The following is a 57,671-nucleotide window of genomic DNA, read 5'->3' as shown; positions in this document are numbered from 1 at the left end:
TATGCTTTTATACAACCATTTAAAGGCCTTCTTGACAGAGCTTTTTATGAAGGGGAAGATGATGATCTCATCTTAAACTTCATGATGGACAGTATTATAGAAACTGGTGATGATCTTAAACCAAAACCAGGGATTGGGACTTGGGAAGTTTCTGATGATCACAAAACTTACACATTCAAAATAAAACAAGGGGTAAAATGGCATAATGGCGAAGAGTTAACGGTAGAGGATTGGAAGTATGCTTTGGAAGTCCTTGCAGATCCAGATTATACAGGTCCACGTTATACCAACGTTGAAATTGTAGAAGGGGCAGAAGCTTATCACAAGGGAGAAGCAAAATCGATCTCTGGTATTGAGGTGGTTGACCCTTATACGATTAAAATCACAGCAAAAAAACCAATGGTTAACTTCTTAGACTAATTATGGTCTTATCCAATGCCTAAGAAATATTATGAGGGAATTGCTGTGAAAGATTTACCTAACTCTGATAAAGTACGTAAGAATCCTATTGGTCTTGGACCATTTAAAGTAAAGACCATTCAACCCGGAGAATTCGTTGAACTTGAGCGTTTTGATGATTATTGGAAAGGTAAGCCCTATCTAGATGGTGTCGTATATAAAGTGATTGATGGATCTTTAGCAAGTGGATTATTAAAGAATGGTGAAGTAGATATTATGATGATTCCAAGTAGCCAGTATCAAGAAATTTCTCAATTACCTAATGTTGAATTAATTAAGGAACCTGCACTTTCCTATAGCTATATTGGATTTAAATTAGGTAAATGGGAAGGAACTGAATCTGAAGGTAAAGTCGTGATGAATAATCCGAAATTCCAAGATAAGAGACTACGTCAAGCGATGGCCTATGCATTAGATCGTCAAAGCTTGTTAGATGCTTTCGCAAATGGGCTTGGTATGCCTTTAGATGTACCAGTACCTGATGTGAGCTGGGCAAAAATTGACGATTCCAAAATTACAAAATATGAATATAATCCTGAAAAAGCTAAACAATTATTAGATGAAGCTGGATATAAAGATGTAGATGGAGACGGTTTCCGTGAAGATCCAAAGGGTAAGAAATTTGTGATCAACTTTGACGCGATGTCAGGAACTGAAATCGCAGAACCGCGTGCACAAGCAATTATGCAAATGTGGAAAGATGTAGGCTTAAATGTGAAATTAAATGGCGGAGCTTTAAAAGAATTTAACCTTTTCTATGATGTCGTCATGAAAGATGATCCATCTGTTGAATTATTCTATGGTGCATGGGGCTTAGCTTCTGACCCTGACCCAACCGGTCTTTGGAAGAGTACCGACTATTGGAACTTCCAGCGCTGGTATAATGAAGAATCTGATAAACTTATCGAAGAAGGAATTAGTGAAAAAGCCTTTGATGAAAATTATCGTAAAGAAGTCTATTATAAGTGGCAACAACTTGTAAACGAAGAATTGCCAACGATCTTTATGTTCCAGCCAATTGATGTAACGGCAGTAAATAAACGTTTACATGGAGTTCATACAAATTCCTTTACTAACCAAGTAGATACTCATTTATGGTGGGTTGATCAAAAGTAACAGTGATTGCATTAAGATCTAAAAGGGGAAATGAACGATGCTAACTTATACATTACGAAGACTTGCTGGAATGATCCCCCTCCTGATTTTAGTTTCAATTGTGGTATTCTCCCTGGCAAAAATGATGCCAGGGGATGCCCTTTCAGGAAGAATTGATCCCAACAATTCCGATCCGAAATATATTGCGGAAATGAGAGAAAAGTTAGGACTAAATGATCCTGTTTACATCCAGTATGCACGCTGGGTGAAAAATATGTTAAAAGGGGACTTTGGAGAGTCCTTTATTCATAAAATGCCAGTAAGTGAACTTTTGGGTCAGAGAATTCTAAATACTCTTTTTTTAGCCCTTTTATCTCTCTTTATTACTTATTTTGTTGCCTTTTTTATGGGAATGTATGCAGGAAAACATCCATATACTTTAGGTGATCATTTCATTGCAACTTTTAACTATCTTGCATTTGCGATTCCATCTTTTTTTGCAGCACTTGTTGCGATCTACATCTTTGCTATTCAATTAGGATGGGTACCAGCAAGTGGGACGATTGATACGGGAATTGGCGATGGAGGAACATTTATCTATTTTCTAAGTAAATTAAAGCATACCATTTTACCAGCGATGGTGTTAGGGATGTTAAGTACTGCAGCCTATACCCAATTTTTACGCAATGATATTATTGAAAGCAGTCGTAAAGACTATGTCAGAACAGCAAGGGCAAAGGGTACAAAAGAATCTGTGATTTATAACAAACATATATTACGTAATTCGATTATTCCCTTGGTCACCTTTTTAGGTTTTGATATCGGTGGATTGCTAGGTGGAGCAGTAATCACAGAAACGATCTTCACCTATCCAGGAATTGGGCAGTTATTCATTGATTCGGTGAGCAACCGAGATTATTCAGTGATGATGACAATTACAATGATGTTATCAGTGATGACTCTATTAGGGAATTTAATCGCTGATTTATTGTATGGTGTCGTAGACCCACGGATTCGTTTAGATTAGGGAGGGGATTGATTATGGAACCAGTAGTAACTCAACGTCAAAATCTTCAATCCGGGCCGAAAGTACCTAAAAGCCCTTCTCCGTGGACGATCGCTAGGCGCAAATTTTTTCGCAATAAGCTAGCAATAGCTGGATTGATTTTTATTTTTATCGTTGTAACCATCTCTTTTTTGGCACCTTATATCACAACCTATGACCCTACACGTGTTGACATCAAAAGTATCGCAAAACCTCCCTCAACAGACCATTGGTTTGGTACAGATAAAGGAGGACGTGATGTCTTTACTCGTTTACTTTATGGTGGTCGGATTTCACTAACGATTGGTTTTTCAATTACTTTCTTTGTGGTGCTCATTGGTACGATCATTGGTTCCATCGCTGGATATTTCGGTGGAAGAATTGATTCGTTATTGATGCGGTTTACAGATTTTATTTTGGTATTCCCTTTTCTCATTTTTGTGATCGTACTTAACTCCATCTTTACCGAATCAGGGGTAATCACGTTAATCTTTACGATTAGTGTTCTGTCGTGGGGTGGAACTGCTAGAATGGTTCGAAGTAAAGTTCTAGCTGAGAAAGAGAATGAGTATATTCTAAGTGCTGTTTCAATTGGTTGTTCACCTACCAAAGTGATTCTTAGACACTTGATACCTAATGTTTTATCTACCGTTATTGTCCAGGCAACTATATTGTTGGCTGCAATGATTGTCGTTGAAACTGGTTTAACCTTTCTTGGTTTTGGGGTACCGGCTAACATTCCTAGTTGGGGAAATATGATCTCTGATGCAAGATCACCCGATGTGATTCAAAACAAGCCATGGATCTGGTTGCCACCTGGGCTAGTACTTACGCTAACGATACTCTCTATTAACTTTGTTGGTGAAGGTTTAAAAGATGCCTTTAATCCAAAATCTGCTAGATAAAAAAGTTGCCTTTATTGTGGCAGTTTTTTTAATAATTTTTAAAAGGTGTCATTACTTTTCTGAGGGATAAAAAGATAGGGGAATTCCCTAATTTGCGATTTTATTATTTTTATGTAAAATGAAGAAGAAACATATAATGACGAAAGAGTGGTTTTTATGTGGTCTTTTGACCAACTATTAATAGTTGGACTTATTTTTATTATTGCAATCATGATCGGTATCTTTTTAGGTTATCGTTATGGAAAAAACATGCCCCTAAATTATCATTATAATGAAAATGGCGAACGCGATCAGAACATTCGCCATTTGGTTCAAGAAAGAATGGAAGAGCTGCGTAAAAAAACTAAAACGGATTTCATTGGTCTTGCCCTCTATGATTCTATGAATGAAGAAATAAGATGGCGCTTAGCTGTTGGAGCGCTTAATGAACGTTATAAGCGAATTGTTATCCGGATGGGAAAAGGAATTGCTGGTGAAGTGGTTCAGTTGAACCGAACTGTTAAAATTGAAAATTTCCCCAATCAGTTATTGGGTGATCCGATTGAATATCCAATTTTGTTAGTAGAACATTTGGTCAGTGTTTTGGCTGTTCCTGTTTCTTATCAAAACCGAATTCATGGTGTACTTCTCATAGGCCAGCGCAGTAATCGAATCTTCACAGATCATGATGAAGAGGTAACTTTATCAGTTGGTCTACAAATTGCTAAAGAATTAGAGACTGCCAATGTTTATGAAAGAATTTTATATGAGGTAAATGAAATAAAAAATGCACAAACTAGGATCAATGATTCCTTGCTCATTCGTTTTTTGGCAGAGAAACAGCAACAATTTTTACAAGATAATAAAGGAACATTAGAATTTGAAGTTTTAGACCAATCGATGATCGAGATACCTGTATCAATTCAGAAGATATTAGTTCAAAATCTAGAAGAGATCTTTGAGATTGTCAACCAGAATCAAGAAGATCAAGTGGAGATCAGCATCGGGCGATCAGATAGTCACCTATTGGTAGAATGCAAAAGTAACCGTTCTATCTCTTCTACAAAAGAGGTATTCAAGAATATTTATAAACGGATAGGAGAAGTTGGGGGATCTATTAGTTCTTACTTAGAGGAAAATCAAATTCATTTTGTCATGCAATTACCTGTATGGAGCTACAAAAATCCATTAACGATTGAATAGTAATAGTCAAGATGGTTTTTACCATAAATATAATTATAATATTGCAATTTTTTATTTATTCCCTTATAATAAACTTAAGTTACCTTATCAATGGTAAATTTCTTTTACTCCCCATTTGTTAAATGAATACATGATTCACCCAAGGGAAACATCTGCGCTTCTCCCCGCGTGGGTGTTTTCTTTTTAGCTGTAAAGAAAGGGATGGCAAATAGGAAAGCTATTTACTGATTATTACGGGTATTTTGCCAACAGTGGGAAAAATATCTGACAATCGGTTCTATTTTATCGGCGATCTCTGCGACGATAGGACAGTTAATTGCTTATCGTGTGATTCAAGGGATTGGTGGTGCGATTATGCAGGCAAATGTCATGTCGATTATCGCTTATACTTTTCCACCGGGATCAAGAGGTAAGGCTATGGGTTTAATTGGTAGTGTTGTGGCATACCTGGGGATGGAAAAGTCCGATTACCCTTACCTATATAACCGTATCGATCATCAGTTGGATAGGTTTTATTATACGGGAGTTTTTGGTAGAGGATCCACTGATCGAGCTTACATTATTTAAAAATCCTATTTTTACGATTGGGAATATTACAGGGCTTTCTTCTTATGCCCTCATTATGTTTCCATCTATTTTGCTTCCTTTGTTTTTATATAATGTAACTCATTTGGAGGTTTTACAAATTGGTTTTTTAATGACCTCTCAGGCGGTAACCATGTTGATTGTTTCTCCAATTAGCGGTTGGTTTACTGATCGAATTGGTTATGATATACCGTCATTAATAGGAATGGGACTCAGTTCATTAGGACTTTGGTTGATGGGTAATTTTAATGTAGCAACAAGTCAATTTGATATTATTTTTGCACTTATGATTTTTGGGATTGGTATGGGATTATTCCAATCACCAAATAATGTCGCCGTGATCGAAAGCGTTCCGGTTGAAAAAACTGGTGTGACAGGTGGAATTATCGCTACCATAAGAAATTTTGGGCGGGTTTCAGGTGCAGCCCTTGCTATCTTTTTGTTGCAGATGGGTTTGAATACGGTAACTGCATTTAATCAGTATGCCAATGCTATCTCATTTGTCTTTTATTTTGGTAGTGGATTTGCTTTTGTCAATCTGCTATTGATATTAGGACGAGCCGTTTTTGGAAAAAGAAGCAAAAATTATGTTATGATTAGAATGAAAAAATAGATACAGATATACGTCGATCGTTTAAGAAAATCCGTTCTCTTGTTTGATTTTCTAATCGCTGTTCATGCAATTCTTTTTAAAAAAGTAAGTTGATTAGAATCTAAACCTCTAAAATTAGATCTAGTTTATCTCCCATATAAATAACCCTTTCGTTTATATATTGGGTGTTTAACTTAGTTTGTTCTTCTTATCATGATGATTATCTATGTTCATTTCCAATAAATGCATCCCTTACCCGATTCCAAAACGGAAATGGGCGATAACGAGCAAATAGAATTTTTTCGTCTGCAACAAACCCTTGAATTGAATATACATTGCTCATCGTAAAATTAAGATGATCAAGTGTAAAACGAATCTCTTGATCACTTTCAGGATAAAGATCAATATAATGATGTTTTGGTAATAATAAAGATGCACCAATTGTCCGATAGACTCGATTATTGATCGAAGCCATTTCACTTACTTGAATCGACTCTAAAGAAGGATGTATCAATGCCCCACCCAAACTCTTATTATAGCCTGTACTGCCAGAAGGAGTTGAGATACATAACCCGTCACCACGAAAGGTTTCAAAATCTTGATGATTTAGTTTTACTTTCATGACCAAAGTTTTTTCTGTACTTTTCACAGTAAATTCATTTAAAGCAAGATAGTTGATTTCCTGATAATCATTTGTTTTTATTTTAACATGCAGTAAAGGATATTCAATTGTTTTTAGAGGTTCATTTGCGATTAAGGATACTAAGTTTTCCAACTCATTTGGTTGCCAATCAGCATAAAAACCCAAATGTCCCGTATGAATTCCAAGGAAAGCCACTTTATGTAATCGATGTTGGTTAGAATGAAATGCTTCTAACATGGTACCGTCCCCACCAATTGAAATGATCAAATCAGGGGAATCTTGATCTTCGACCAATTGGTATTGTTTTGCGTACTGGTAAAACAGATTTGTCATTTCAGTAGATTGCTGGTCTCCTCGATTTATAATAGAGAATTTCAATGAAAAACCCCCTCGTATAATTCTGTTCTCATTATACGAAAAATTTTTTAAAATAGACAGTCTTGTCCATTTAAAAATAGTAAACAAAAAAGAGGAGAAGACAGACTTTCCCTCTTTTTTTGTTGAAAAAATACGTTCAAGCATAGATTGACGAGTTTACTTTGGTTTTACTTCTTCTCCATTTTTACCTATCAAACGTAGTCCCCATCCAGTAAATGCTGCAAAGAACATGATAAAGACTAAGAACCAACCATGAAAGACAAATGGGAAGACTGTGGCAGGGTCAACAACTGTTACCCAATCATACTTTTCATGAAGATTGGAGATTGTACTCCAACCTAAAAGGACGGCTGCACTCCAAGGGAAAATATATCCTAAGGCTGAAGTAATGGCGTCAAGCAGATTTGCTCTACGGTAAGGATGAATTTTGAATTGTTCGCCTATTTGTCTTACAAATGGCGCTGCAGCGATTTCTGCGGCAGTATTGATCGTGATAAATACATTTAATACTGTTACAATCGATACAATGGCTAGTTCAGCTCTGCGAATAACACCATTGATCTTTTTATTTAACGCTTCTTTCATCGCTTCCATCGTTCCGCCAAGACTCATGATATGTGAAGCTGCCACAATAAGGAGAATCAATATTGCCATATTCATGTATCCAGTAAAACCATTCACTAAAGCTCCCTCAATACTTTTCTTTTCAAAATTAAAGTCTAAGATCTGAGATAAGCTTCCTAATCCTGCAAGTGGAATGATCACTGTTGCCGTAATGATCCCCCAAGTTAAAGATGTAATTAAATGACGTCCTGATAATGCTAAAACAATGACTAAGGTAAAAGGAATGAGTAAAAGGAGGCCATTTGGTGACACTGTAATATTGAGTGCAGAAAGTCCATTGGTTTGAATAACTCCATTACCACTCCCAAAAATAGCAAAAAGAATAAAAGCAGGAATACCTGCCATGACACTATACTTAAATCTTGAACGAACAACCCCTGGAACATCGGCATCTTGGGTAACGGCAGATACAATTGTCGTATCAGAAACAGGTGCCAAATTATCTCCAAAGGCAGCTCCTGATAGGATGGCAGCAAATAGAAAAACAGGATCAGCGTTTAGTAGAATACCTGCAGGGTAAAGTAGGGTTGTAAAGGCTACTACCGTTCCATAGCCTGTACCTACTGCAGATGAGAAGATAGCAGCTAAGAAAAAGGTAATAGCTACAAACCATCCCCCATGTACCCCTGTAGTAGTCCCAAGCCATACCAAGCCTTCAACAAGACCACCCGTTTTTAAAATCTCTGCAAACATTCCTGCCCAAAACCAAGCAACAATGGCAACTACTCCAATCGATTGGGACATCCCGTCGAAAATTCCTTGTGCATAATCAGTCCAAGAACTTTTAGACATAAACATGCCTAAGGCTAAACCAAAAAGCATTCCCATAATGAGACCTGTCTCAGTAGAAATCTTTAGAATGCTGGTAGTGATTGCCCAGATCACAAAAAATAACATGGGTACGGTCGCGCCTATTGGCCCAAAATAGAAATCTAAGCGATCTATTTGTTTACTATTGGTCGCATTAGCCACCACTTCTTCAATTTGTTGATTAAATCCATGGTCCCTCACTGTTATTCCTCCTTTTCATCAGTTGTCTGAGAGTCTACTTAATGTTTAAAAATTTACAACAAATAAGCAAGTTTTGTCGAATATGATGAAAAGAGGCAGACATTCATCATCTGTCCATGCTTTCATTATGCTTACATTTCTTCTTATATCCTTGCTTTTTGAATCAATACAAATAGACATTTGAGGATTGTTTAGCTATTTTGTCCTTATGGAAAAGACATTTATTTAATGCAATAAGACAAATCATAGTTGCTTGGAGAATATAAAATAAATCATATTGGTATGGAAGGTAGAAAAAATGGTTATTTTATCAATTGTGAGGAAAAAATTTATTTGCTTTAGGAGGAATATATCATGGCAGAACGTTTAGTAGGTCAACCTGCACCGGAATTTTCCATGCAGACTGCACTAGGAGATGGTGTGAATTTTGGACGGGTTTCTTTATCGGATTATAAGGGTAAGTGGCTTGTTTTCTTCTTTTACCCCTTAGATTTTACCTTTGTATGTCCTACAGAGATTACCGCATTGAGTAATGCTTATGAAGAGTTTAAAAAACTTGGTTGTGAAGTACTAGGTTGCAGTACGGATAGCATATATTCTCATCGTGCATGGATGAATACGCCTTTAGAAGAGAATGGAATTGGTAAATTAAACTTTCCCCTTGCTTCAGACATTACAAAGGAAGTTAGTTGGGAATATGGAATCTTAATTGAAGAAGAGGGAATAGCTTTACGCGGTTTATTTATCATTGACCCTGATGGGATTCTTAAATATGCAGTTGTTCATCATAATGACATCGGACGAAGTGTTGAGGAAACCTTAAGAGTTTTACAAGCCCTTCAATCTGGTGGGTTATGTCCAGCAAACTGGAAGCCAGGAGAAACACATCTCACTGCAAAATAGTATTGAAATTAAAGTTTTTCGAAAACACCAATTGGGGTTTAGTACCCATTTGGTGTTTTTTCGTCATAAAAAAATGTGGTAAAATAAGACAAGAAAACACACAAAAGTGATGATCTCCTTTGAAGTGAATTCCGATTACTTTTGTGGGGACCCACTAAATACTCTGGAGGTTGTTAAAATGGCAGTTCTTTTTACACCCATTACAATAAAAAATATTACCTTAAAAAATCGTGTTATGATGCCACCTATGTGTCAATATATGGCAGAGTCAGATGGAAAGATAACAGATTGGCATCGCATTCATTATGGAACTCGTGCGATTGGACAAGTAGGTTTGATTATCGTTGAAGCTACTGCGGTAGAAGCGAGGGGAAGAATTACTGAAAAAGATTTAGGAATTTGGAATGATGATCAGGTCAATAGTTTAAAAGAAATTGTTGATTTTGCACACCAATATGGAAGTAGAATAGGAATTCAATTGGCTCATGCTGGAAGAAAAGCAGAGATCTCTGATCAATCTACTGTTATCGCTCCAAGTCCCATTGCGTTTGATGAGGGTTGGACAGTACCAAATGAAATGACAAAGGATACGATTAAAGAGGTAGTGGATGCTTTTGTCAAAGCAGCAAAACGTGCCCATCAAGCTGGATTTGATCTAATTGAAATTCATGGTGCACATGGTTATTTAATTCATGAATTTTTATCCCCTCTTTCTAATCAAAGAATGGATGCTTATGGCATAAATAGGGAAGGAAGGTTAAGATTTTTAAAGGAAATGATCAGTGGGATCAAACGGGTGTGGCCATCAGACAAACCAATCTTTCTTCGTGTTTCAGCCTCTGATTATAAACAGGAGGGGATTGACATTAAGGAAATGATTGAAATGTTAAAGATAGTTAAGACTTGGGGGGTTGATGTAATTGATGTGAGCTCTGGTGGATTAGTTCCAGCCAAAATTCAATTGGGACCAGGGTATCAGGTCAAGTTTGCTGAACAAATCAAAAAAGAAGTGGGAATCCCAACTGTAGCAGTTGGACTGATTACTGAGCCAGAAATGGCAGAAGAAATTCTCTTTCATGAACGTGCAGATCTTGTTGCACTAGGTAGGGAATTATTGAGAAATCCTTATTGGCCACTTCATGCGGCATCAAAATTAAATGCCGTTGTTTCTTGGCCAGAGCCCTATTCAAGAGCGAAGAAATAGATTTATACATAAAATTTTTATAAATCATTTTACTAATATAGGGTGATTTCAACCAAAAAAAAGTTGAAACTATTTATTCAAAAAAAGAATGCCACATTATTGACGGCATTCTTTTAATTTCCAATATATTTTGTAAATAAATTTTTTGCAGTGATCGGGTCATCTGTTCCCTGAATAAGTACGCGACCATCGGGGAAAATCGCCAATTTATAATCATCAATATAAAAACGGAGTAGAAAGGGAGTTTCCTCCACTTTACCTATAGATGATAAGTTAGAGGCTAATCGTTTCAAATCAAAAGCAGTGTCCTGTGCAGGAGATATTTGAATGGTATCTCTTCCACATAGGGAAACAACACGATCTGATTTGTCTTTTGGATCTAGGTAATCATATTGGTGATGAACACAAGTTGGGCAGTCCTCATTTTTCGCATTTCTTACATTGATTTCAGAATAGTCATTTTGCCATAATTCAAAGTTTCGTAAAGAAGGGCTAAGATGTTCATGATCGCCTACAAGCAGTTTTAAAGCTTCGGTTGCTTGGTAAGCGGCAACGACTTGGATAATTGGGCCGATCACTCCAGCTGTATCACAAGTTTGTGTTGTTCCTGGTGCAGGTGCTTGAGGGAATAGGCAGCGAAAGCATGGTGTTTTTTCTGGTAAAATCGTTACGGACATTCCTCTTGAACTAACAGCTCCACCGTAAATCCATGGGATCTTATATTTTACAGCAACATCGTTGATTAAATAACGCCCTTCAAAATTATCCGTTCCATCTAAGATAAGGTCTACATCAGCTAAAAGCTGTTCTGCATTTTTCCATGTAAGGTCTGTTATATGGGCATCAACCATAACTGATGAGTTGATCAAATTTAATTTTTCCTTTGCAGCCAATGCTTTGGGAAGACCTTGCTCTGCATCTTTTTCATCAAAAAGCATCTGCCTTTGCAGGTTACTATATTCTACAAAATCGCGATCTATGATTCTGATATAACCGATGCCAGAACGTACCATGTGATTAGCTAATGCGGTACCAAGTGCCCCCATTCCAACAATAGCGACTCGCGATTTACCAAGTCTTTCTTGACCGGATTTGCCGATAAAAGGAAATAGATGTTGTCTGGAATATCTGATTTCGTTTAGATTCATCAACTCATTCATCCTTCTTCCATGGACCTTCTTGATGCCCTATCCATTCTTCGCCATTTTCCCAAATCTCTTTTTTCCATATAGGGACGATTTGTTTTAATCGTTCAATCGCATAACGTCCTGCTTCAAATCCAGCATCACGATGAGGAGTAGCTACGGCAATAATCACACTTATTTCTTCAATCGTTAATTTACCGATACGATGGGACATGGCTACTTTGGTATTTGGCCACTTTTCCTTGATTTCCTTAGCAATTTCCTCCATTTTTTTAATTGCCATTTCTGGATAGGCTTCATATTCCAAATAAGTGGTTCTTTTCCCATATGTAAATTCTCGTACCGTTCCAACAAAGGTAAGAATTGCTCCAGCCATTGGATTTGAAACCTTAGCAATCAATTGATCAGCGTACAAGGGTTCTGTCGTCACTTCAAAAAGAGGCTCTTCTCCTCCACTTACAGGAGGAATTAAAGCAATTTCATCTGTTTCAGTAATGTTTTGGTCTGGTTTTGCATAGTCATGATTTATAGATACCATCGATCTTTTAATCATTTCAGCTGCCATTGGAAATTCATTTGTTAATAAGTGAATTAGATCTTTTACAGTAGGAGTGTGGTCAAGATGTAAAGTATGTTCCCTTTTTCTAGTTGCTTCAGCAATCCCAGCGAAAAACTTAATTTTGATTTGCATATGGTTCTTCCTTTCACTACTAAACGTTTTCATTTTATATTTATTTTACCACTATATTTGAGCGATGGAAAAGGAAAATCGTTTTCTATCTTTGATAGTTTGTGGAAGTGTACAAATTTTGTATATTAAAATTGATATAAAAATAACAATTTTTAGAAATTAGTAATGAGAATTTATTTAATTTTTATAAAGATCATGATAGAATAATAAATATAGGTTGGCTATATCTTCCAATCTATGATTTTAAATGGATGAAATAAAAAAGGAGGAGGAAACTGATGAAATTTGGGGGATATTTAAACAAAGTTGCATGGATTGACTTAACAAATGGGACAGTGGATTACAAAGAAATCGACGAAGAAGATGCTAGAAAATATATTGGTGGGAGAGGGCTTGGTACCAAATATGTCTTTGACAACGGGCCATTAGTGGAAGCGCTATCTCCTGACAATATGTTGGCCATTATGACTGGACCGACAACAGGGACACAAGTCACTATGGGTAACCGTGTTGCGGTCGTAACCAAATCTCCTTTAACTGGAACAATAACGAACTCGCATGCTGGCGGCTGGGCAGGTTCAAGAATTCGTTGGTCAGGTTTTGATGGATTAACTGTGAAAGGAAAAGCAGATCATCCTGTTTACCTTTATGTGGAAAATGGTCAAGTAGAAATCAAAGACGCTAGTGACTTATGGGGAAAAAATGTTCATGAAGTTGTTAAAATCATGAGAAATCGCTACGGTGAAGAGGATCTTAGTGTGATGACCATTGGTAAAGCTGGAGAAAATCTAGTGAAATTTGCTTCTATTATGAATGAAAATGATAGAGCAAATGGTCGTGGTGGCGTTGGAGCAGTGATGGGGAGTAAAAATTTGAAAGCCATCGTCATACGCGGTTCACAGAAAAATATGTTAAAACCGGTACAGCCTGATGAACATAAAGCAGCAAGGCAAAAGGCATTAAAACTGATCATGGATAATCCTGTGACTTCACCTGGAAAAGGTGGGCTATCTGTTTATGGAACAAATGTGTTAACCAATATGATGAATGCTGTTAGTGCTTTCCCTGCCTATAACGGGAAACAATCCCATTTTGAACAAGCAGATGAGATTAGTGGGGAAACATTTAGAGCAACCTTATTAGTATCTGAACCAACTTGTCATGCTTGTCCTGTTGCATGTAAGAAAGAGCTTGAAGTTAAGGATGGTAAGTATAAGGTTAAAGTTGAATCCATGGAGTATGAAACGGCTTGGGCTCTAGGTGCAATGAGTGGAAACTTTAATCGAGAAGCGATGGCCTATATGCTCTACCAATGTAATGATTATGGCATGGATACGATTGAAGCTGGAAATACACTTGCTATGGCTATGGAAGCTTCAGAAAAAGGCCTCATTGAAGAAGAAATCAAGTGGGGCGATGCGGATAAAATGATCGAACTTCTTGATAAAATTGCAGTTCGAGAAGGGCTTGGCGATCTTTTAGCAGAAGGTGGTGGTAAAGCCTCCAAAAAACTTGGGGCGCCAGAGTTATCTATGTCTGTTAAAGATCAATCGATTCCCGCTTACGATCCTCGTGGTGTACAAGGAATCGGTTTAACCTATGCAACAAGTAACCGTGGTGCTTGCCATGTCAATGGTTATACCATTGCAAGTGAAATGTTGGGAATTCCTGAACCAATGGATCGTCTTCAGGTAAAAGGAAAAGGTAATTTAACCAAGGTGTTCCAAGATCTTGCTGCTTTTGGAGATTCAATGGATATTTGTAAGTTCTCTTCTTTTGCTGAAGGAGCAGAAGAATATGCAGCACAGCTTGCAACGATGATTGGAAGAGATATGACAGCTGAAGAAGTGATGAAGACAGGAGAAAGAATCGTTAATCTAGAGCGTTATTATAACAACCTGAATGGATTTGATCGAAAAGACGATACCTTACCAAAACGTTTCTTAACAGAAGGGGCAACTAAACATAGCGAAGGTGTTGTTTCAAACCTTGCTGAAATGTTAGAAGAATATTATCAACTTCGTGGTTGGGTCGATGGTGTAGTTCCAGAAGAAAAATTAAAGGCATTAGAAATTCTCTAATCTCCTACTATTTGAGAATGATTGGTTTTTAAATGTTGAAAAAGAATAATCCAGCTTCCAACAGGAAAGCTGGATTATTCTTTAAAAAAATTATCCACCTGTACGTAAGGTTCTAACTCGAAGTTTTTGGATGGTATCTAAAATTTTTGTTTCATCTCCTGTAAAGGAAATGAAAAATCTTGGAATCACAACTGTTGGAACAATGGAAAAAGACCCTACTTCCGATAAAGTAACCATCCAATCTTTAGAAGGAATTGTTACGCTGCCATCAGCGTTTGATATAATGGAAGTACTTGTTAACTCGGCAATGCTTAGTAAATATTCAATGACTAATTCACGAGAAATACCCCTAAATTCAAGCTGGGTCTCATACATATCAACCACCTCCAACAGGAGGGATTAAAGCGATTTCATCTTTGAATGTAAAAGGTGTATTTAGCCCCTGAAGATGAATGATATTACGACCGTTTACAAAAATATGGACATGAGGTTTTAATGATAATTGTGTTTCATCAAGAAAAAGTTCTTTTTGAAATGCTGGAAATAAGTTGATTAATGATTGTAATAGTTCTTTTATTGTTGTCATTGATTCTGTCACAGGAACATCGACAGTCTTAGCGTTAACAATATCACGATAGGTAGCGAATAATTGGATTTGCATGGTTTCACCCCCGAAGCCAATCTAGTCTATTTTCAATTCAATTTAATCCTATTATATCATCTTTATATGCCATCTTTCAAAATAGGAGAGCATTTGTAAAAGGAATGTACATCAAAGGAGGAAGAGAAGTATGGAACCATTAAACCTTCATCAAAATGGATCTAGAATCGAATTACTAGATGTCCAACAAGTACAAGAAGTGGCAGAAAAGATCAAAATGCAGTTTCAAACAATTGATTCGGTCGAAGAAATTTCGATTACAGAAGCTGTAGGGAGAGTTCTTGCTCATGACATGGTTTCAAAGGAAGATGTTCCAGGATTTCATCGTTCGACGGTTGACGGATATGCTGTGAAGGCAAGAAATACCTATGGATCTACAGAATCAATGCCTACTTTTTTTCATATTACTGGTTCGGTTAAAATGGGGAAAGATGTCAATCAAACCATTCAAGAAGGACAAGCGATGTATGTTCCTACTGGCGGGATGTTACCTGAAGGTGCAGATGCAGTGGTGATGATTGAAGATGTAGAAGTTGTAGGTGATCTATTAAATGTCTTTGAACAAGTAGCCCCCAGAGAGAACGTGATTTTCAAAGGAGAAGACGTTTATGATGGCGAAGTGGTGTTGAAAAAGGGGCATCGTTTAAGACCACAAGATTTAGGTGGCTTAGCAGCAATTGGAGTAACCAAAGTTCCTGTCTATACAAAATTAAAGGTTGGCCTATTATCTACTGGCGACGAAATTGTCCCACCAGAAACTGAAGAATTGTTACCCGGGCAGATTAGAGATATTAATGGGATATCGATTGCAGCAGCAGTACAAGCACTAGGCGGTCAAATCATCTATGGAGGAATCGTTAAAGACCAGTTTGATCAATATCTTTCAAAATCACAAGAGCTGTTTCAACAGGTAGATTTTTTAATTCTATCTGGTGGGAGTTCAATGGGGACAAAGGATTATACAAGTCAAGTGATGAACCAATTAGGTTCACCAGGTGTTTTTGTACATGGGATATCTATAAAACCGGGCAAACCAACTATAATCGCTAATTGTAATGGGAAACCTGTGATGGGTTTACCAGGACATCCTGTGTCTGCCATGGTCTTATTTGAACTATTTGGTAGGCAAATCATGAATCAGCTTCATCAAGTAAACGAAAATCCTTTTGCCAAACAATTGAGAGCAAGAATATCAAGAAATATTGCTTCTCAAGTAGGTCGCACCGATTATGTTCGGGTACAATTGGAGATTCGTGATCATGAATTATGGGCCAACCCTGTTTTTGGTAAATCAGGTCTAATTACCAATCTAGTAAAAAGTGATGGGATGATAGAAATTTCTCAATATAAAGAAGGCATTACAGCTGGAGAATGGGTAAATGTCATATTGTTTTCTTAATGACTTTTATTATAATGGGATCCTGTAAAATAATAGGAATATGCTACGAAAGAAAAACGTCACTTTTGTGGGTTATTTTTTAATGCTAGAATAGGGATAACTGGGAAGAAAGCAAAAGGAGACATTGGAATGAGAAAAATCTATTTGGAAGATACACCTTTACATGAAGCACAAGTTAAATTTTTGCAACTCTTTGATCTCAAACCGAATGTGGAAATGGTACCAACAACTGAAAGTTTAGATCGGGTTACTGCACAAGCAATTTTCGCAAATGTTTCTATGCCTCATTTTCATGCATCAGCTATGGATGGAATTGCAGTAAAAGCAGAAAAAACATATTCTGCTCATGAAACAAATCCCCTTCGTTTAAAACTGCATGTTGATTATGAAGTGGTAGACACAGGTGACCCTATTCCAGAACCATTCAATGCAGTGATTATGGTTGAATATCTCCATCAAATTGATGAAGAAACGGTTGAAATTATTGAGCCAGCTAGTCCTTGGAAACATATTCGTCAAATTGGTGAGGATATTGTTGCAGGAGAGATGATTTTACCGATTTATCATAAAATTCGTCCTGTTGATCAAGGCGCCCTTTTAGCTGGTGGAGTCTTAGAGGTTCCTGTCATTGCTATGCCAAAGGTCGCTATTATTCCAACGGGAACAGAAATCGTTGAGCCAACGTTGAATTTAAAACCAGGGGACATTATTGAATTTAACGGAACGGTTTTTGCTAGTTACGTGAAAGAATGGGGAGGAAAACCGATTTATAAAGGAATTGTGATTGACGATTTCAATCTGATTCAGCAAAAAGTAAAGGAAGCCTTAGAAGAAGCTGATATTGTTTTAATGAATGCTGGTTCATCGGCAGGGAGAGAAGATTTTACCTCATCTGTGATTGCTTCCCTAGGAGAAGTGATTGTCCATGGTGTTGCAACAAGACCAGGTAAGCCAGTTGTTCTAGGAAAAGCCTATAATGGCAAGCCGATTATTGGCGTTCCCGGGTATCCTGTTTCAGCTTATTTAGCTTTAGATTGGTTTCTCAAACCATTGATGCATCAATTTCTTGGACTCGCTTCACCTGAACGAAGAAAGATTAAAGTAAAGCTAGGTAGAAGAATTGTTTCAAAAATGGGAGCTGAGGATTTTATTCGTTTAACCCTCGGAAAGGTAAATGGACAATATGTTGCGAACCCATTAAGTCGTTCTGCTGGGGTAACGATGTCACTTGTACGGGCTGATGGATTACTTCGTATCCCTATTCAAAGCCAAGGTTATGAACAAGGGGAAGAGGTAGAGGTTGAATTATATCGATCGCTTGAACAAATTGACCAAACGATCGTCTTTGCGGGAAGTCATGATCTTATTTTAGATCTATTAGCGTCAGCAATTAGAAAGCAAGATTCTTCATATTCATTAAGTTCTGCACATATAGGAAGCCTTGCTGGAATTTTGGCCATTCGCAAAGGAGAAAACCATGTAGCAGGAACCCATCTTTTAGATGAGAAAACAGGGGAGTATAACCTTTCTTATATAGAGCAATATTTATCCAATACACCTGTTGTATTAATCAATTTAGTTTATCGACAGCAAGGTTGGATCGTTCAGAAAGGTAATCCAAAGCAAATTCAAACGATTGAGGATCTTACAAAAGAAGGAATTCGCTATATCAACCGTCAACGGGGAGCAGGAACAAGAATTCTCTTTGATTATTTACTAAAACAAGTTAATCTTTCTCCTGATGATATTTACGGGTATACACGAGAGGATTTTTCCCATCTAAGTCTAGCAGCAGCGATTAAAGGAGGCAATGCGGACGTTGGTTTGGGAATTTATTCAGCAGCTAAGGTTCTTGATCTAGATTTTATTCCTGTTGCAGAAGAAAGATATGATTTAATCATGACAAAAGAGTTTTATCAAAGTGAAGCCGGTCAACTCTTAATACAAGTGATCACCTCAGATAAATTCAAATCAGAGGTAGAATCAATGGGTGGATATAGTTGTCGAGATACTGGAAAAATTTTGTATAAAAATGAAGTAACAGGAAAGTAGTTGACTAGGGGGGAATAATAAATGAGAAAAAGAATGAGATTATTTGTTGGAATCCTTTTCGTATTCCTTATGTTTATACTAGTGGCTTGTGGGGGAGAACAGACAACTAGTGAACAACCAACAACTTTACGCCTTGCTACAACAACAAGTACGCAAGATTCGGGTTTATTAGACTATTTGCTTCCTGTTTTTGAAGAAAAATATCATGTAAAAGTAGATGTGCTTGCACAAGGAACAGGCCAAGCGATCGAAACCGCTTCAAGAGGCGATGCTGACGTGATCTTAGTTCATGCACGAAAAGCGGAAGAAAAGTTTGTCGCAGATGGGCATGGAAGCAAGCGTTATGATGTGATGTACAACGATTTTGTCATTGTTGGACCTAAAAATGATCCTGATGGGATTAAAGGTAAATCATTAGATGAAGCATTTACCCTTTTTACAAATGGGCAAGCTCCTTTTTTATCAAGAGGGGACGACTCTGGGACAAATAAAAAAGAACTAGAAATTTGGCAAAAGTTAGGGATAAAACCAAAAGGGGACTGGTATCTTTCTGTAGGCAAAGGAATGGGAGATACTTTAATCATGGCCAATGAGCAGCAAGGGTATACTCTAACAGATCGTGCTACCTATTCCTTCATGAAAGATAAATTGAGCAATCTTGATATTTTAGTTGAAGGAGACAAAGGGTTGCTTAACCCCTATGGAATCATTGCTGTTAACCCTGAGAAACATCAAGGAATTAATCACGAGGATGCACAAAAATTGATTGATTTTATTCTTTCTGATGAAGGGCAACAACTGATTAAGGACTATAAAGTAAATGGTCAACAATTGTTCTTTACTTATGAAAAATAGGGGCTTGTAGCAATATGGAAATCTATTTGCAAGGATTTGAACGAGCTGTTTCTTTAATCTTAACTGGAAATAGAGAATTATATGAAGTTACATTTCGTTCACTTTATATCTCTAGTATCGCTGTGATGATTGCAGGATTGATCGGAGTTCCCATTGGTACCTGGCTGGGAACTCGATCTTTTCCCTTTAAATATGTTTTCATCCGATTGATTTATGTTTTGATGGGATTACCCCCTGTATTGGCTGGACTTATTCTATTTTTACTTTTATCGAGGAGTGGCCCAATTGCTCCTTATATCTATCTTCTTTATACCCCGATAGCGATGATTTTAGCTCAGTTGATGTTAGCTTTACCCATTGTCATAGGCTTGATCTATGTTGCAGCAGAAGGAAAAGCCCCAGTCGTCATGATGACAGCAAGAGGATTGGGAGCAAATCGAATATATACATTATTCACATTGATCAAAGAGATTCGCTTTCCAGCGATTGCTGCTTTAATCTCTGCTTTTGGAAGAGTGATTGCTGAAGTAGGAGCCGTGATGTTAGTAGGTGGAGATATTGCGGGAAAAACACGGGTGCTCACTACTGCCATTGTTTTAGAAACAAGAAAAGGAAACTTTGATATGGCGATTGCATTAGGAATGATTCTCCTTTTTGTTTCTTTTCTGATTAACTCTGTTTTATTCTCCTGGCAGCAAGGAGGATGGAAATCTTGATCCAAGTAAAAAATGCAACGGTTGAAATCGATGGAAAAACGATATTAAAGCCAATTAGTTATCGATTTGAAAATGAAAAGGTGTATGGGATAATCGGACCAAACGGGGCAGGGAAAAGCACCTTGTTAAAGATCATCTCAGGATTTTTAACACCAACTTCTGGGGAAATTTATTTCCATGGAAAAGCGTTAACAGAACCAGACAAAAGAATAGCGGTAGTCTGGCAAAAGCCATATATGTTTCAGACGAATGTTTTTCAAAATGTTGCATACGGTTTAAAAGTACGTGGTGTACCTAGAAAAGAAAGAAAAGAACAGGTTTTGGAAATCCTGAAACAATTTCAAATTGATTATTTGATTGATCAAAAGGCAAAAAGCTTATCTGGAGGAGAAATGGCAAAGGTGGCCATTGCTAGAGCCATTATTACTTCACCACAAGTTCTTATTTTAGATGAACCTACTGCAAGTTTAGATCCTCAAAATGTGCTTGAGATTGAACAACTTATTTTAAAGTTAAAGAACCAATTTCAAATGACGGTGATCATGGTGACTCATAATATGTTTCAAGCAAAACGGATTGCTGATGAGACTCTTTTTTTACATAGTGGTTATTTGATTGAATCCCAGGCAACGAGAAGAATGTTTGAAAATCCTATTCATGAACTAACGAAAAAGTTTATTTTAGGTGAAGTACATTTTTAGCACTTATTTACCATGAATTTGTTGTAAAATAGAGTTATTCAGACTAGAGGGGATTGAATCAGGGAGAGGAGGCTTTATAAATGAGCCAATTAGTAGATCGATTTAACCGTGTACATGATTATTTGAGAATATCTGTGACCGACCGTTGTAATTTACGTTGTGTCTATTGTATGCCACCTGAGGGTGTTCAATTTATGGACCACCATCAGCTTCTAACTTATGAACAAATTGAAGAAGTGGTGAGAGTTGGTGCGAGTTTAGGTATTCGAAAAATCCGCTTAACAGGTGGAGAGCCTCTAGTTCGTAGAGATCTAGAGGTATTAGTTGAGAAACTTAGTCGTATTGAAGGAATAAAAGATATTGCTTTAACAACAAATGCAATGTTTTTAGCGCAAAAGGCGGAAGTACTTAAAAAAGCAGGATTAACTAGGGTCAATGTTAGCTTAGATTCATTACGCCATGATCGTTTTAAGGAAATTACAAGAGGTGGCGATTTGAAAAAGGTACTAGATGGGATTGATGCTGCTTATCGTGTAGGATTTTCGCCGATTAAAATCAATACGGTTCTGATGAAAGGGTTTAATGATGATGAAATTGGTGATTTTCTGCGAATGACGATTGATCAACCTGTACAGGTTCGGTTTATCGAATATATGCCGATTGGTCATGCAGATGAAACCTGGAAAAGTGGTTATCTCTCATTAGAACTTGTAAAGGAAAAAGCGAAAGAATTGGGTTTTGAATTAGAGGAATCTGGAGAAGTTTTTGGCAATGGCCCATCGGAAAACTTCCGAATTAAAGGAGCAAAAGGATCAATTGGATTTATTCATCCAATTAGTGATCATTTCTGCGCTAACTGTAATCGCCTTCGGTTAACTTCTGATGGTTATATCAAGCCTTGTCTTTATTGGCAGGAAGAATTAAATGTTAAACCGTATTTGGGAGATGAGGAAGGACTAAAACAGCTTTATTATAAAGCGTTAAATATGAAACCAGAAAATCATGAGATGGCAAAAACATTAAATAACGAAGAGTTATCACATATACCAACCCAAAGAAGAATGTCGCAAATAGGAGGTTAAGATGAGCGAATTAACCCACTTTAATAATCAAGGCCGAGCCAAAATGGTTGATGTAAGTGAAAAAAACGTGACTAAACGAACAGCTGTGGCTAGAGGCACAATCATTATGAAGCCAGAAACCTTGCAACTAATTCGGCAAGGAAAGATTGGGAAAGGAGATGTTTTAGCTGTTGCCCAAATCGCTGGGATCATGGCAGCAAAAAAAACATCAGAGCTTATTCCTATGTGCCACCCTATTCCACTCACTGGAGTGGATATCTCCTTTGAAGAATCAGGTGAAAATACAATTATTGTAGAGTCCACCGTTAAAACCACGAATGTGACAGGGGTAGAGATGGAAGCACTAACCGCTGTAAGTGTTGCCATGTTAACCATCTATGATATGTGTAAAGCAGTAGACAAAGGAATGGTATTAGGGGAAACCTATCTCGTCTCTAAAACAGGGGGCAAAAGTGGGGAGTATGTCAGAAACAAGGGGGAGATATCATCGTGAATTGGTCAGTTGGGATTTTGACATTAAGTGATAAAGGTTCTCGTGGTGAACGAGAAGATATTAGCGGAAAAGTGATTCGTGAAATCGTAGCAACGATTCAGGGAGAAGTAAAGCAATATGACGTTATTCCCGATGAACGGCAACTGATCGAAAAGTACTTGATCCTATATACGGATGAGTTACAGCTTGATCTAGTGATTACAACAGGAGGAACAGGTTTGGCAAAAAGAGATGTGACACCTGAAGCAACTTTAGCTGTTATAGATAAAGAAATTCCTGGTCTTGCCGAAGAAATGCGTCGGGTTTCACGGGTAAAAACCCCTTTTGCTACTCTTTCTCGTGCTGTGGTGGGTGCAAGAGGAGATAGCATCATCGTTAATCTTCCTGGGAGTCCAAAGGGAGTACGGGAAAATCTAGAAGCGATTATTGAAATTCTTCCCCATGCTTTGCAAATCTTACAAGGAAAAATGGGAGAGCATCCAAAGAATTTTGGAGCACAAATGAGTAAGTCTCACAAATCAATGGAATAAGATGACGATGGAGGCTAATAACTTTGATTGGAAATCAAATTGTTATACAAGGTGCTTCGTTTAAACGTCCTGGGGTGATCCGGTATGTAGAAAGTGACTTTCTAGAAATCCAAGCCTCAGTAGAGCAGCTAAATGTTGGTGATAAGATTTCTTGCACATTAAATGAAGGCGGAATCATTGAATCCTTCGAGACAACAGTCATGGGTAAAACTGAGAACTCCTTGATCACGCTGGTTCCGCTGATCTTACGTGACAAATGGATTATTTCTAGGGAAAACCCTCGAATTCGAATTGATGCAAAAGGCAAAATTACCGCTGTCTCTTTTTCTGGTTCGAAGCCCTTAATTGATTTAAATCAACTCTGTCAAATAGAGCTTCATGATGTCAGTGAGGGAGGAATTGGCTTTTCTACTAAATGCTATATTCGAGAAAATGGAATTGCTCTTCTTTCTTTTAGGCTATTTGACCAATTTCTTCATCTAGAGGTTGAAATTATGAAGAGTACATTTTCTAAAAAAGATAAAAAGTTTTATTATGGTGCCAAATTTATAGATACGAATTCAAAGGATTATCAAGTTATTCGCTCCTTTATCATTGAAACTTTATTCAAACGATACATGTTGAAAAAAGGAAAAAAATAAACTCTTCCTATTCTAATGTAAACGTACTATACTAGATTTATCCGTTTTAAAGAAAACGTTTGCACTAATATTGATTCATAAAGCTGATGGGGGGAAGAGTATGGTATTAGAGGAATCTGCACAGCAAAAACTTTCGCTTTTTTCAATTACTTGGCCAATTTTTATTGAAGTGTTCCTTTTTATGTTGATGGGGAATATAGATACGATGATGCTCAGTAAAGTATCCGATGATGCTGTTGCCGCAGTAGGAGTTACCAATCAAATTATTTCTATTGCGATTGTGATGTTTGGTTTCGTTTCCGCTGGGGCAAGTATTGTCGTGGCTCAGAATTTAGGAGCAAAACAATATTATGATGCATTAAAAATTGGAGCTGTTGCAATTGGCGTTAATTTCCTATTTGGGATCCTATTAAGTGGAATGATGGCTTTCTTTTCACCCGTTTTCTTAGACATTATGAATGTACCAATTGAACTACAAGCTTATTCTAAATCATATATGTTGATTGTCGGTGGCTTTTTATTTGTTCAGGCTGCATTAAATTCTGCAGGTGCGGTATTAAGGAGTAATGGTTTTACTAGGGATGCTATGTATGTAAGCCTTTCGATGAATGTGATGAATATCATTGGTAACTCCATTTTTATTTTTGGTCTTTTTGGTTTTCCAAAGCTCGGAGTAACCGGAGTGGCAATCTCAACTACAATTACACGAATCATTGGTTTTATTGCAATTATGATGATCTTGTCTAATCGATTAAATCATCGCTATACAGTTAGTGAATTTTTTAATTTTAAAAAGTACTACATTAAAGGGATTTTATCGGTTGGTTTACCTGCTGCAGGGGAACATTTAGCTTATAATACTTCGCAAATTTTAAATACGTATTTTATTACGATGATGGGAACGCTGGCATTAACCACAAAAGTCTATGCTCAAAATCTTAGTAGTTTTATCTTTTTATTCTCCGTTTCCGTTGCTCAAGGTACACAAATTCTTGTTGGACATTTAGTTGGCGCAAAAAAGAATGACGATGCTTATCATACAGCATTACGTAGTTTAAAAATTAGCTTTATCGTTTCGGTTTCAGTTGCTATTTTATTTTCTGTGCTAAGCAAATACTTATTCCGAATTTTCACTGTTGACCCTTCGATTATAGAATTAGGTTCAACTTTATTGATGATTAATATTTTACTAGAAGCAGGACGAACGTTTAATTTAGTCTTGATTAGTTCTCTTCGTGCGGCAGGGGATGTGAATTTTCCTGTTATCATGGGAGTGATCTCAATGTTCGGTGTAAGTGTAACCTTAACCTATGTTTTAGGAATTCACTTTGGCCTTGGTTTAATCGGCGCTTGGTTAGGGTTTGCAGCAGATGAATGGTTTAGAGGTATTTTTATGTTCTTTCGCTGGAAAAGTCGAATTTGGCAGAAGAAAGTATTGGTTAAACATAGTGCTGAAATTGTGTGAGAATAATGAAGTAAAGGCTGCAAAACTCGCAGCCTTTTCATATTTTCTTTTTCATGATAAAAAGATAAAAAGGGTAAAATAGACATGTTAGATTTTTATACTTGGTTTAGATTCAGAAAGAGTAGAAAATACCTCATTCATTTTTTCCTTTGCCGCTTGAATAATCGCCTCCGGAATTTGATGGGGTTTTACTGGAGATCGGGTATGAATAATCATCTCCTGAAATTTATATAGAGATTCTTTTGGACTTAAATAGATTTCCTGTACGGGTACCTGTAATTCATAACTCGTTCGTGTGCAAATATCATCTATTCTTAGACGATAGTAGGGAAAGTCTTTGCCCCCTTTTTTCTTGAACCCTTGAGATTCAAATACTTTATCAATTCTTGAAGAGGGTTTTACAATTTTAAATCCAGACTTTACGTTAATGTGCACAAAACGGCCTCCTTTAACTTTATTGTATTAAAACGTTTATGAGGGATGCCTTGTTCAAAATACCTGTTATTTTTGTGAATTTTTTTTAAGGAGTGAAAAGGATGAGAGCAGATTTGCATTCGCATAGCACTGCATCAGATGGTCTAAATGCACCTGCAGATAACGTCAAATTAGCAAAAGAAGCAGGATTGGCTGCTTTAGGCGTCACAGATCACGATTCAGTGAGTGGAATTGATGAAGCGATTGAAATGGCTGAAAAAATAGGAATTGAGGTTGTTCCTGGAATTGAGATGAGTACTGTAGAAAAAGGACAAGATATTCATGTTCTTGGTTATTTTATTCGCTACCAAGATAAGGAATTTTTAAATACGCTTGATGAACTGCAAAAAGCAAGGGATAAACGAAATGAAATGATAATAGTCAAATTAAATGAGCTTGGCATACAGATCACATTAGATGAAGTGAAAAAGAAAATTAGAAGAGAAGGGGCTAATGTTGGTCGACCTCATATTGCTGAAGTATTGATCGAGAAGAAAGTGGTTGATACCATGGAAGAAGCTTTTGATTTGTACCTTGGAAAAAAGGGAAAGGCCTACGTAAATCCGATTCGAATTTCTCCAGAGGAAGGAATTGATATTATTAAAAAAGCTGGAGGAGTCCCAGTATTAGCCCATCCAGGATTATACGATGATGATGAAATGGTTGTTAGATTGATTAAATACGGGCTTAAAGGAATTGAGGCTTTTCATCCTGATCACGATGAAGAGGCAGAAAAACGGTATCAAGAAATGGGAGAAACTTACGGAATAATTGTAACCGCTGGTTCTGATTTTCATGGTTCAAGGAATGGCGAGATGTTCCACGCGCCAATAGGGACAAAAATGGTTCCCTATCAGGTTGTGGAACGTTTAAAAAATTTAAGAAGATAGGAATATCTCTACTCTTTCGACATACATGTTAATGAGATATCACGAAGGATGAGGTACATTTTAAAAAACCTTAACTTTTCTTTTCCATGGTAACATGTTCAATACCGGCCTCATCGAACGGTTCGCTGATGGTCATATATCCTAGGTCTTTATAAAACGTTTCGGCATGTCGTTGAGCGTTTAATCTTAGGGTTTTAAATCCCATTTTTAAAGCTTCTTGTTCAATAAAAGTCATTAATTTTTTTCCAATACCTTTACCTCGCTCATCCTTCAGGACAGCGACTCTCTCAATCTTGACGGTGGAGGGGTCATGGTATTCCCTCATTCTTGCAGTTGCTACAGGACGTTTATCATCATAGACAATAAAGTGAGTTGCTGTATTATCGTATTCATCCATTTCTAGTTCTTTTGGAACTTGTTGTTCATCGATAAAAACAACTTCTCTAATAGAAAAAGCATCCTTTAATTCTTGTAGATTTGTTACGAGTTTGTATATCAACTTTTGCATAAACTCACCTCAAATTTGCTACGAATATTTAAATTCACTGCTATTATTTTCCTGTTAATAAAAAAGTTTGATAAACTGTCCATGATTGATTCTCAATCTGATAACACAAATGAATTCGATCGACCAGTATAGACTTATTTAAATTTTCCAATTTCAATCTACCATATACATCATGTATTTCTTGTTCATGCAAATCTTGAGCAATGGTCATATGTGGAATAAATTGATGTTTTAATGGCCGCTTTAAGATGTCAGCGTTTAGTTTTTCTTGTAATTCATAAATAACAGGATTTTTTTCAAACCCTACATATACAACAGGAGAGATAGGAAGAAAAGTACCGACTTTGCTTAGTTTTAATGTAAAAGGAGGAATTTGACTTGTAATGTTTTCAATATATTGAATAGCCTCGTTTATATTTTCTATCTCAAAAGCCTCTTTAATTGTAATATGGGGCGGAATTAATGTGTAATGAGAATCATAACGTTTTCGTAATGAATTCGCCCAATCCTGTATTTCCTTTTGGGGGTAAATCACAATACCATATTTCATACCTTTTTCCTCCTTTTTCAACCTATCATTAGGTTCATAAACCTATTTTATCAAAAGAATTTGAAATATGAAATATTTTGGTAAATACAATGAAAGAATAAATTGCCTTTTTTCCGTATAAACTAAGAAAGAGTTTTTTTACATGAAGGAGGAATAAAATGGCAGTCATTTTTATTGTTTTTATTGCTTTGCTTTTTTTAGTTGGAATGAGTTATGGTTTAGCCTATTTAATTCAAAGACTGGATCAACATCAAAATCAATAATCTTTATCTATTTTTATTTTATATTTGATAAGGGTGGCAGTGTAAGCATGATTCACTGCTACTCTTTTTTTTAATAATATATATAATGAAGTTTATTTTGTATATGTAGAGAAAGTGATATGATGGAGAAAGATATTTTTGGAGGTGACAGGTATTGAAAAGAAGGGTACCAAGTAAAGAGGTAAAAGCTGCAGCGTTACAGAGATTAAGAGAACGCGGTGTTACATTGGAAGACATTGCAGAAATCGTCTATGAATTACAATTGCCATATAATAAAGATTTAACCATGGAGCTTTGCCTGGAAAGTGTAAACAAAGTATTAGAAAAACGTGAAGTTCAACATGCATTACTTGTTGGGATCGAGTTAGACGTATTGGCTGAAAAAGGTTTGTTAACTGAACCATTGCAATCTCTTGTTGAGTCTGATGAAGGACTTTTTGGAATTGATGAAACAATGGCATTAGGCTCTGTCTTTGGTTATGGAAGCATTGCAGTGACCACTTTTGGATATTTAGATAAAGATAAAGTGGGAATAATTAAAAAGTTGGATACAAAAAACGGTAAAGGTGTTCATACGTTTTTGGATGACCTTGTTGCTGGAATCGCTGCTTCAGCGGCAGGACGTATTGCCCATCGATTAAGAGATGTGCAAGAAATGGTGGAAGAAATAGAAGAACAAATGACTGAGGATAATGTGGTTTAGCTATGAGATTATTTGTTGCACTTAAGCTAGCTGAACATGTAAAAAATGAACTTAAACAACAATTGCCAATTATTCGCAACAGCTTACAATTGGGAAAATGGGTACCAGAAGAAAATTGGCATATTACTCTTCTTTTTTTAGGGGAAGTCGATGAAAAAGAGATGGAATCGTTAGACCAAGCATTAAATGAGGCTGTAAAAAATGTATCCCCTTTTCAATTACAGTTAAAGAATATAAGTGCCTTTCCTAGCGAAAATAAGCCTAATATTTTATGGGCTGATGTTCATGGGGACTTGCAAATGTTAAACAAACTTTACCAAAATTTTGTTGAAGCATTGACAAAAACAAAGATTACATTCGATGCAAAGCCAAAGTATACTCCTCATGTAACATTAGCAAGAAAGGTGAATGTTCCCTTTAAAAAGGAAAATTTTAAACTAACGTCTTCTGTATGGCAAGTAACTTCTCTAACTTTATACCAGTCAGTTTTTACGGTTTCTGGGGTAAAATATCAACCTATTTTAACTAAAGAGTTTTTAAATGAACGAGAGAAATGAGCTTTGTATGAAAATATGAGAGGCTGTTGATGAATTTCAACAGCCAAAACTTTTTAGAAACCATGGCCTGATTCATAAATTTGATTCGTTTGACTTGATAATTGAACCTGATTGATTGTTTGTTGTATTTGATTACTAAATGATTGGAGCGCATTTGCTTTTTGTTGCATCAATTGCTGAAGATGTAAAGGATTCATATTGGCTGATTTCAATTGGTTGTATTCGGTTTCCATCTTACCAATCTCGTTATAAAATTTTTGTAGCATTTGATCTAAATGCTGCATTTCAGGGACGCTAGTATGTTGTTGTGCCCGCCCAAGTTGTTGCGTTTTGAAATTTTGTTGAGACATTTGCATGTTGTTAGATGCAGTGGACGACGTAAGTTGAGATTGTTGTATAGGTACAACTAATGATGGATTGCTCTGTAATTGTTTAGTCTGCTGTAGTAGTGATTGAGTTCCACTTACGATTTGTGACACCAACAGATTTGTTTCTTTATTTACATAAGCGATTTGTCTGTCTTTTATTTGTTTGGCCAAAATGCAACACTCTCCTTAACCATGGTTCAAGTCAATGGTATTCATGTATACACTGACAATGTTATTGTAAACCCAATTCACTAAATATATGTGACAATACTATTGACAAATTATTGTACTCTAGGTAAAATTACTTTTGTCCCAAAGACCAAGAGGTTTAAGGGATAAAACTATTTTTAAAAATTGTTGCATAAATGTTATAAATCATATATAATAATTTTTGTCGCTAATTTTATTATGTAATGACGCGGGGTGGAGCAGTTGGTAGCTCGTCGGGCTCATAACCCGAAGGTCGCAGGTTCAAATCCTGTCCCCGCAACCAATAAACTATTTGCACTACGTCGAATATTCCCATTTATATTATGGAGCTGTGGTGTAGAGGCCTAACATGCCTGCCTGTCACGCAGGAGACCGCGGGTTCGAATCCCGTCAGCTCCGCCATTTTAAAAAAGTATTTGTTTAAAGTTAAATTAGTAGGGGCCTATAGCTCAGTTGGTAGAGCGGTCGGCTCATAACCGATTGGTCACAGGTTCGAGTCCTGTTGGGCCCACCATTTAAAAGTCCTGCCGGGGTGGCGGAATTGGCAGACGCACAGGACTTAAAATCCTGCGGTAGGTGACTACCGTACCGGTTCAAGTCCGGTCCTCGGCACCATCTAAATTGAGTGTAACAACGTCGAATATATGTGACTCCGTAGCTCAGCCGGGAGAGCACCATCTTGACAGGGTGGGGGTCGCTGGTTCGAACCCAGTCGGGGTCACCATACTTTATATATCAAGGGTTTGAAGGCCATAAAAGATTTTGGAAAGTTGATGGTCGGATATAAACCCTTTTTTTATTTTTTAGACCACCATCTTTCAAGATGTTATTCCTGAAAGGGTACAGAGGTGATAAGTAAATGGATGATAATAGCGACAATATAAAGAATGAAATCCAATTTATGGAGCATAATGAACATAAGGTAAAGAAAAGGAGATGAATCATCGTGGATAAGAAAATCAGTCCTAAAGAAAAGGAGCCTACCATTGCACCAAGTATGGAGATGGATGCACTAGATGAAGATGCAACTCCTGAAGAGGTAAAAAAGGGGAAATATACAAGGGTGGTTAAATTAGTAAGTGATCGTCGATAAACTAACAGCTACAAACAAACGTAGCTGTTGTTCTTTATTGCTATCCCGTAATACATAATAATAAATTGTTATCGTTTTCACATATAAAATAGTCATAAAATTTTTATTAGATATTAAATTCTGGAAATCTAATAAAATTAGCTGCTGTTAAAGTATTTAATTGATTTTTCTAAAGATTTAAACTTTAACGATGTTCATATTTTTGTTATAATTTTCACAATCATAGACTAAAAAATGTTGTATAATGAGATTGAAATTAAAAAAGAGGTGATTGGGATGGCAATCTACAAAGTGGAAGAGGTAGCTCGTCAAAAAGATTTATTAGATTACGTTGTAAACTATAAAGGTAAAATGATGAGCTTTGAAGAGTATTTAACAAAAAAAGAACAAGAAGCTGTTTGGGATTTTTATCTAGCCAAAAAGTAAGAACTTGCAATTATTTTATTTATAATACAGTAAGATACTGAGTTCATATAAAAGACCTATTCAACCTAGTGAAAGAGATATTAAAGATATGGAAACAAACCTTTCTATTATAGGAAGGTTTGTTTTTTTTTGCTTACGAAATCTCCAAAATTGTCAAACTTATACTAACTAATTCAAGTGAAATATTTACTTTAAAGGTTTAAAACGTTATAATGCAAACAATGATAATCATTAAACAAATTCAAGGAGTCGATTTTATGAAATTACCTTCACTCTCGTTAGGAGATTTAATAGCGTCAGTACCTATTATTCAAGGAGGAATGGGCGTAGGTGTTTCTCGTTCTAGGTTAGCCTCAGCTGTAGCAAATGAGGGAGGAATTGGGATCATTTCTGGGGTGCAAATTGGTTTTAATGAACCAGATTTCGAAAACAATGCTCTTCTTGCTAATATAAGAGCTCTAAGAAAAGAAATTAGTAAGGCACGGGAGTTAAGTCCCAAAGGCATTATAGGGGTTAACCTTATGGTGGCCATGAACCATTATAAGGAAATGGTAAGAACCGCGGTAGAGGAAAAAATAGACATTATTGTTTCTGGAGCCGGGTTACCTAAGGAATTACCTGAATTTATTAAAGGCACAAAAACGAAAATCGCACCGATTGTCTCTTCAGGAAAAGCAGCATATCTAATGACGAAGCTATGGGACAAAAGGTATGAATATTTACCTGATTTAATGATTGTTGAAGGACCTGAAGCAGGTGGACATTTGGGTTTTTCCATTGATGAATTAAAATCTAAAATAAATCTTTCTCAAATCTTAAGTGATGTAAGAGAAGCGTTACATTCATTTGAAGAAAAATATAAAAAACGTATCCCTATTATTGCTGCAGGAGGTATTTTTAATGGTCAAGATATTGCAAAATATTTAAAATTAGGAGTCTCCGGAGTACAGATGGGAACTCGCTTTATTGCTACAGAAGAATGTGATGCAGATGTTAATTACAAACAGGCATTTATTCGTTCAAAACAAGAGGATATCAACCTTGTAAAAAGTCCTGTTGGTCTTCCAGGAAGAGCCATCCATAATGAGTTTGTTAAAACAGTTGAAGGAGAAAGAATACCTGTAAAAAAGTGCTATGATTGTTTAGTCACTTGCGACCCTAAAACGACTCCTTATTGTATATCAAAAGCACTTATCGAGGCAGTGAAAGGGAATATTTCAAACGGATTGATTTTTACCGGTTCAAATGGGTATCGATTAAATGAGATTATTACTGTTAAAAAATTGATGAAAGAGCTCGTTCAAGAAGCTGAACTGATGATGTCTATGTAAAGATATTAGTAGTAAAAATCCTTGAAAGTTTTAATATTTCAAGGTTTTTTTATTACACACCTAGTAATCTTCACGCCAATGCAAAATGGTGATATTTGTATATCTTTTTTTCCAATACAAATTACGCATATAACTAGAAATCTAGATCCTGGCCATCAAGTCATGGTATATAAAGCAGCAGGAAAAATAGAGCAATATTTAATCACACTTAACCCATATGATCTTGTTGATGTATTTTTGATGTCTTTAAATCAAAATGATAAACAGTTGTTTAAAATGTTGCTTTCGAAAAATAAATATAAGGAAATACCTTCACTATTGGTTGAAATGGATAAAATCGATACTATCTCAAGAACGACTATTTTTGATAAGACGAACACATTCAATCTAATGTCATTTGAAATTCCCATAGAAGTAAACTTATATTGGAAAGAAGGGGGAAGAGAAAAAAGGAAAATGAATTTTCTACTAAAAAGAAATTCAGTTACAGATCGATGGACAATTGATTTTGAGGAACTGTTTACTGATTAAATGTTCTTTTTTTGTTGCTGTTCTTTCAATATTTCGATATGTAATTTGTCTAAAGATTGGCTTAACTTGATAACGACTGGATGAGTCAAACCATATTTCATAGCAGATTGAATCATTTCTTCTCGCAAATTTTCAAATTGTTCTATAAGTTGTTCAGACAAAATATATCAAACGCCTTTCAGTGGATGTTTTTACACAACATGACAAATAATAACATAATTTTTATTAGCTGACTATAAACAAATTCACAATTTTTACATAAAATTTTTTTTTAAATTTAAGCAAATGTACAAAATTGAATATATTAAGGTTTTTGCCTTAGATAAGAATTGTAAAAACTTACAAAATTAGACGAAATGCCGCATGACACTTGGCAGTTTTTGTTGTATGATGACATTAGTCATAGAGAAACTCACACGATAATAGTAAGGGGATTGAATAGTAATGGATAAAATAAAAGTTTCTGCAATCCAAATGGATATTCAATTTGGCCAATCTGAAGTAAATAGACAACGGTTAGTAGACACGATGCATAGGGCTCTCAAGCAGCAGCAATCCAATGTGGTGCTTGCTCCCGAAATGTGGAATTTGGGGTATGATCTTGAAAACGCTCTTAAAAATGGAGATCGAGATGGAGAAATGGTTAAATCCTCCTTCACGGCAATCGCTAAGCAATATGGTTCCTATATCATCCCAGGTTCGGTGGCGAATGTGAGGAATATTAAGGTCTTTAATACTACTTATGTCATTGATAATCATGGTGATGTACGAGGCTACTATGATAAAATTCATCTATTTCGACTCATGAATGAAGAAAAGTATCTTGAACCCGGTAACAAACGTTTCACTTTTGATTTATATGGCCATAAAGCCGGAATCGTCATTTGTTATGATATTCGTTTTCCAGAGTTAATACGTTCGATGGCATTAGATGGGATGGAAGTATTATTTGTCCCAGCAGAATGGCCACATCCTCGCTTATATCATTGGAGAAGTCTCCTTATTGCTCGAGCAATTGAGAACCAAATGTTTGTGGTTGCAACGAATCGTGTGGGAAGTGACCCGAATAATACATTCTTTGGCCATTCGATGATTATTGATCCATGGGGAGAGGTGATTGCTGAAGGTACAGAAGAGGAAGAAATTATTACGGCAGAACTTGATTTGTCCATTGTTCCAGAGATAAGGAACAGAATTCCTGTATTTAAAGACCGTAAAGAAGAATTTTATTTTTAGTCAAAGAAAAGAAGGAGGATTAAGATGAGTGGTATTGGTAACGACTTATTTTCCGAATAGAGCTTCTTTTGTTCGATAATATTACATACCATTTATTTAAAAGATGGGGTGATGAGATGGAAAATGTTCAACAATTAAGAATGAAAATTAGAGCCAATGAATTTACGAAACCTACGACAGGTTATGGGATGGATCGATTACAAGCAAACGTAGTCATTCTACCGAAAAAATACGCTTATGATTTTCTTTTATTTTGTATCAGAAATCCCAAACCTTGTCCAATATTAGAGATTACGGATACCGGTTCACCTTATATAAAAAAATATTCAGATGATATCATTGATATAAGAACCGATGTTCCTAAATACCGAGTATTTAAAAATGGTGAATTCGTTGATGAACCATTGGATATAAAGGATATTTGGCAAGATGATTTTGTAACCTTTCTTCTAGGATGCAGTTTCACTTTTGAAAATGAATTAATAAATAATGGAATACCCGTAAAACACATCAACCAAGGGAAAAACGTGGCGATGTATATTACGAATATTGAGACTGAACCAGCAGGATCTTTTAGAGGAAATCAAGTTGTAAGTATGAGACCATTTCATTATTCTTTAATCCCTCGTGTTGTCGAAATTACTTCTAGGTTTCCTAGTGCACATGGTTCCCCTATTCATATAGGAGATCCTACCCAAATTGGTATCAAAGACATCCATTCACCAGACTTTGGCGATTCTATTGACATCGCAGAAAATGAAGTACCTGTGTTTTGGGCATGTGGTGTGACGCCTCAAGTCGCTCTATTAAATAGCAAACCAGATATCACGATTACTCATGCCCCAGGGCACATGCTCATTACGGATTATCCAACGGCCAAACTTGCTAGATAAATTAAACATAGATTACCTGATAACAAATGTTTGTTGAATTTTCCGTTGTCATTTAGGGGTTTGTATATTCCATAAGCTGCGACATAGCGTGACGAACAGCTTTAGCTGTGTAGCACGACTTGTACACTTTGTGTGCTTTCAAGTGCCCTTCTCTCTTATAGAAGGGAACGGATGACGGAGCGCGATGGAATATACAAACCTTTTCTTATTCTATTCTTGCGATTTGGGAAAGAGAATGTTTTACTATAGTTAGGATTAAACCATATTGTGAAGGAAAGAAGTGTGGAAATTGGTCTTACATATTGGAGTAGGGTCAAAGAATCCTGCAAAAATTGAGGCGGTTCGATCAGCATTTGCTGAAATGGGGTTTGAAGCAGAAGTGATTGGATTAGATGTAGAATCGCAAGTGTCTGAACAACCTTTTTCAGATGAAGAAACGATTCAAGGAGCAATTAATCGCGCAAATAACGTAATGTTTGCGGAAAAGGAATTGCATTTCTTTGATTACTGTATAGGGTTAGAAGGAGGAGTAATTGAATCTCCGTTTGGTATGTTTTTATGTAATTGGGGTGTAGTAGTTGATAAAGAAGGGAATGTGGGAATCGGTGGTGGACTCCGTGTACAGCTCCCTGAAGAAATTGCAAACCATTTACGTATGGGGAAAGAGTTGGGAGATATTATTGATGATTTTACAGGAAAACACAATGTGAAGAAAAAAGAAGGTACAATTGGGATTTTAACAAACCAGCTCATCACTCGAAAAGATATGTTCCGTGATGTAACCATTTCTGCTTTTGCCAGATTTTTAAACCCACAGTTGTATGAAGAAAACTAACAGTGGTCACCAATTTTATCTACAAATTGTTCTATTCCTTTAAAGTATTGATTACGTTTTTCTGTTTCAGTTCTGTATTCACTTTTGCCAAGGTGTTCGCTAAATTTTCAAATTTACGCTGACTTTTTGCCCTTATCTTCCTATAAAATAATAACTGTAAAAGAGGAATAATTATATTTTTTAACTGGTTAGGTAAAAGAGACTTTGTGAAATAGTTATCATAGAAAGGAGGGAACGAGGATGTCCTTTGCTAATATCGGAGTACCTGGATTGATTCTCATTTTAATCATTGCCTTAGTTATTTTTGGACCTAATAAATTACCTGAGCTTGGAAGAGCAGCTGGCAAAACACTAAAGGAATTTAAAAGTGCAACGAAGGAATTGATTGATGAGAATGAATCCAATTCTAAAGAAAAATAATAGATTTTTATTTATGAGAGGTTCATCCTCTGGGGAGGTGAAACTTTAGCTGGGGGAGTGCAAATGCGTCAGGATTTAAAGAACTTTTTTCAATTTGAAGTAGTTCAAATTCAGGAAAAGAGTTGCATCAACTATGCAAATCGAAAAAAGGTTTGTAACGAGTGTGTGGCAAATTGTCCAACAAATGCGATCCAATTGAATGACCAAGTTCCAGAGTTGAATCATTCAAAATGTGTCAATTGTGGAGCATGTATTGGTGCCTGTCCTGTTTTTGCAATCGACCACATCCAAAAGCCATACCAAGAGATTTATAGGCAGATTGAAGAATTTCCCTTATCTAAGATCACTTGTGATCAAGCAGAAAATATACAAAAGGGAATTAAACTACCTTGTTATCTTTATCTTGATCAGCATCTTCTTTTAGCATTTACAAAAGGAAAAGAGAAGGTAAGTTTTTATATTGGAAAATGTCAAACATGTGAGAAAGTAGGGTTTGACCTGATCCAAAAACATTTTGCAAGATTGGAACAAGAACTAGCATTGGTTTATAGGAAAGTGAAAATTGATCTTACAGCAGAAGAAATACAAGAAGCCGATGATGTTGTTTTTCAAGGAATAACAAGAAGGGAATTACTACAGAATTTTTCTATCCGTAATATTCGGAAGATGATGTTTGCAGAGAAAGACCAAAACGAAGAATTGAAAAGAGTGACTGATTCCGAGAAACAGGGTAAAAAAGAAAGGAATCTATTTAAAAGGAAGAAATTGAATCAATATCTGCAGCTACTAAGCACATCAAGACATAATAAAACAACCTTACCCTTTGGTCAATTTTTAAAAATTGAATCGATAGACAAATGTAGAGGTTGTACAATTTGTGAACAAATTTGTCCCACAGAAGCGATTAAATGGAAAAATGAGGGGAATCAAAGTAAACTCGTTTTTTCTACTCAAGATTGCATTGCTTGCCAAAGATGCAGCGCATGTCCAGAACAATCTATCACATACCAAAGTGTTAAGCTTGATGAATATGTGCAAGAACCAAAGGTATTAATCACATTATGGTTGAAAGAGTGTAGTCAATGTGGCCAGGCATTTAAGACTGCGACAGAAGAAGAAACTTGTGAATTTTGTAAAGTAAAACAAGATAAAGATTCATCCCGCTTCTTCGCTCTTTAACTTCACACAAAAGAGCAAAATCACTCTTACAGATTTAGATAAAAAGTATGTTGTCTAGAGGAGGAGTCTTTGTGCAGAATCATGTGTCACAAAACAAACAAGCAAAAGTTGAAATCTATTTAACCCTAGCTGAATTTTTTAAGTTTCCAACTGAAGACTTTTATCAAGATGTTATGAATGGAACAGTTGATCAACTACTAGTAGAAATGGCGAAAGAAGCAAATTACACCAAACCAACTGTTCAGTTAAAAGGTAGATTTCCAAATTTTTCTGAAATGAAACAAACCTATATGCGTTGTTTTATGGGTGTGATTAAACCTTATGCCCCACCGATTGAATCAGTCTACAAGGTATGGACAACTGATCCAACTGCTGGACTATCTATTGCAAAGAGCAAAGGGTATCTGTTTGGTGATGCAGCTCTACACATCAGGCACCTCTTCGAACAATTCCATTTAGAAATCCCAGATGATTATGCAAAAATGCCTGATCATTTGACACTCTTATTAGAGTTTCTTGCTTTTTTGATCAAAGAAACGAGTGAAGAACATGTAAATCAATTCGTTGCTGATCATCTTGATTGGTTAGAAGATTTTAAACAGGAATTATTAAAAGTAAATGATAGTTCCTTTTATATCGATGTAACAGACATCATCATCAGTTTCATAAACAACGAAAAGAGGCCATAAAGTTGAAAATCCCTACTTTTCATATTGAGAAGTAGGGATTTCTATTTTATAGAGTTTTTTCGAAGAATGCATTTCTTTTTTTCATTTTAACCGCAACATTTTGGTTTGAAAAATGTATAAAGAGTATAGACAATTTGAAACGTGAAAAGAGTGCGGAGGTAACATAATGAAAAAAAGAGTTGTGATTATTCTAACGATGATTCTTCTATTTAGTGCCGTTACAGTTTATGCAGGGAATGCGATTTATGGTTATTTTAATGGTTATGAGAAGGTAAAAGTTCTCCTTAATGGAGAGCAGATGGTATCCAAAGTCCCAGGATTTATCATTGAAAATACAACAGTTCTACCTCTTAAAACGATTGCCGAGTCTATGGGAGCGATTGTTTATTGGGATGAGGAAAAAAGCCTTGTAAAAATGATAAAACCCAATGTGAATATGCAGCTTACTGCAAACCCAGTTTTGGATAATGGGAACTATGTTATTTATAGTCCTTTTGGGAAAATCCCTACAAACAGACGTTCTGGATTTAATTTCGCTGTTTATAGTGAAGTGGATAATTTACCAAATGAAAAAATTCAAATTAAAGTAGTGCTTAAAGATCCAGATGGAAAACTTGTAGAAGAAGGGGAAACCAAAACCTTTGATGCAACAAATGAAGATAGCTTGCAGTATGTTACTCCCTTCAAAAATATTGATTTTATTAAAACCGGTAATTATCGTGTAGAGTTTCTATTGAAAAGCGAAGCTACTCGTGGTGAGTTTCTTAAAATAGGTGAAAAACTAATCTTGGTTAAGTAAATCGTTTGAATAGGGGTAAGATTGTCAATAATAGTAAAGTGCCTTACTAAAAAGTCGTCTTGTTGTTAGACGGCTTTTCTTTTTAGATAAAATAAAAAGATAGGAGTTTACTATTGTGAAAAGACATTTGTTCTTAGTAGCACTTGCCCTTATCATCGTTCTATCAGGTCAGTATTTCTGGCTCCAACAAAATAAGGTGAAGTATGAAAAAAAATCGACTGATGAAGTGCAAATACCCAATTCCACTGCCGGTCTATCTTTCTCATACCCATTTGATGGAAAGCTTACTCTTTCTTTACTTAGTCAAATTTTTGAATGGGAAAAGCGTGAATTTGAGCAACATTTTTCTGAGATGTCAAGTGATGAGCTTATTTCTTATTTAGATTTTCTCTCATCACCATTAAAAGGAGCAAAGGTTAGTACACGTGATTCCCATTTGCCTGGTGCTTTAAGAAGTTATCGAAACGGATTTCATGAGGGAATTGATTGGTATACTGGAGTAACTGGAATAACGATAAATCAGACGACGCCTGTTTTATCTATGGCTGATGGAAGTGTAGTGAGAGTTGATCATGATTTCGTTGAATTAACCAAAAAAGAAAGGACAGAACTACTAAATATTGCAAAGAGTTCTAACCAAACACCTGAATATATTTTAGATCGTTTAAGAGGAAGAACAGTTTGGGTGCAATATCCAAAAGGAGTACTTGTTCGTTATGCCCATTTAAGTGCTATTTCTAAAAATGTAGTCCTTGGAAAAGGGATAAAAACAGGAGAAGTCTTAGGCTATGTTGGTAATTCTGGTACAAGTGATGGTGTCTTTGGAAATGATCGGGGACTGCACCTTCATACAGATATTTTGATTTATAACCACCTATTTTGGGAAAATTTAGACAAAAGGCAAATAAGGCAAGTTTTAAAAGCGATCTTTTTCTAACAATTTATTGAATTTTTTTTGTTTCTTACCTTTTTTGCTCTTGGATTTGGTACAATTTAATATATTATCTTATCATCTTTGTTTTAGGGTTTGTAATGGGTGAGGGGGAGTAATCGTGATTTTTCATATTGATAAAGCAGATGTAATGGTGGAAATAGAAAAAATTGAGGAAGTTATTGATTTAATAAAAAAGGAAAATCCTGGATTTTGTGAAATTATTATGAAATCTAAGGATGATGATGAATTACGTGAAAAGATTTATCAATACTTTTATCATTTCGAAATTCATTGTCTACAATCTTGTCATATGAATGCTTTACAACGTTATCAATCTCAACAAGCTTTACGCGTTTTGAAAAACTTGTTTTCTCCACGCCATGAGGCGATTACACATTTCTCAGTACTTAAGAACTTAAAAAAATGTTTAAACCAAGATTACCATGAGGTAGGTTTGGGATTTGCCTATGAAATTTTATTTTTGTTTAGGGCTTTAAAGGGAACCACAGGATTAGAACAACTTCAAGAAGAAAAACCTATGTCTAAGATGCCTGAATGGAGTCTGTTAGATCATCTATCTAAGGAAGTAAATGATTGGATGAGCCGATATCCAAGTGGGTTAGATAATTCGATTATCCTGCAAAGGATTGAAAACCGAGAATCTATAAAATCAAGCTACAAAATTACTAATAAAGAATGGGATCATTGGAAATGGCAATGCCAAAACGTGATAAGAGACCGAAAAGAATTAGAAAAGTTCATTTCTCTGACTGAAGAGGAAAAAGAGGCGATTGATTTAGCAAATCATCACCAACTTCCTTTTGGGATTACTCCTTTTTTCTTATCTTTATTGGATTTAAATGATCCAGAAAGCAAATATGATCATGCGATACGTGCACAAGCCTTCCCTCCACTCCGATATATTCAACGCTTAGTAGAGGTAAAAAAACACCATATGAACATGTCATTATCTCAAACTCGGCAAATACCTACAGAAATTTCAATCACAAGGGGTTATCCTATGATTGCTATTTTTAAACCGATCCGCCAAAAGGTAAGGTATTGCTTATATTGTGAGCGAAGCTGGGCGATCAATCATGCTCTATGGAGGCAAGATCAAGTAGAATTGGATAAAATAGATCGAGCCATTCGCTGGTTTAATCGTCATCCAGGTGTGACTGAAGTTTTGATTTCAGGGGATATTATGATCTATGATGACCCAATGATAGAAGAGATCTTATCCCGTCTGGCGGATATTTCTCATATACAGCGGATTCGCGTATCGACAAGAATTCCAATGATTTTACCTATGAGGATTACAGACTCACTAGTACATCTTCTAAGCTCATATCAAATTTCAGGTAGAAGAGAAATCTCTTTAATGACCCATTTTGAACATCCTTATGAGGTTACGCTTGAAGCGATGAAAGCTATCCAAAAATTAAGAAAAACTGGAGTTCAGGTTTGTAATCAATCCATTTATACGGTAGAGAATGCTAGAAGGTTTGAAATGTCTGCATTAAGAAAGCAATTGCGTCTAATTGGAGTGGATCCTTATTATTCCTTTAATGCTAAAAAGGATATTCCTGAAGAAAGAGTACCTATTGCACGGATGATCCAAGAACAAAACGAAGAGTCCCGTTTGGCGCCAGGAATCGATCGTTCCGATGAGGCGGTATTTGATATACCAGGAATGGGAAAAAACTACTTAAAAGCTTCCCAAGAGCATGAACTGATTATGATCCTAGGCGATGGTTCAAGAGTATATGAATTTTATCCTTCAGACGTCAATTTATTCAACAAAAGGTCATTTCTATATCGAGATGTTCCTATTTTTACTTTTCTTCAACAATTAGCCCATAAAGGGGAAAACCTTAAGGATTATCAATCCATCTGGTATTATTACTAAAAACAATAGTATAATGGTATTTGTTGTGACTGTAAATGATACTGGAAGGATGTTGATGGATGAACAAATGGTTTGAACAATTTACTCAACTTTCACTAGAAGAAGAAAAAATAGAATTTAAAAACAAATTAGAGGCAGTTGGTTTTACTGCCATGAATCAATTGATTCAAGATTTTTATGAAAAACTAAAAAATATGGACGAATTAGAGTTTGATCAAATAAAAAAATGGTTACAATGGGGGAGTGAACTTTTCCCGAATTTGAGTGTTATTAGTCCTTCTTGGGAAAATACATGGCAAGACTTAGCAAAGATTTATGATGTAAAAGTAGGGTATTTCATGGAAATTCCTAAAGAGCAAAGGGATGGAGAATGGCAAGTTTTGTTTGATAACCCCTTTTCAACTGAAGGAGTTGTCTGCCACCCTCGCAAGACCTTTAATGAAGCCACTTATTTAGCTGCTAAGTATCAACTTTATATGAAAAAGGCTGAAATTGTTGAATTACAAAAAATACAGTTATCCTATATGAAAAGAGGCTAATTTCTTAGAAATTTTAGTTTTGAAAGTTTTTCCTTGACTGTTGTTATTTGTAATGATACGATTAAACAGCTAATTGATAAGAAAAGAGGATTGATTTAGATGAGTGAACACGATCACAACCATAACCATCATCACCATGACCACCATCATAACCACGATCACGACCATGAGCATAAAGTGGTATTAGTTGATGAAAATGGACAAGAAAAAGAATTTGACATTGTTACTTGGTTTGAAGTAGAATCTCAAGAATATGTCGTTTTAGTTTCTGCTGATGCCGATGATGATCAAGAAGGGGTCATCTTAAAAGTTCAAGAAGAAAATGGCGAAGAATTTCTTGTAGATATTGAAGATGACGAAGAATGGGAAAAAGTATTATCTGTCTACGAACAGTTAATTCAAGAAGACTAAAAGAAACCCTCTACACTGGAGAAACTCTCCAATGTGGAGGGTTTTTGCTATAGAATAAATTAAAAATAAATAAAAGGAATATATGTTCTAAAAAACGAAGAATTGAGGTATAATAAAATAAGAACATTAGTTCCTTTTAATCACTTTTGTGGGTATATTGGAGGTGTAACATAATGGACAAAAAGAAAAGGGTTATTTTTTTAGTGGATATGGAAAGCTTTTATGCCTCTGTTGAAATAGCCTCCAACCCTGAATTAGTCGGAAAGCCTGTTGTGGTTTGTGGAGATCCGGAAAAAAGGCATGGAATTACTTTAGCTGCAAATCCTTTGGCCAAAAAGGCAGGAGTAAAAACAGCAATGCCTCTTTGGGAAGTGAAAAGTGTTTGTCCACAGGCTCAATTTGTAAGGCCACATATGGGGAAATATATTGAAGCATCTCTTCAAATTACGGAAATTTTGTATGAATTTACTGATCAAGTTGAGCCTTTTTCTATCGACGAGCAATTTATGGATGTAACAGCAAGCCAAAGCTTGTTTGGGTCCCCTCAGCATATGGCAAAAATGATTCAAAAACGAATCTGGGACGAAGTAGGTGTCAGGGCAAGGGTAGGAATTGGTGAAAATAAAATCCAAGCAAAGATGGCATGTGATCGATTTGCCAAGAAAAATCTTGAAGGAATTTTTGAATTAAATAGTACCAATTATATGAAAAAAACGGCTTCTTTAGCTGTTGATGAGTTGTTTGGAGTCGGTTCAAGAATGAAAAGAAATTTATATAAAATAGGAATTTATACCATAGGGGACTTAGCCAAAAGGCCACTTGAGGAAATGAAAAAAAGATGGGGTGTCAACGGTCATATTTTATGGTTAAGTGCCCATGGTATTGACTACTCACCAGTAAAAAATGATTCTACAGAATTGCAAAAAGGGGTAGGTAATAGCATTACTTTACCACGAGATTATATCTATAAAGAGGATATACAGGTCGTTTTGTTGGAATTAGCAGATGAAGTATGCAGGCGGGTAAGAGCTCTTCATAAAAGAGGTAGGACGATTAGTCTTTCATTTCGAGGAGCAGATTTTAATCATCCTACAGGATTTCATCGCCAAACTACAATTCCTTTTGCAACCAGTGATACCATAGAAGTTTATCAAGCTAGTTTACAGTTGCTTGAACATTTTTGGGATCGGCAACCAGTAAGAAGTATAGGGCTAAGTCTGGATCAACTAGAGGATGATCGGGAAATTCAGCTTGATTTATTTAGTCATCCTATTAAGAAGTTACAATTAGGGAAAACAATGGATGAGATTCGCGAGCGTTATGGAAAAACAGCGATTTTTCGAGCTTCTTCTTTATTGTCTTCAGGCTTATTATTTGATCGAGCTACAAAAATAGGAGGGCATGAAGCATGAATAGAGGAAATTTATTATGGACAGGTAGCCGTATGATGCTAACAGAACATCGACAATTGTTGAATAAAAGGTTGAGAGATATCAACAAAAAACAAAAGCCACTATTGGATGAGCAACAAAAGGAACAAATGGTGCAAATCATTTCTGAAGCGATGGTGAATGATCTAGAAGTCATCATTACTTTGTTTGATCCCTATCATGAAAAAAGGATCACCGGAAAGGTATTAGGGATTGATCCTTTGTTACGAAGATTACAATTGGGAGATGAACAGGAGTATTCATGGATCAAATTAGAGGACATGATAGATATAGCTCTAAAATAAAAGAGTGTTCGAATTGAACACTCTTACTACCACTATTTACGAGGGTTATAATAAAGAACACGGCCATTAAATAGATGTAATTCAGCTTTTAACTTCTTAGCAAGGTATTTGGAAAACTCATTTCCTTTTGCCTGATCCCCAGGGGTACGATAGTCTTCATCAGGTAATACAACTTGGATAAACTGGGTGGTATGACCATCTACTTCCTCAGATCCAACACCGATAATGAGATAATTATAGAGCTCATCTTTTGCTTTTAAGTAAAGGTATTTCGTATCCCCTTCAGCTTTTTCTTGGATGGTGTATGGAAAAGCAGATTCATGATACTCCCAATCTAATTGTTCAGCTAATTTTCCAGTATTTTCAATGTACTTATTTAATAATTCCTTAACTTGATCTATTGTGATCTCTTGCTGTACTGAACCATTGACTAGTTTAACATACGCACTTTTTCCCAACTTTAGTCCACTCCCAATTCCATATTTAACATACTAGTTATATTTTAGCATTAGGGCATAGGGTTGACAATAAAATAGCCAAAAAAAAGAAAAATTGATGTAGGATAAAAAAATAAACTGCTACATATTATTGGTGAAGAAAATTTGTTAAGGTTATAAGAATATGGTAAAATAAAAAAAAGCAGACAATTAAAAATGTTTTGGAGGAAATCACATGGGAAAGGCTGATCTGCTAGAAACGGTGAGATGTGAGTTAGGCCTTATTTTGCAAGATGCTAAGAGTAAAAATGAATGTTATGATAGGGTAATTCAAGTTTTAAAGGCTTATATTCCTCATTACAAAACAATTTTGATGTACCTAACTAATGAAACCTCTTTTCAATACTATAAACATGAAGGCAATGTTGAAGGAATGAACTTAGAAGCGATTCCTTTTGGAGAAGGAATGTTAAGTAATGTTGCAGCCCGTGGCGAAATCTCCTGTGAATTTGAACCATCGGGACAATTAATCTTTATTCCTTTTTACCATGGACATCATCTTGTAGGAGAACTATTAATTAAAACAACTCAATATGTAGACCAAGAGGAAATCTGCTTTATTAAATATATACAAAAAATATTAAATCAAGTCCCTATTGTATAAGGGACTTTTTTGCATAAGTAAATGGATGGGGGAATCAAGCATGGATACAATGCAAACGTACTTGGTTAACGATGCAAAAGCCATTTTATTAGTGGTTCATGGTTCAGGCGAACATATTGGTAGATATCGGCATGTGGCAGTCTGGTTAAATAAACATCATATTTCTATGGTAGGTGGGGATCTTCCTGGTTTGGGACGATCTAAAGAAAAACGTGGACATATTCAGGATTTTGCTAATTATTTACATAAAATAGATCAATGGTTTCAATATATTAAAAAAAATTGGCCTGAAAAACCAACCTTTTTATTAGGCCATAGTATGGGCGGACTCATTGTATTAAGGTATTTAGAAGAGTTAAAGGATAGCCAAGCACTTAAAGGAGTGATCGTAACATCTCCTGCGGTGAGCATTGGTATAGAAGTACCAAAGTGGCAACGTATCCTTGCCGAGAATTTAGTAAAGATATGGCCAACGATGAGATTAAAGAGTGGCATTACAGCAAGTCAAGTGAGTCGTGATCCAAAGGTGGTTAAAGCATATGCAGAAGATCCACTCGTTTATAATAAAGTAAGTATTGCTTGGTTTCTTGCATTTCAAAAAGCAATTGAACTCGTTTGGAAAAAAAAGGATCAAATCTCTCGTTCAGGGATTCCGTTACTTTATTTGCAAGCGGGAGAGGATCAATTAGTCGATCCACAAAAAGCTAAAGAATTTGTGGAGGGTTTTTCTAAAGAACAAGTCCAATTTCACCTGATTGATGGTCTTTATCATGAAATCTTGAATGAACCAGAAAAAGAGATCTATCTTCAATTGATTACAGATTGGATGTCAAAAAAAATAGAGTGAGCTATATTTTCATTAAATTGCTCTATGGGACAATTTTAAAACCCATAGGGCTTTTTATGTCCTACTAATTAGATGATATAGATAATTAAAATAATTTATTTGTTCAATTGACATAAAAAGTATAACATATTAAAATAATAATAACATAATATTAAAGCGGTTACACCAAAAGGATGGGGGTAAGAAAATGGGTACATTAGTATGTAAAGAATGTGACCAAATCATTGCACCAATTCAGTCAGAGAAATCAGAAGTATTATTTGGAATTTGCGAAGATTGTAGTTCTCACAAGCATGATAAGGAATAAAATTAAAAACATGAAAAAGGCCTATGAATTTTAGATCATAGGCTTCATTTTTGCTTTTTTTTATCTTTGCTATTTTAATAGATAGGAATCGCCTTTCTTGCCTTAATGACCTTTAAGGTTCCGATCGTTTCATCTTCAGGTCCTTGAACAGGTAATCCTGCAGCAAGGTTATATTTAATATAATCTATATTATCTTGGGTAATGATTTCACCAGGTAAGAGAATAGGAATACCAGGAGGATAAACCATAACGAATTCAGCAATGACATGGCCTACCGAATCATCTAGTAAGACGACATCTGTATCAGAATAAAATGCGTCTCTAGGAGAGAGTGCAAGTGATGGAATTTTTGGTAAACGAACCTCTACATGATTTTGTTTACCCAGATGAATATGTTCTTTTGATAATCGTTGAAGTGCCGTAATCAATAGATCTACGTCCTGATAAGTATCTCCAGGAGTAATTAAACATAGAATATTATACAAGTCGCTTAATTCAACCTCGATATTATATTCCTTTCTTAACCACTTTTCTACTTCATAGCCTGTTACACCAAGGTCTTTTACACTGATCAATAACTTCGTTGGGTCATAATCATAAGTTGCGTCAGTCCCCAATATATCATCGCCAGGGCTATATAGTCCAGGTATTTCATTCACGCTTCTTCTTGCGTATTGGGATAGTTCAATTGCTTGTTCTAAAAACATACGCCCATTGATTGCAAGATTTCTCCGAGCCGCATCTAAGGAAGCTAAAAGAATATAAGAAGTAGAGGTGGTGGTAAGCATACTCATGACAGATTGGACATGATGAGGATTAACCAACCCTTCCTTTACATTCAAAATAGAACTTTGAGTTAAAGAGCCACCTAATTTATGAACACTAGTAGCCGCCATATCAGCCCCTGCTTGCATTGCTGATAAGGGAAGTTGATCATGAAAGTGAATATGTACTCCATGGGCTTCATCAACAAGAACAGCGATTTCATATTCATGGACAATTCGCACAATTTCTTCCAAGTTACCAGCTACTCCAAAGTAGGTAGGATTGATCACCAGTACTGCTTTTGCATCTGGATGTTGTTCTAAGGCTTTTTTAACAGATTTAGGAGTTATTCCATGGGCAATACCTACTTTAGGATCCATTTCAGGATGAATAAATATGGGTGTTGCACCTGCAAAAATAATAGCGGAAAGAATCGATTTATGAACGTTTCTTGGTACAATGATTTTATCGCTAGGGCCTACAACTGACATAATCATTGCCATAATAGCCCCACTTGTACCTTGAACTGAAAAGAATGTATAATCAGCACCAAAAGCTTCAGCAGCAAGCTCTTGAGCCTCTTTAATAATGCCATGAGGATGATGTAAATCATCAAGAGGTGCAATATTGATTAAGTCTATGGATAAAGCATTGGTACCTATAAATTCTTTGAATTTTTCGTCCATTCCTTGCCCTTTTTTATGTCCGGGTATGTGAAATTGTATGGGATTCTTTTTGGCATGCTCTAACAATGCACTAAACAAGGGTGTATTTTCTTGACGATTCAACCCTTATCACCCTTTCCTTATTATATTTTTTCCACATTATCATAATCATTAAACAAACAAATAGAGTATAACATGATTATTTTGAGTTGCAATAGGCAAAAATATGATTTTTTTCATTCAAGAAAAAAATATTTGAAGGATTTCGTACATAATAGTAGAAAATAAATGGATATGTATCATTTACCTATTTGTGAAAGCGCTATCATTACTATTTTTAGGAGGTTAGAAATGAAGACAAGAATTACTGAGTTATTAGAAATCGATTATCCCATTATTCAGGGAGGATTGGCTTATCTCGCAGATGCTAACTTGGCTTCGGCTGTGTCAAATGCGGGAGGACTTGGGCAAATTACAGCAGTTACCTTACCTACCCCAGAACATTTGCGTGAAGAAATCAAAAAGGTAAAGATGCTTACATCTAAGCCATTTGCTGTTAATTTTGCGATAAGTTTATATGGTGATAAATGGAAAGATTATCTAGAAGTTGCAATTGCAGAGCAAGTTCCAGTAATCACGATTACAGGAGGGAATCCACTGCCTGTATTGGAAAGACTAAAAGGTTTACCGATCAAGAAGATCTCTTTGGTATCCACTGTAAAACAAGCAATGAAAGCTGAAGCATTAGGAATGGATGCCATCATGGCAGTTGGACAAGAAGGAGGCGGCCATATTGGTAAAGATGATTTAGGTACTTTTGTTCTCATTCCAAAAGTTGTAGACGCAGTGAAAATTCCAGTTATCGCAAGTGGAGGAATTGGTGATGGCCGAGGGATGATGGCTGCTTTCGCTTTAGGGGCAGAAGGAATAGAAATGGGAACTCGTTTTATTGCAACAAAAGAGTGTGTATTGGCACATGAAAATTATAAGAAAACATTGGTAGAAAAAACAGAGATGGATACGATTGTGGTTAAAAGAACACTTGGCGCTCCAGCTAGGGCAATCCTTAATCCAACAACGGAAAAGGTTCTTGAACTAGAACACCAAGGGGCTACATTTGAACAATTGCAACCATTGATTGGTGGTGAAAATAATAAGGTGGCTATTTATCAAGGGGATATGGAAAGAGGTTTTGCATGGGCTGGACAGGTGATGGGGCTTATCCGAGACGTTCCAACCGTACAGGAACTCTTCCACCGAATTGTTGGAGAAGCAGAAGAAATCAGTGAAAAGTGGAAGAGTATCTTTTAAAGAGAAATGTATATTGCAACGACCTCCATCGTACATGCCTTTCTATGATTAAGACTAAGCCTTTGTCGCTAGTTGATAAAGTGGCATTAAGGTTTCAAAGGTATTTTCAATTTTTTGAAAGAGTTGTTCTTTATTTGTTAAAATTGGATCATTACGATCAATAGTAATGCCACATAAAAGCTCAGCTTTTTTAACCTTTTTCAACTTCTCTGCCATTTGGAATAGTTCTTCCTTAGTCAGGTCTTTATGAGGAAGAACTTCTGGTTTTGTATGATCCATCGACCAAGCAAACTCAGAGGGAATAGAAGAAAAAATTTCTGTTAAATGGTTTACAAGATTTTCTCCAAACTCTTTCTTGTACGGTGCTTCATAGATTAAAGCAAACCAGATAAATAGATGTGTAGACCAAAGGCCAACTTGAAAATGAGGGAAGGCTTTGTATCCCCGTTTGCTTGGAGCAAACGCAACCCAGGTATCATTTGGAGGATTTTTAGTTCTTCTTGCGTGTTTGGCTACATGATAAAACATTTCTTGGCCTGTTAATACACTTAAGTAAGGAGCCATTTCCTGACCAATTAATTCAAGCTTCGGGCGGATATATTGCTTAATTCCTTCCATTCGCGGCTCTAATCCATCTATTTGAAATACATCAAAATCTAGATTTGAAAATCCAACAAAATTCATAGCATACTCTCCTTTCAATTATAATAAATATACCATATACTTCCTATTCATTCAAAAAATCAGGTGCAATTGAAGTATTTTCTAACGTTTGCTAAATCATTGTGACAATTATATGAAAGAAAACGTTTTAAATGGATATCTAAAATTGATATAATAGAAAATGGGAGTAAGAAACCAATGTGGAGGTGCCTTTCATGCAATTTAAAGTGAGTACAGAATCAATCATAACATTAGCTTCAGATTGTATCATTTTGACGCACACCGAAGATAAGGACATGTTATTAGGTTTAGCACAACAAGTAGATGAGCAAATGGATCATCGAATCTCTCAATTAATTGCAGAAAAAGAGATTAAAGGAACCTATGGAGAAGTCACTTTATTGCATACTTGGGGGAAAATACCGGCAAAAAGAGTACTTGTTTTAGGGCTTGGTAAAGAAGAAAAACTAACGATTGATCGAGCAAGAAATGCTTATGCTATCGCAGCAAGAAAAGCCCAATCGATCGGTGTAAGAGAATTAGCTGTAGTCGTAAGTCAAAAATATAAAGCGATATGGAATCCAGTTGATTTAGGGCAAGCAGTTGTTGAAGCGATTCAGTTAGGTACCTATACGTTTAATTACAAAACAAAAGAAAAACCACAACAAAAAATAGAACGAATCCTTGTCACTGTTGATGGGATATCTGTAAAAGCAGTAGAAGCTGGGGTAGAACGAGGAATTATTTTTGCAGAATCTCAAAATTTAGCAAGAGATTTAGGCAATACTCCAGCGAATAAAATGACACCTTCACTATTAGCTGATAAAGCAAAAGAGGTAGCAAAAAAGCATCGTTTAGAAATTAATATTTTAGATAAAAAACAAATTCAAGAATTAAATATGGGTGCATTTTTAGCCGTTTCTAAAGGAAGCGATGAAGAACCGAAATTGATTGTGATGAAATATTTTGGAGCACCAGAATATAAGGATGTTATTGGATTTGTAGGAAAAGGAATTACCTTTGATTCTGGTGGTATTCAAATTAAACCTGATAAAGATATGGATGAAATGAAAGGGGATATGGCTGGAGCAGCAGCAGTACTTGGGGCTATGAATGCCATCGGTAGTTTGGAGCCGCATGCTAATATAATTGCAGTTATTCCAGCTTGTGAAAACATGGTTTCTGGTCATGCGATTCATCCTGGGGACATTGTAGAAACCTTTTCTGGAAAAACAGTTGAGATTAAACATACAGATGCGGAAGGCCGTTTAATTTTAGCTGATGCAATTTCCTATGCTAAACACTTAGGGGTTACTAAAATTGTAGATGTGGCCACATTAACGGGATCAGTCATCTCTGCATTAGGCCATCATATGACTGGAATATTCTCAAATGACCCTGATTGGGCAAAAGAAGTAAAAACTGCTGCAAATCTATCTGGTGAAAAGGTATGGGAGCTTCCAATTGATGATGATTATGAAGAATTAGTTGAAAGTGAAATTGCTGATTTAAAAAATGATGCTGGTTTTGGTGCAGGAGCGATTCAGGGTGCAATGTTTTTAAAGGCATTTGCAGGGGATACACCTTGGGCTCATTTAGATATAGCAGGAACTTCTTGGTTATCTGAAACAAAAGGGGTAAATATCAAAGGGGCAACTGGGGCGATGACTAGAAGCTTAATTGCTTTAGCCATTCGCTTTGGTGGTAATTAAAAAAGAGCAAGAATTGGTATAATATTAATATAGAATAAAGTGTAAAGACGGTCTATGTTAGGCCGTCTTTATCGCGTACCAAAAGGAGGTTAATCCATTGAAAGTTGGATTTATTGGAATAGGAACTATGGGATTTCCTATGACAAAAAATTTATTAAAAGCTAATTTTGAGGTGTGGGTTTTTAATAGGAGTAAAGAATCGGTCAAAAAGGTGGTAGAATTAGGTGCAAAAGAAGCAAGTTCAGTAAAAGAATTAGTTCAACAGGTCGATGTCGTTTTAACTGCGCTTCCGATGCCTGATACGATTGAATATGTATATTTAGAAACAGGTGGAATCCTTGATACCGCAAAACCTGGAACTATCGTTATTGATCATAGTACCGTGGGGCCTGATTTAAATGAAAAGATCTATAAAGAAGCCAAAAAACAAGGAGTGGATTATTTGGATGCTCCGATAAGTGGTGGTCCAATGGGAGCAGAGGCAGGGACACTAACCATCATGGTCGGTGGAGATAAAGAGGTCTTTGATAAAGTTCAACCTATTTTTAAAGCGATGGGAAAAACCATTCTTTATATAGGGAAAACGGGAAGTGGAAGTATTGCAAAATTAATCAATAATATGTTGGTAGGGATCCATACTGCGGCGCTTACAGAGGCATTTGTATTAGGAGCAAAAACAGGAATGGAAAGTGACGCATTATATGAAATCATAAAAAACAGTACAGGGTATAGCTATATGATTGATCGCTGTTTACCATTGATCCAGAACCGTGATTTCAAACCAAGATTTAGCATTGATTTACTATATAAAGATTTAGGTTTGGTCAATAAATTAGCAGATCAAATTCTCGTTCCTGTGAAATTATCTAAAATGGCTCAAGATGCGATTGGTGAAGCAAAAGAACAAGGTTATGGCAATGAAGATATTTCGGCTGTTATTAAAGTTTTTGAAAAAAGGGCACACACTGAAGTAAAGTAAGTTGTTAAAAAGACTCATAAATGATAAAATAAAGTATTAGTTTAGACGCCTAAATGGGCGTCTTTATCTTTGTTTGTAAAAAACCTTAACTAAAGGAGAAACATTTGATGAAACGAGACGATATTCGAAATATAGCGATTATTGCCCATGTTGATCATGGAAAAACAACACTAGTGGATAAATTATTAACTCAATCAGGAATCTTTAGAGAAAACGAACAGGTTGGGGAGCGGATGATGGATTCTAATGACCTTGAACGAGAACGTGGAATTACAATTCTTGCTAAAAATACTGCAGTTCAATATAAAGAACATATCATCAATATCATCGACACCCCTGGTCATGCGGACTTTGGTGGAGAAGTCGAACGAATAATGAAAATGGTAAATGGAGTTTTATTAGTTGTTGATGCATTCGAAGGAAGTATGCCGCAAACCAAGTTTGTTCTTCGTAAAGCCTTAGAAGCTGGTCTAACGCCAATTGTTGTTGTAAATAAGATTGATCGTGAAAATGCTCGTCCTGTAGAAGTAGTTGATGAGATATTAGAGTTATTTATTGAACTTGGAGCAAATGATGAACAGATTGAGTTTCCAGTCATCTATGCTTCTGCACTCAAAGGAGTTAGTGGAACAGAACCAAACCAACTAACAGAGGATATGAAACCTTTATTTGATGCAATCATCGAGCATATTCCAGCACCAGAAGTTGATTATGATGCACCATTACAAATGCAAGTCACTTTATTGGATTATAGTGAATATCTGGGTCGGATCGGGATTGGTCGAATCGAACGAGGTATCCTTAGAAAAAACCAAACTGTTGCTGTCATGAAACGAGAAGGATCAATGAAGCAAGCAAGAATAGCCAAGTTATATGGCTTTGTAGGCTTGAAAAAAGTAGAAATAGAAGAAGCAAAAGCGGGAGATATTGTTGCAATTGCAGGAATTGAAGGGATTAACGTAGGGGAAACCATTGCTGACCCTGAACAACCAGAAGCATTACCTTTATTGCATATTGATGAGCCTACCTTACAAATGACATTCGTTGTCAATAATAGTCCATTTGCAGGAAGAGAAGGGAAATATGTCACATCTAGAAAATTAAGGGAGCGATTATTTGCGGAATTAGAAAAAGATGTTAGTTTACGCGTAGATGAAACAGATAGCCCTGATGCTTTTATCGTATCAGGCCGTGGTGAGCTACATTTATCTATTCTGATTGAAAACATGAGACGAGAAGGCTATGAGCTTCAAGTTTCAAAGCCTGAGGTCATTGTTAAATTCATCAATGGCAAAAAAATGGAACCATTTGAAAACTTAATCATTGATATACCTGAGGAGCATATGGGGGCAGTCATGGAAAGCTTAGGGCCAAGAAAGGCAGAAATGCTCAATATGACTCATTTAGGCTTTAACCAAATTAGACTTGAATTCTTGATATCGTCAAGAGGACTAATTGGCTATCGTACTGAATTTTTAACATTAACTAGAGGGTACGGAATTTTGAATCATTCTTTTGATTCTTATCAGCCATTGGTTCATCAAGAAGTCGGAGGTAGACGAGAGGGTGTTCTCGTTTCTTCAGAAACAGGAATAGCAACAACTTATGGTATACTATCAGTAGAAGATCGTGGAGTTCTGTTTGTCACGCCTGGAACGGAGATCTATGAGGGAATGATTGTTGGCGAGCATAATCGTGAGAATGATATTATTGTCAATGTATGTAAAGAAAAGCATATGACAAACGTCAGATCTTCAACAAAAGAGGAAACGGTGAAAATGAAAGCAGCTAGAGTGTTAAGTTTAGAACAAGCATTAGAATATCTAGATGATGATGAATATTGTGAAATCACACCTAAATCTATACGATTACGTAAAAAATATCTAAATAAATCAGAGCGTGATAAGCACGCAAAACAGAAAAAAATGGAACATCAGAATGCATAAAGAGGTGAAAAAATGCAACTTGGTTGTCATATCAGTGTTTCCAAAGGACTAGAAAAGGCTGCCCAAAAGGCACATGAATTGGGTGCAGAAACATTTCAAGTTTTTACAAAAAATCCGAGAGGACTAAAACCTAAAAAGGTGGATATGAAGGATGCTTTAAACGGGGTAGAATTTTGTAAAGAACATGGAATAACCGTTATCTGTCATACTCCATATATTACAAATTTATCCACGCCTAAAGAGGATTTACAAGAAGTCACCATTCGTTCGATTGTTGAAGACTTGAATATCGCTGAGGCTTATGGTGCAATTGGAGCAGTTGTACATTGTGGAAAACATGTTGGTGAAGGAGAAGAATATGGAATCAAACGAATGATTGAAACCTTAGATTTGATTCTAGAGCAATATGATGGTCCTGTAAAACTGTTACTAGAAAATACTGCCGGCCAAGGTTCAGAATTGGGATTAGCCCCTGAAACGTTAATGGAGATACGTAATAATACAAAATATCCTGAAAAAATAGAATTTTGCTTTGATACCTGTCATGCTTTTGCAGCAGGGCAATGGAATGAAGAACAATTTGATGACTTTATTAAACGGGCAGAGGAAGCTGGTTATTTAGAACATATTAAAGTGATTCACTTCAATGACAGTAAAGTGCCTTTTAATAGTAGGAAAGACCGTCACGAAAAAATAGGTCAAGGAGAAATAGGGGCAAAAGCATTGCAAAAATTTTTGCAATGTGAAAAACTAGAACATATTCCTTTTATTTTAGAAACACCAGTGACAGAGGAAGAAGAATACAAAGATGAAATCGTTTATCTTCACCAACTTCGTGAAGATATGAAGTAATGGAGGATGGAAATGGATCTGAGAGATGCAATTTTTAATTGGGTTCAAATCACTGTTGTTCATAAAGCAAGACCTGAAGATCATGCGGCGAAAAACACTTCTGAATTTTTTAAACAAATTCTAATAGAGGATCATAAAATTGAGGAAATTCGTTATGAAAGAGATCCCTTCTTTTATACGATTACTTATAGGATTGAAGGGAAAGAAGATAAAATTACATTTGGGACAGGTTTGGTAGAGAAATTACTAGAGGATATCGAAAACGAACCAAAGTATAATATTTAAAAACTATCCTCGTGAAAATAGGGGAGTTGAGAAAATGAAACATCATAAATGGGTGAAGGGACTCATCATTTTTGTGACGATTATTGGCTTGGGCTTGGGCTCGATTATTGGATATGCTTCATGGAAAATCAATCAATTTTTTGAAAAAACATCGGAAACTGCTGAAAAACCAAACATCAATAATATGAAACAGGACTCTGAGCAAGACAAACGAACAGAGAAACCATTTGCTATTTTATTACTAGGTGAGGATTACAGACCGGAAACACATAGTTTGAATACAGATGCAATTATTGTAAGTGTCTGGAATCCAGTAACCAAGAAAGTATATTTGTTATCTATCCCAAGAGATACTAAAGTCAAAATTCCGGATTATGGCTATGCAAAAGTAAATAGCACGTTTGCAAAGGGTGGTCCAATTTTAGCCATGGAGACGTTATCTGACCTTTTAGATATTCCGATTCAATATTATGCCACAGTCGATTTTAAAGGTTTTGAAGCGGTTATTGACGAACTTGGTGGAATTGAAATTGATGTAGACCGAAATATGGTTTATCGTTCTTTAGCCGATGGTACCGATATCAATCTAAAAAAAGGTTTGCAGGTTCTTAATGGTAAGCAAGCTTTAGATTATGCTCGTTTTCGTAAATCTTCGGTGGGGAAATCTTCTGATGATTTTGAGCGAAATCAAAGACACCAAAAAATTTTAAAGGCCTTAGCCGATAAAATGAGCTCATTTAAAGGAATTACAAATGTATTTGATATTCTTGATGTTGCAGGAGATCATATTAAAACAAACCTAACCCCTGATGAAATGAAAAAGCTAGTTTGGGATTTTAAAGGTGCAAATAAAGATTCGATTCAGACGATTGAAATGAACTCTTATTGGAAAACTCCATATGTTTACATTGATGATCAAGAGTTGGCAAAAGTTCAGGAAAAATTAAAAAATGCATATGCTATAACTAAGACCGAAGAAACTGAACTTTCACAGCCGCAAAAGGAGGATTTTGATGAGTAAAGGTGGATGTGAGCAATTACCGGAAAGCTTATATCAATACATGCAAGAACAGCAATTGGTGCTTTTAACAACATTGATGGATCAAGGCAAGCCTTTTGTTAATGCTATATCATGGACTTACGCCAAAACTCCAACTACAATACGCTTTGCAGTTGATCAACGTTCCCAGATTGTGACGAACATTAAACAAAATCCTGATATTGCGATGACTATTTTTCATCAAGAAACGATTTATACCATTTCCGGGCAAGCGAATATATTGAAGGATGAGATTGAAGGGATCCCATTTAAGCTTGCACTTATTGAGGTGTTGGTACAAAGTGTCCATGAAGTAATGTACTATGGTTCCAAAATTTCCGTCCAACCCCAAACAGAAAAGACTTATAATCCTGAAGCAGCTAAGAAATTAGATCTTCAGGTGTTGGATGCATTAAAAAATGCCTAGTTTAACTAGGCATTTTTTGCATTTTAGTGCGCCACGCATGGCGATTAACTAGACGGTGAAAGTCCGTTATGGGGGTATGTAGCAACCAACCATTAGCCTAAGGCAAGGGTGTCCATCGTGAGGTGGAATCTGAAGGAAGCCGGCGGCAAAG

The 57,671-nt window shown here is 36.1% G+C and carries 62 protein-coding genes, 5 tRNA genes and 2 pseudogenes (1 of these 69 running past the window's edge); 55 read left to right on the top strand and 14 right to left on the bottom strand.

All coding sequences use genetic code 11. The annotated features are described in order from the left end of the window. The 6 genes and pseudogenes from opp4A to BEN26_RS05820 all read left to right on the top strand — a co-directional run. Window positions 1–1,575 (top strand): annotated as a pseudogene (gene opp4A / locus BEN26_RS05840) (oligopeptide ABC transporter substrate-binding protein); it begins 111 nt to the left of the window's first position. A 37-nt stretch (window positions 1,576–1,612) separates the two neighbouring features. Beyond that, entirely contained in the window at window positions 1,613–2,581 is a 969-nt protein-coding gene (gene opp4B / locus BEN26_RS05835; RefSeq protein WP_069798476.1) for an oligopeptide ABC transporter permease, read from the top strand. Window positions 2,582–2,595: 14 nt separating this feature from the next. Further along, on the top strand, window positions 2,596–3,504 hold the full coding sequence (gene opp4C, locus BEN26_RS05830; RefSeq protein ID WP_069798478.1) for an oligopeptide ABC transporter permease: 909 nt from the start codon (window positions 2,596–2,598) through the stop codon (window positions 3,502–3,504). A gap of 156 nt (window positions 3,505–3,660) precedes the next feature. Continuing rightward, entirely contained in the window at window positions 3,661–4,686 is a 1,026-nt protein-coding gene (locus tag BEN26_RS05825; protein ID WP_069798480.1) for a GAF domain-containing protein, read from the top strand. A 327-nt stretch (window positions 4,687–5,013) separates the two neighbouring features. Then, window positions 5,014–5,064, top strand: a pseudogene (locus tag BEN26_RS14265) (hypothetical protein); the annotation flags it as partial. A 55-nt stretch (window positions 5,065–5,119) separates the two neighbouring features. Beyond that, window positions 5,120–5,884, top strand: a complete 765-nt coding sequence (locus tag BEN26_RS05820) for an MFS transporter (RefSeq protein ID WP_181482213.1) — start codon at window positions 5,120–5,122, stop codon at window positions 5,882–5,884. A gap of 199 nt (window positions 5,885–6,083) precedes the next feature. Here the strand turns inward: BEN26_RS05820 and BEN26_RS05815 are convergent, their stop codons facing one another. Together BEN26_RS05815 and BEN26_RS05810 are read right to left on the bottom strand one after the other, a co-directional pair. After that, entirely contained in the window at window positions 6,084–6,884 is an 801-nt protein-coding gene (locus BEN26_RS05815; RefSeq protein ID WP_069798487.1) for an NAD kinase, read from the bottom strand. 156 nt (window positions 6,885–7,040) lie between these two features. Continuing rightward, a complete protein-coding gene (locus BEN26_RS05810) occupies window positions 7,041–8,519 on the bottom strand; it encodes a Na+/H+ antiporter NhaC family protein (protein WP_255421864.1) in 1,479 nt (492 codons plus the stop codon). A gap of 354 nt (window positions 8,520–8,873) precedes the next feature. Here BEN26_RS05810 and BEN26_RS05805 point away from each other — a divergent pair, with 354 nt between their 5' ends. Further along, entirely contained in the window at window positions 8,874–9,422 is a 549-nt protein-coding gene (locus BEN26_RS05805) for a peroxiredoxin (protein ID WP_068724846.1), read from the top strand. Between the two features lie 178 nt (window positions 9,423–9,600). Beyond that, on the top strand, window positions 9,601–10,626 hold the full coding sequence (gene namA / locus BEN26_RS05800) for an NADPH dehydrogenase NamA (RefSeq protein WP_069798489.1): 1,026 nt from the start codon (window positions 9,601–9,603) through the stop codon (window positions 10,624–10,626). A gap of 113 nt (window positions 10,627–10,739) precedes the next feature. Here the strand turns inward: namA and BEN26_RS05795 are convergent, their stop codons facing one another. Next, on the bottom strand, window positions 10,740–11,774 hold the full coding sequence (locus BEN26_RS05795; protein WP_069798572.1) for a ThiF family adenylyltransferase: 1,035 nt from the start codon (window positions 11,772–11,774) through the stop codon (window positions 10,740–10,742). A 4-nt stretch (window positions 11,775–11,778) separates the two neighbouring features. Then, window positions 11,779–12,462 carry a molybdopterin converting factor subunit 1 gene (gene moaD, locus BEN26_RS14195; RefSeq protein ID WP_069798491.1) on the bottom strand — a complete coding sequence of 228 codons (684 nt, stop codon included), beginning with the start codon at window positions 12,460–12,462 and terminating at the stop codon, window positions 11,779–11,781. 278 nt (window positions 12,463–12,740) lie between these two features. On the opposite strand from moaD, the gene BEN26_RS05785 reads away from it, so the two are divergent. Beyond that, window positions 12,741–14,543: an aldehyde ferredoxin oxidoreductase family protein gene (locus tag BEN26_RS05785; RefSeq protein WP_069798493.1), complete on the top strand. Its 1,803-nt coding sequence runs from the start codon at window positions 12,741–12,743 to the stop codon at window positions 14,541–14,543. A 90-nt stretch (window positions 14,544–14,633) separates the two neighbouring features. Here BEN26_RS05785 and BEN26_RS05780 read toward each other — a convergent pair whose 3' ends face one another. Continuing rightward, complete coding sequence (locus BEN26_RS05780; protein WP_069798495.1) at window positions 14,634–14,918, bottom strand: MoaD-like domain-containing protein; 285 nt, start codon at window positions 14,916–14,918, stop codon at window positions 14,634–14,636. Between the two features lies 1 nt (window position 14,919). Further along, window positions 14,920–15,204, bottom strand: coding sequence for a ubiquitin-like small modifier protein 1 (locus BEN26_RS05775; protein WP_068724833.1), 285 nt, complete (start codon window positions 15,202–15,204; stop codon window positions 14,920–14,922). Window positions 15,205–15,334: 130 nt separating this feature from the next. On the opposite strand from BEN26_RS05775, the gene BEN26_RS05770 reads away from it, so the two are divergent. The 10 genes from BEN26_RS05770 to BEN26_RS05725 all read left to right on the top strand — a co-directional run bounded on the left by BEN26_RS05770 (window position 15,335) and on the right by BEN26_RS05725 (window position 25,138). Further along, window positions 15,335–16,603, top strand: coding sequence for a molybdopterin molybdotransferase MoeA (locus BEN26_RS05770; RefSeq protein WP_255421863.1), 1,269 nt, complete (start codon window positions 15,335–15,337; stop codon window positions 16,601–16,603). 129 nt (window positions 16,604–16,732) lie between these two features. After that, window positions 16,733–18,655, top strand: a complete 1,923-nt coding sequence (locus tag BEN26_RS05765; RefSeq protein ID WP_069798497.1) for a molybdopterin biosynthesis protein — start codon at window positions 16,733–16,735, stop codon at window positions 18,653–18,655. 21 nt (window positions 18,656–18,676) lie between these two features. Beyond that, entirely contained in the window at window positions 18,677–19,510 is an 834-nt protein-coding gene (locus tag BEN26_RS05760) for an ABC transporter substrate-binding protein (protein ID WP_181482212.1), read from the top strand. Between the two features lie 14 nt (window positions 19,511–19,524). Further along, window positions 19,525–20,226 (top strand): ABC transporter permease, encoded by a 702-nt coding sequence (locus BEN26_RS05755; RefSeq protein ID WP_068724821.1) that lies wholly within the window; start codon window positions 19,525–19,527, stop codon window positions 20,224–20,226. Then, on the top strand, window positions 20,223–20,927 hold the full coding sequence (locus BEN26_RS05750; RefSeq protein WP_181482211.1) for an ABC transporter ATP-binding protein: 705 nt from the start codon (window positions 20,223–20,225) through the stop codon (window positions 20,925–20,927). The genes BEN26_RS05755 and BEN26_RS05750 overlap by 4 nt, the downstream gene beginning before the upstream one ends. A gap of 80 nt (window positions 20,928–21,007) precedes the next feature. Continuing rightward, window positions 21,008–22,009 carry a GTP 3',8-cyclase MoaA gene (gene moaA / locus BEN26_RS05745; protein WP_068724818.1) on the top strand — a complete coding sequence of 334 codons (1,002 nt, stop codon included), beginning with the start codon at window positions 21,008–21,010 and terminating at the stop codon, window positions 22,007–22,009. A 1-nt stretch (window position 22,010) separates the two neighbouring features. Continuing rightward, complete coding sequence (moaC, locus tag BEN26_RS05740; protein WP_069798501.1) at window positions 22,011–22,502, top strand: cyclic pyranopterin monophosphate synthase MoaC; 492 nt, start codon at window positions 22,011–22,013, stop codon at window positions 22,500–22,502. Next, window positions 22,499–23,032: a MogA/MoaB family molybdenum cofactor biosynthesis protein gene (locus tag BEN26_RS05735; protein ID WP_069798503.1), complete on the top strand. Its 534-nt coding sequence runs from the start codon at window positions 22,499–22,501 to the stop codon at window positions 23,030–23,032. Before moaC ends, BEN26_RS05735 begins: the two co-directional genes overlap by 4 nt. A 23-nt stretch (window positions 23,033–23,055) precedes the next feature. Next, window positions 23,056–23,673, top strand: a complete 618-nt coding sequence (locus tag BEN26_RS05730) for a PilZ domain-containing protein (RefSeq protein WP_069798505.1) — start codon at window positions 23,056–23,058, stop codon at window positions 23,671–23,673. A gap of 100 nt (window positions 23,674–23,773) precedes the next feature. Further along, on the top strand, window positions 23,774–25,138 hold the full coding sequence (locus tag BEN26_RS05725; RefSeq protein ID WP_069798507.1) for an MATE family efflux transporter: 1,365 nt from the start codon (window positions 23,774–23,776) through the stop codon (window positions 25,136–25,138). Between the two features lie 87 nt (window positions 25,139–25,225). On the opposite strand, the gene BEN26_RS05720 is transcribed toward BEN26_RS05725, so the two are convergent. After that, complete coding sequence (locus tag BEN26_RS05720) at window positions 25,226–25,573, bottom strand: hypothetical protein (RefSeq protein WP_069798509.1); 348 nt, start codon at window positions 25,571–25,573, stop codon at window positions 25,226–25,228. A 101-nt stretch (window positions 25,574–25,674) separates the two neighbouring features. On the opposite strand from BEN26_RS05720, the gene BEN26_RS05715 reads away from it, so the two are divergent. Continuing rightward, window positions 25,675–26,502, top strand: a complete 828-nt coding sequence (locus BEN26_RS05715; protein WP_069798511.1) for a PHP domain-containing protein — start codon at window positions 25,675–25,677, stop codon at window positions 26,500–26,502. 70 nt (window positions 26,503–26,572) lie between these two features. On the opposite strand, the gene BEN26_RS05710 is transcribed toward BEN26_RS05715, so the two are convergent. Both BEN26_RS05710 and BEN26_RS05705 read right to left on the bottom strand, forming a co-directional pair. Continuing rightward, window positions 26,573–27,010, bottom strand: coding sequence for a GNAT family N-acetyltransferase (locus BEN26_RS05710; RefSeq protein ID WP_069798513.1), 438 nt, complete (start codon window positions 27,008–27,010; stop codon window positions 26,573–26,575). A gap of 43 nt (window positions 27,011–27,053) precedes the next feature. Continuing rightward, on the bottom strand, window positions 27,054–27,560 hold the full coding sequence (locus BEN26_RS05705) for a 2'-5' RNA ligase family protein (protein WP_068724805.1): 507 nt from the start codon (window positions 27,558–27,560) through the stop codon (window positions 27,054–27,056). A 417-nt stretch (window positions 27,561–27,977) separates the two neighbouring features. On the opposite strand from BEN26_RS05705, the gene BEN26_RS05700 reads away from it, so the two are divergent. Then, a complete protein-coding gene (locus BEN26_RS05700) occupies window positions 27,978–28,526 on the top strand; it encodes a phosphatidylglycerophosphatase A family protein (protein WP_068724802.1) in 549 nt (182 codons plus the stop codon). A gap of 2 nt (window positions 28,527–28,528) precedes the next feature. Beyond that, complete coding sequence (gene thpR / locus BEN26_RS05695) at window positions 28,529–29,083, top strand: RNA 2',3'-cyclic phosphodiesterase (protein ID WP_069798514.1); 555 nt, start codon at window positions 28,529–28,531, stop codon at window positions 29,081–29,083. Between the two features lie 53 nt (window positions 29,084–29,136). Here the strand turns inward: thpR and BEN26_RS05690 are convergent, their stop codons facing one another. Beyond that, window positions 29,137–29,622 (bottom strand): hypothetical protein, encoded by a 486-nt coding sequence (locus tag BEN26_RS05690; protein ID WP_069798516.1) that lies wholly within the window; start codon window positions 29,620–29,622, stop codon window positions 29,137–29,139. Between the two features lie 246 nt (window positions 29,623–29,868). Between BEN26_RS05690 and BEN26_RS05685 the strand changes: the two genes are divergently transcribed. The 9 genes from BEN26_RS05685 (at window position 29,869) to BEN26_RS05645 (ending at window position 33,042) form a co-directional block, all read left to right on the top strand. After that, window positions 29,869–29,944: transfer RNA gene (locus BEN26_RS05685), tRNA-Met, on the top strand. A 42-nt stretch (window positions 29,945–29,986) separates the two neighbouring features. Further along, window positions 29,987–30,063, top strand: a tRNA-Asp gene (locus BEN26_RS05680). 36 nt (window positions 30,064–30,099) lie between these two features. After that, window positions 30,100–30,175 (top strand) — tRNA-Ile (locus BEN26_RS05675). A gap of 12 nt (window positions 30,176–30,187) precedes the next feature. Further along, window positions 30,188–30,276 (top strand) — tRNA-Leu (locus tag BEN26_RS05670). A 33-nt stretch (window positions 30,277–30,309) separates the two neighbouring features. Next, a tRNA-Val gene (locus BEN26_RS05665) sits at window positions 30,310–30,385 on the top strand. A gap of 222 nt (window positions 30,386–30,607) precedes the next feature. Beyond that, the gene (locus tag BEN26_RS05660) at window positions 30,608–30,754 is read left to right on the top strand and encodes a hypothetical protein (RefSeq protein ID WP_181482220.1); all 147 of its coding nucleotides are present in this window, start codon (window positions 30,608–30,610) and stop codon (window positions 30,752–30,754) included. 276 nt (window positions 30,755–31,030) lie between these two features. Next, entirely contained in the window at window positions 31,031–31,180 is a 150-nt protein-coding gene (locus BEN26_RS05655; RefSeq protein WP_161937297.1) for a hypothetical protein, read from the top strand. Window positions 31,181–31,437: 257 nt separating this feature from the next. Beyond that, complete coding sequence (locus BEN26_RS05650; protein ID WP_069798518.1) at window positions 31,438–32,511, top strand: NAD(P)H-dependent flavin oxidoreductase; 1,074 nt, start codon at window positions 31,438–31,440, stop codon at window positions 32,509–32,511. A 21-nt stretch (window positions 32,512–32,532) separates the two neighbouring features. Next, window positions 32,533–33,042 (top strand): hypothetical protein, encoded by a 510-nt coding sequence (locus tag BEN26_RS05645; protein ID WP_069798520.1) that lies wholly within the window; start codon window positions 32,533–32,535, stop codon window positions 33,040–33,042. Here BEN26_RS05645 and BEN26_RS05640 read toward each other — a convergent pair. After that, window positions 33,039–33,203, bottom strand: a complete 165-nt coding sequence (locus BEN26_RS05640) for an aspartyl-phosphate phosphatase Spo0E family protein (protein WP_084818757.1) — start codon at window positions 33,201–33,203, stop codon at window positions 33,039–33,041. The genes BEN26_RS05645 and BEN26_RS05640 overlap by 4 nt on opposite strands. A gap of 283 nt (window positions 33,204–33,486) precedes the next feature. Here BEN26_RS05640 and BEN26_RS05635 point away from each other — a divergent pair, with 283 nt between their 5' ends. The 13 genes from BEN26_RS05635 (at window position 33,487) to BEN26_RS05575 (ending at window position 44,621) form a co-directional block, all read left to right on the top strand. Next, window positions 33,487–34,278: a carbon-nitrogen family hydrolase gene (locus BEN26_RS05635; protein ID WP_069798521.1), complete on the top strand. Its 792-nt coding sequence runs from the start codon at window positions 33,487–33,489 to the stop codon at window positions 34,276–34,278. Between the two features lie 116 nt (window positions 34,279–34,394). Then, on the top strand, window positions 34,395–35,171 hold the full coding sequence (locus BEN26_RS05630) for a putative hydro-lyase (RefSeq protein ID WP_069798524.1): 777 nt from the start codon (window positions 34,395–34,397) through the stop codon (window positions 35,169–35,171). A gap of 280 nt (window positions 35,172–35,451) precedes the next feature. After that, complete coding sequence (yjjX, locus tag BEN26_RS05625; protein WP_255421862.1) at window positions 35,452–36,006, top strand: inosine/xanthosine triphosphatase; 555 nt, start codon at window positions 35,452–35,454, stop codon at window positions 36,004–36,006. Window positions 36,007–36,246: 240 nt separating this feature from the next. After that, window positions 36,247–36,426 carry a twin-arginine translocase TatA/TatE family subunit gene (gene tatA, locus BEN26_RS05620; RefSeq protein ID WP_068724787.1) on the top strand — a complete coding sequence of 60 codons (180 nt, stop codon included), beginning with the start codon at window positions 36,247–36,249 and terminating at the stop codon, window positions 36,424–36,426. A gap of 63 nt (window positions 36,427–36,489) precedes the next feature. Further along, on the top strand, window positions 36,490–37,605 hold the full coding sequence (locus BEN26_RS05615) for a 4Fe-4S dicluster domain-containing protein (protein ID WP_069798526.1): 1,116 nt from the start codon (window positions 36,490–36,492) through the stop codon (window positions 37,603–37,605). A 71-nt stretch (window positions 37,606–37,676) separates the two neighbouring features. Beyond that, window positions 37,677–38,294 carry a TorD/DmsD family molecular chaperone gene (locus BEN26_RS05610; RefSeq protein WP_068724782.1) on the top strand — a complete coding sequence of 206 codons (618 nt, stop codon included), beginning with the start codon at window positions 37,677–37,679 and terminating at the stop codon, window positions 38,292–38,294. 166 nt (window positions 38,295–38,460) lie between these two features. Then, complete coding sequence (locus BEN26_RS05605; protein WP_069798527.1) at window positions 38,461–39,093, top strand: stalk domain-containing protein; 633 nt, start codon at window positions 38,461–38,463, stop codon at window positions 39,091–39,093. Between the two features lie 115 nt (window positions 39,094–39,208). Continuing rightward, window positions 39,209–40,030 carry a M23 family metallopeptidase gene (locus BEN26_RS05600; protein ID WP_069798529.1) on the top strand — a complete coding sequence of 274 codons (822 nt, stop codon included), beginning with the start codon at window positions 39,209–39,211 and terminating at the stop codon, window positions 40,028–40,030. Between the two features lie 115 nt (window positions 40,031–40,145). Beyond that, on the top strand, window positions 40,146–41,936 hold the full coding sequence (locus BEN26_RS05595) for a KamA family radical SAM protein (protein WP_084818758.1): 1,791 nt from the start codon (window positions 40,146–40,148) through the stop codon (window positions 41,934–41,936). A gap of 59 nt (window positions 41,937–41,995) precedes the next feature. Further along, on the top strand, window positions 41,996–42,475 hold the full coding sequence (locus BEN26_RS05590) for a hypothetical protein (protein WP_068724773.1): 480 nt from the start codon (window positions 41,996–41,998) through the stop codon (window positions 42,473–42,475). A gap of 99 nt (window positions 42,476–42,574) precedes the next feature. Next, complete coding sequence (locus BEN26_RS05585; protein WP_069798531.1) at window positions 42,575–42,886, top strand: DUF1292 domain-containing protein; 312 nt, start codon at window positions 42,575–42,577, stop codon at window positions 42,884–42,886. A 173-nt stretch (window positions 42,887–43,059) separates the two neighbouring features. Then, on the top strand, window positions 43,060–44,298 hold the full coding sequence (locus BEN26_RS05580) for a DNA polymerase IV (protein ID WP_069798533.1): 1,239 nt from the start codon (window positions 43,060–43,062) through the stop codon (window positions 44,296–44,298). Beyond that, window positions 44,295–44,621, top strand: a complete 327-nt coding sequence (locus tag BEN26_RS05575; RefSeq protein ID WP_069798535.1) for a YolD-like family protein — start codon at window positions 44,295–44,297, stop codon at window positions 44,619–44,621. The genes BEN26_RS05580 and BEN26_RS05575 overlap by 4 nt, the downstream gene beginning before the upstream one ends. 32 nt (window positions 44,622–44,653) lie before the next feature. Here the strand turns inward: BEN26_RS05575 and BEN26_RS05570 are convergent, their stop codons facing one another. After that, entirely contained in the window at window positions 44,654–45,079 is a 426-nt protein-coding gene (locus tag BEN26_RS05570) for a DUF1885 family protein (protein WP_068724765.1), read from the bottom strand. 214 nt (window positions 45,080–45,293) lie between these two features. Between BEN26_RS05570 and BEN26_RS05565 the strand changes: the two genes are divergently transcribed. The 3 genes from BEN26_RS05565 (at window position 45,294) to BEN26_RS05555 (ending at window position 46,876) form a co-directional block, all read left to right on the top strand. Next, complete coding sequence (locus BEN26_RS05565) at window positions 45,294–45,722, top strand: hypothetical protein (protein ID WP_069798537.1); 429 nt, start codon at window positions 45,294–45,296, stop codon at window positions 45,720–45,722. Window positions 45,723–45,762: 40 nt separating this feature from the next. After that, window positions 45,763–46,569, top strand: a complete 807-nt coding sequence (locus BEN26_RS05560) for an alpha/beta hydrolase (protein ID WP_069798539.1) — start codon at window positions 45,763–45,765, stop codon at window positions 46,567–46,569. A gap of 187 nt (window positions 46,570–46,756) precedes the next feature. Then, entirely contained in the window at window positions 46,757–46,876 is a 120-nt protein-coding gene (locus BEN26_RS05555) for a GapA-binding peptide SR1P (RefSeq protein WP_153012017.1), read from the top strand. Between the two features lie 74 nt (window positions 46,877–46,950). Here the strand turns inward: BEN26_RS05555 and BEN26_RS05550 are convergent, their stop codons facing one another. After that, window positions 46,951–48,429, bottom strand: a complete 1,479-nt coding sequence (locus tag BEN26_RS05550; protein ID WP_068724759.1) for an aminotransferase class I/II-fold pyridoxal phosphate-dependent enzyme — start codon at window positions 48,427–48,429, stop codon at window positions 46,951–46,953. Between the two features lie 228 nt (window positions 48,430–48,657). On the opposite strand from BEN26_RS05550, the gene BEN26_RS05545 reads away from it, so the two are divergent. Further along, on the top strand, window positions 48,658–49,617 hold the full coding sequence (locus BEN26_RS05545; RefSeq protein ID WP_069798541.1) for an NAD(P)H-dependent flavin oxidoreductase: 960 nt from the start codon (window positions 48,658–48,660) through the stop codon (window positions 49,615–49,617). Between the two features lie 54 nt (window positions 49,618–49,671). Here BEN26_RS05545 and BEN26_RS05540 read toward each other — a convergent pair whose 3' ends face one another. Beyond that, the gene (locus tag BEN26_RS05540) at window positions 49,672–50,301 is read right to left on the bottom strand and encodes a YktB family protein (RefSeq protein WP_069798543.1); all 630 of its coding nucleotides are present in this window, start codon (window positions 50,299–50,301) and stop codon (window positions 49,672–49,674) included. 194 nt (window positions 50,302–50,495) lie between these two features. Here BEN26_RS05540 and BEN26_RS05535 point away from each other — a divergent pair, with 194 nt between their 5' ends. The 7 genes from BEN26_RS05535 (at window position 50,496) to BEN26_RS05505 (ending at window position 57,520) form a co-directional block, all read left to right on the top strand. Continuing rightward, window positions 50,496–51,992 (top strand): leucyl aminopeptidase, encoded by a 1,497-nt coding sequence (locus tag BEN26_RS05535; protein ID WP_069798545.1) that lies wholly within the window; start codon window positions 50,496–50,498, stop codon window positions 51,990–51,992. A gap of 70 nt (window positions 51,993–52,062) precedes the next feature. Further along, window positions 52,063–52,971 carry an NAD(P)-dependent oxidoreductase gene (locus tag BEN26_RS05530; RefSeq protein ID WP_069798547.1) on the top strand — a complete coding sequence of 303 codons (909 nt, stop codon included), beginning with the start codon at window positions 52,063–52,065 and terminating at the stop codon, window positions 52,969–52,971. A 107-nt stretch (window positions 52,972–53,078) separates the two neighbouring features. Beyond that, entirely contained in the window at window positions 53,079–54,917 is a 1,839-nt protein-coding gene (typA, locus tag BEN26_RS05525; protein WP_069798549.1) for a translational GTPase TypA, read from the top strand. 12 nt (window positions 54,918–54,929) lie between these two features. After that, window positions 54,930–55,769: a deoxyribonuclease IV gene (locus BEN26_RS05520; RefSeq protein ID WP_068724749.1), complete on the top strand. Its 840-nt coding sequence runs from the start codon at window positions 54,930–54,932 to the stop codon at window positions 55,767–55,769. Between the two features lie 12 nt (window positions 55,770–55,781). Beyond that, window positions 55,782–56,054: a hypothetical protein gene (locus BEN26_RS05515; protein WP_069798550.1), complete on the top strand. Its 273-nt coding sequence runs from the start codon at window positions 55,782–55,784 to the stop codon at window positions 56,052–56,054. Between the two features lie 34 nt (window positions 56,055–56,088). After that, window positions 56,089–57,075 (top strand): LCP family protein, encoded by a 987-nt coding sequence (locus tag BEN26_RS05510; protein ID WP_069798552.1) that lies wholly within the window; start codon window positions 56,089–56,091, stop codon window positions 57,073–57,075. Continuing rightward, window positions 57,068–57,520: a pyridoxamine 5'-phosphate oxidase family protein gene (locus BEN26_RS05505; RefSeq protein WP_068724743.1), complete on the top strand. Its 453-nt coding sequence runs from the start codon at window positions 57,068–57,070 to the stop codon at window positions 57,518–57,520. Before BEN26_RS05510 ends, BEN26_RS05505 begins: the two co-directional genes overlap by 8 nt. Window positions 57,521–57,671 lie beyond the last annotated feature (151 nt).

It is taken from the genome of Tepidibacillus sp. HK-1 (genome assembly GCF_001748485.2).
Classification (GTDB): domain Bacteria; phylum Bacillota; class Bacilli; order Tepidibacillales; family Tepidibacillaceae; genus Tepidibacillus_B; species Tepidibacillus_B infernus.
Note: the sequence above shows the minus strand (reverse complement) of the source record. Positions and strands in the feature narration are given on the sequence as shown.

Coding starts and splice junctions, on each gene's coding strand:
- BEN26_RS05510 (WP_069798552.1), top strand. CDS start 56,089: ATGAAACATCATAAATGGGTGAAGGGACTCATCATTTTTGTGACGATT.
- tatA (WP_068724787.1), top strand. CDS start 36,247: ATGTCCTTTGCTAATATCGGAGTACCTGGATTGATTCTCATTTTAATC.
- BEN26_RS05655 (WP_161937297.1), top strand. CDS start 31,031: ATGGCAATCTACAAAGTGGAAGAGGTAGCTCGTCAAAAAGATTTATTA.
- BEN26_RS05780 (WP_069798495.1), bottom strand. CDS start 14,918: ATGTATGAGACCCAGCTTGAATTTAGGGGTATTTCTCGTGAATTAGTC.
- BEN26_RS05775 (WP_068724833.1), bottom strand. CDS start 15,204: ATGCAAATCCAATTATTCGCTACCTATCGTGATATTGTTAACGCTAAG.
- BEN26_RS05705 (WP_068724805.1), bottom strand. CDS start 27,560: ATGAAATATGGTATTGTGATTTACCCCCAAAAGGAAATACAGGATTGG.
- moaA (WP_068724818.1), top strand. CDS start 21,008: ATGAGCCAATTAGTAGATCGATTTAACCGTGTACATGATTATTTGAGA.
- BEN26_RS05795 (WP_069798572.1), bottom strand. CDS start 11,774: ATGAATCTAAACGAAATCAGATATTCCAGACAACATCTATTTCCTTTT.
- BEN26_RS05585 (WP_069798531.1), top strand. CDS start 42,575: ATGAGTGAACACGATCACAACCATAACCATCATCACCATGACCACCAT.
- BEN26_RS05760 (WP_181482212.1), top strand. CDS start 18,677: ATGAGAAAAAGAATGAGATTATTTGTTGGAATCCTTTTCGTATTCCTT.
- BEN26_RS05520 (WP_068724749.1), top strand. CDS start 54,930: ATGCAACTTGGTTGTCATATCAGTGTTTCCAAAGGACTAGAAAAGGCT.
- BEN26_RS05725 (WP_069798507.1), top strand. CDS start 23,774: ATGGTATTAGAGGAATCTGCACAGCAAAAACTTTCGCTTTTTTCAATT.
- BEN26_RS05555 (WP_153012017.1), top strand. CDS start 46,757: ATGGGTACATTAGTATGTAAAGAATGTGACCAAATCATTGCACCAATT.
- BEN26_RS05505 (WP_068724743.1), top strand. CDS start 57,068: ATGAGTAAAGGTGGATGTGAGCAATTACCGGAAAGCTTATATCAATAC.
- BEN26_RS05605 (WP_069798527.1), top strand. CDS start 38,461: ATGAAAAAAAGAGTTGTGATTATTCTAACGATGATTCTTCTATTTAGT.
- BEN26_RS05615 (WP_069798526.1), top strand. CDS start 36,490: ATGCGTCAGGATTTAAAGAACTTTTTTCAATTTGAAGTAGTTCAAATT.
- BEN26_RS05805 (WP_068724846.1), top strand. CDS start 8,874: ATGGCAGAACGTTTAGTAGGTCAACCTGCACCGGAATTTTCCATGCAG.
- moaC (WP_069798501.1), top strand. CDS start 22,011: ATGAGCGAATTAACCCACTTTAATAATCAAGGCCGAGCCAAAATGGTT.
- BEN26_RS05535 (WP_069798545.1), top strand. CDS start 50,496: ATGCAATTTAAAGTGAGTACAGAATCAATCATAACATTAGCTTCAGAT.
- BEN26_RS05575 (WP_069798535.1), top strand. CDS start 44,295: ATGAATAGAGGAAATTTATTATGGACAGGTAGCCGTATGATGCTAACA.
- opp4C (WP_069798478.1), top strand. CDS start 2,596: ATGGAACCAGTAGTAACTCAACGTCAAAATCTTCAATCCGGGCCGAAA.
- BEN26_RS05755 (WP_068724821.1), top strand. CDS start 19,525: ATGGAAATCTATTTGCAAGGATTTGAACGAGCTGTTTCTTTAATCTTA.
- BEN26_RS05565 (WP_069798537.1), top strand. CDS start 45,294: ATGGGAAAGGCTGATCTGCTAGAAACGGTGAGATGTGAGTTAGGCCTT.
- BEN26_RS05710 (WP_069798513.1), bottom strand. CDS start 27,010: ATGCAAAAGTTGATATACAAACTCGTAACAAATCTACAAGAATTAAAG.
- BEN26_RS05630 (WP_069798524.1), top strand. CDS start 34,395: ATGGAAAATGTTCAACAATTAAGAATGAAAATTAGAGCCAATGAATTT.
- typA (WP_069798549.1), top strand. CDS start 53,079: ATGAAACGAGACGATATTCGAAATATAGCGATTATTGCCCATGTTGAT.
- BEN26_RS05540 (WP_069798543.1), bottom strand. CDS start 50,301: ATGAATTTTGTTGGATTTTCAAATCTAGATTTTGATGTATTTCAAATA.
- BEN26_RS05770 (WP_255421863.1), top strand. CDS start 15,335: ATGGAACCATTAAACCTTCATCAAAATGGATCTAGAATCGAATTACTA.
- moaD (WP_069798491.1), bottom strand. CDS start 12,462: ATGCAAATCAAAATTAAGTTTTTCGCTGGGATTGCTGAAGCAACTAGA.
- BEN26_RS05545 (WP_069798541.1), top strand. CDS start 48,658: ATGAAGACAAGAATTACTGAGTTATTAGAAATCGATTATCCCATTATT.
- opp4B (WP_069798476.1), top strand. CDS start 1,613: ATGCTAACTTATACATTACGAAGACTTGCTGGAATGATCCCCCTCCTG.
- BEN26_RS05635 (WP_069798521.1), top strand. CDS start 33,487: ATGGATAAAATAAAAGTTTCTGCAATCCAAATGGATATTCAATTTGGC.
- BEN26_RS05515 (WP_069798550.1), top strand. CDS start 55,782: ATGGATCTGAGAGATGCAATTTTTAATTGGGTTCAAATCACTGTTGTT.
- BEN26_RS05715 (WP_069798511.1), top strand. CDS start 25,675: ATGAGAGCAGATTTGCATTCGCATAGCACTGCATCAGATGGTCTAAAT.
- BEN26_RS05650 (WP_069798518.1), top strand. CDS start 31,438: ATGAAATTACCTTCACTCTCGTTAGGAGATTTAATAGCGTCAGTACCT.
- BEN26_RS05590 (WP_068724773.1), top strand. CDS start 41,996: ATGAACAAATGGTTTGAACAATTTACTCAACTTTCACTAGAAGAAGAA.
- BEN26_RS05765 (WP_069798497.1), top strand. CDS start 16,733: ATGAGAAAAATCTATTTGGAAGATACACCTTTACATGAAGCACAAGTT.
- thpR (WP_069798514.1), top strand. CDS start 28,529: ATGAGATTATTTGTTGCACTTAAGCTAGCTGAACATGTAAAAAATGAA.
- BEN26_RS05560 (WP_069798539.1), top strand. CDS start 45,763: ATGGATACAATGCAAACGTACTTGGTTAACGATGCAAAAGCCATTTTA.
- BEN26_RS05785 (WP_069798493.1), top strand. CDS start 12,741: ATGAAATTTGGGGGATATTTAAACAAAGTTGCATGGATTGACTTAACA.
- namA (WP_069798489.1), top strand. CDS start 9,601: ATGGCAGTTCTTTTTACACCCATTACAATAAAAAATATTACCTTAAAA.
- BEN26_RS05825 (WP_069798480.1), top strand. CDS start 3,661: ATGTGGTCTTTTGACCAACTATTAATAGTTGGACTTATTTTTATTATT.
- BEN26_RS05580 (WP_069798533.1), top strand. CDS start 43,060: ATGGACAAAAAGAAAAGGGTTATTTTTTTAGTGGATATGGAAAGCTTT.